This window comes from Neotamlana laminarinivorans (assembly GCF_020523925.1).
Taxonomy (GTDB): domain Bacteria; phylum Bacteroidota; class Bacteroidia; order Flavobacteriales; family Flavobacteriaceae; genus Neotamlana; species Neotamlana laminarinivorans.
Window position 1 is genome coordinate 1 of record NZ_JAJAPW010000004.1, and the last position, 57671, is coordinate 57671.

Annotated in this window: 60 protein-coding genes (1 of these 60 running past the window's edge); 41 read left to right on the forward strand and 19 right to left on the reverse strand. The window is 32.9% G+C overall.

Features of this window, described 5'->3' with window-relative positions:
* The 3 genes from LG649_RS09330 to LG649_RS09340 all read left to right on the forward strand — a co-directional run.
* Window positions 1-901: gliding motility-associated C-terminal domain-containing protein (locus tag LG649_RS09330; protein WP_226543565.1), on the forward strand; the 901-nt coding region annotated here is incomplete at its 5' end.
* A 5-nt stretch (window positions 902-906) separates the two neighbouring features.
* Window positions 907-1821 (forward strand): PorP/SprF family type IX secretion system membrane protein, encoded by a 915-nt coding sequence (locus tag LG649_RS09335; RefSeq protein ID WP_226543566.1) that lies wholly within the window; start codon window positions 907-909, stop codon window positions 1819-1821.
* A gap of 55 nt (window positions 1822-1876) precedes the next feature.
* Window positions 1877-2248: a hypothetical protein gene (locus tag LG649_RS09340; protein ID WP_226543567.1), complete on the forward strand. Its 372-nt coding sequence runs from the start codon at window positions 1877-1879 to the stop codon at window positions 2246-2248.
* Between the two features lie 4 nt (window positions 2249-2252).
* On the opposite strand, the gene LG649_RS09345 is transcribed toward LG649_RS09340, so the two are convergent.
* The 3 genes from LG649_RS09345 to LG649_RS09355 form a co-directional block, all read right to left on the reverse strand.
* Window positions 2253-3284, reverse strand: a complete 1032-nt coding sequence (locus LG649_RS09345; protein ID WP_226543568.1) for an aldo/keto reductase — start codon at window positions 3282-3284, stop codon at window positions 2253-2255.
* Window positions 3285-3518: 234 nt separating this feature from the next.
* Window positions 3519-4475 carry an OmpA family protein gene (locus tag LG649_RS09350; RefSeq protein WP_226543569.1) on the reverse strand — a complete coding sequence of 319 codons (957 nt, stop codon included), beginning with the start codon at window positions 4473-4475 and terminating at the stop codon, window positions 3519-3521.
* Between the two features lie 27 nt (window positions 4476-4502).
* The gene (locus LG649_RS09355) at window positions 4503-5264 is read right to left on the reverse strand and encodes an exodeoxyribonuclease III (RefSeq protein WP_226543570.1); all 762 of its coding nucleotides are present in this window, start codon (window positions 5262-5264) and stop codon (window positions 4503-4505) included.
* A gap of 263 nt (window positions 5265-5527) precedes the next feature.
* On the opposite strand from LG649_RS09355, the gene LG649_RS09360 reads away from it, so the two are divergent.
* Window positions 5528-8950: a hypothetical protein gene (locus tag LG649_RS09360; protein WP_226543571.1), complete on the forward strand. Its 3423-nt coding sequence runs from the start codon at window positions 5528-5530 to the stop codon at window positions 8948-8950.
* Here the strand turns inward: LG649_RS09360 and LG649_RS09365 are convergent.
* From LG649_RS09365 to LG649_RS09380, 4 genes are all read right to left on the reverse strand, one after another.
* Complete coding sequence (locus tag LG649_RS09365) at window positions 8947-9858, reverse strand: M28 family peptidase (protein ID WP_226543572.1); 912 nt, start codon at window positions 9856-9858, stop codon at window positions 8947-8949. The genes LG649_RS09360 and LG649_RS09365 overlap by 4 nt on opposite strands.
* Window positions 9859-9932: 74 nt before the next feature.
* Window positions 9933-10673, reverse strand: coding sequence for a succinate dehydrogenase/fumarate reductase iron-sulfur subunit (locus LG649_RS09370; RefSeq protein WP_044633151.1), 741 nt, complete (start codon window positions 10671-10673; stop codon window positions 9933-9935).
* Window positions 10674-10696: 23 nt separating this feature from the next.
* Entirely contained in the window at window positions 10697-12709 is a 2013-nt protein-coding gene (locus LG649_RS09375; RefSeq protein ID WP_226543573.1) for a fumarate reductase/succinate dehydrogenase flavoprotein subunit, read from the reverse strand.
* Window positions 12710-12719: 10 nt separating this feature from the next.
* Window positions 12720-13397 carry a succinate dehydrogenase cytochrome b subunit gene (locus LG649_RS09380; protein WP_226543574.1) on the reverse strand — a complete coding sequence of 226 codons (678 nt, stop codon included), beginning with the start codon at window positions 13395-13397 and terminating at the stop codon, window positions 12720-12722.
* A gap of 201 nt (window positions 13398-13598) precedes the next feature.
* On the opposite strand from LG649_RS09380, the gene LG649_RS09385 reads away from it, so the two are divergent.
* Window positions 13599-14891: an aminopeptidase P family protein gene (locus tag LG649_RS09385; RefSeq protein WP_226543575.1), complete on the forward strand. Its 1293-nt coding sequence runs from the start codon at window positions 13599-13601 to the stop codon at window positions 14889-14891.
* 55 nt (window positions 14892-14946) lie between these two features.
* Here the strand turns inward: LG649_RS09385 and LG649_RS09390 are convergent, their stop codons facing one another.
* A complete protein-coding gene (locus LG649_RS09390) occupies window positions 14947-16269 on the reverse strand; it encodes an aspartate kinase (protein ID WP_226543576.1) in 1323 nt (440 codons plus the stop codon).
* Between the two features lie 98 nt (window positions 16270-16367).
* Here LG649_RS09390 and LG649_RS09395 point away from each other — a divergent pair, with 98 nt between their 5' ends.
* From LG649_RS09395 to LG649_RS09410, 4 genes are all read left to right on the forward strand, one after another.
* Window positions 16368-17024: a hypothetical protein gene (locus LG649_RS09395; RefSeq protein WP_226543577.1), complete on the forward strand. Its 657-nt coding sequence runs from the start codon at window positions 16368-16370 to the stop codon at window positions 17022-17024.
* A gap of 6 nt (window positions 17025-17030) precedes the next feature.
* The gene (locus LG649_RS09400) at window positions 17031-17810 is read left to right on the forward strand and encodes an alpha/beta fold hydrolase (RefSeq protein WP_226543578.1); all 780 of its coding nucleotides are present in this window, start codon (window positions 17031-17033) and stop codon (window positions 17808-17810) included.
* An 89-nt stretch (window positions 17811-17899) separates the two neighbouring features.
* Window positions 17900-18148 carry a hypothetical protein gene (locus LG649_RS09405; RefSeq protein WP_226543579.1) on the forward strand — a complete coding sequence of 83 codons (249 nt, stop codon included), beginning with the start codon at window positions 17900-17902 and terminating at the stop codon, window positions 18146-18148.
* Between the two features lie 67 nt (window positions 18149-18215).
* Entirely contained in the window at window positions 18216-18488 is a 273-nt protein-coding gene (locus tag LG649_RS09410) for a hypothetical protein (protein ID WP_226543580.1), read from the forward strand.
* Here the strand turns inward: LG649_RS09410 and thiL are convergent.
* A complete protein-coding gene (gene thiL / locus LG649_RS09415) occupies window positions 18478-19521 on the reverse strand; it encodes a thiamine-phosphate kinase (RefSeq protein WP_226543581.1) in 1044 nt (347 codons plus the stop codon). The two genes, LG649_RS09410 and thiL, sit on opposite strands and share 11 nt — an antisense overlap.
* A gap of 86 nt (window positions 19522-19607) precedes the next feature.
* Between thiL and LG649_RS09420 the strand changes: the two genes are divergently transcribed.
* The 17 genes from LG649_RS09420 (at window position 19608) to LG649_RS09500 (ending at window position 35794) form a co-directional block, all read left to right on the forward strand.
* The gene (locus tag LG649_RS09420; RefSeq protein ID WP_226543582.1) at window positions 19608-20831 is read left to right on the forward strand and encodes a choice-of-anchor B family protein; all 1224 of its coding nucleotides are present in this window, start codon (window positions 19608-19610) and stop codon (window positions 20829-20831) included.
* 48 nt (window positions 20832-20879) lie between these two features.
* Window positions 20880-22172, forward strand: a complete 1293-nt coding sequence (locus tag LG649_RS09425; protein WP_226543583.1) for a hypothetical protein — start codon at window positions 20880-20882, stop codon at window positions 22170-22172.
* A complete protein-coding gene (locus LG649_RS09430; RefSeq protein ID WP_226543584.1) occupies window positions 22173-22934 on the forward strand; it encodes an MbnP family protein in 762 nt (253 codons plus the stop codon).
* A gap of 2 nt (window positions 22935-22936) precedes the next feature.
* Complete coding sequence (locus LG649_RS09435) at window positions 22937-24004, forward strand: cytochrome-c peroxidase (RefSeq protein WP_226543585.1); 1068 nt, start codon at window positions 22937-22939, stop codon at window positions 24002-24004.
* Window positions 24005-24095: 91 nt separating this feature from the next.
* A complete protein-coding gene (locus LG649_RS09440) occupies window positions 24096-24425 on the forward strand; it encodes a HesB/IscA family protein (RefSeq protein WP_044633079.1) in 330 nt (109 codons plus the stop codon).
* Between the two features lie 16 nt (window positions 24426-24441).
* Complete coding sequence (sufB, locus tag LG649_RS09445; RefSeq protein ID WP_226543586.1) at window positions 24442-25890, forward strand: Fe-S cluster assembly protein SufB; 1449 nt, start codon at window positions 24442-24444, stop codon at window positions 25888-25890.
* Window positions 25891-25944: 54 nt separating this feature from the next.
* Window positions 25945-26364 carry a hypothetical protein gene (locus LG649_RS09450; RefSeq protein WP_226543587.1) on the forward strand — a complete coding sequence of 140 codons (420 nt, stop codon included), beginning with the start codon at window positions 25945-25947 and terminating at the stop codon, window positions 26362-26364.
* 1 nt (window position 26365) lies between these two features.
* A complete protein-coding gene (gene sufC / locus LG649_RS09455) occupies window positions 26366-27118 on the forward strand; it encodes a Fe-S cluster assembly ATPase SufC (protein WP_226543588.1) in 753 nt (250 codons plus the stop codon).
* 68 nt (window positions 27119-27186) lie between these two features.
* A complete protein-coding gene (sufD, locus tag LG649_RS09460) occupies window positions 27187-28500 on the forward strand; it encodes a Fe-S cluster assembly protein SufD (protein ID WP_226543589.1) in 1314 nt (437 codons plus the stop codon).
* Window positions 28501-28614: 114 nt separating this feature from the next.
* The gene (locus tag LG649_RS09465; protein ID WP_226543590.1) at window positions 28615-29829 is read left to right on the forward strand and encodes an aminotransferase class V-fold PLP-dependent enzyme; all 1215 of its coding nucleotides are present in this window, start codon (window positions 28615-28617) and stop codon (window positions 29827-29829) included.
* 55 nt (window positions 29830-29884) lie between these two features.
* Window positions 29885-30658 carry an META domain-containing protein gene (locus tag LG649_RS09470; protein WP_226543591.1) on the forward strand — a complete coding sequence of 258 codons (774 nt, stop codon included), beginning with the start codon at window positions 29885-29887 and terminating at the stop codon, window positions 30656-30658.
* A gap of 116 nt (window positions 30659-30774) precedes the next feature.
* Complete coding sequence (locus LG649_RS09475) at window positions 30775-31197, forward strand: SufE family protein (protein WP_226543592.1); 423 nt, start codon at window positions 30775-30777, stop codon at window positions 31195-31197.
* 93 nt (window positions 31198-31290) lie between these two features.
* A complete protein-coding gene (locus LG649_RS09480) occupies window positions 31291-31617 on the forward strand; it encodes an SUF system Fe-S cluster assembly protein (RefSeq protein WP_226543593.1) in 327 nt (108 codons plus the stop codon).
* Window positions 31618-31627: 10 nt separating this feature from the next.
* On the forward strand, window positions 31628-33469 hold the full coding sequence (locus LG649_RS09485) for an ABC transporter ATP-binding protein (RefSeq protein WP_226543594.1): 1842 nt from the start codon (window positions 31628-31630) through the stop codon (window positions 33467-33469).
* 18 nt (window positions 33470-33487) lie between these two features.
* Entirely contained in the window at window positions 33488-33997 is a 510-nt protein-coding gene (locus LG649_RS09490; RefSeq protein WP_226543595.1) for a DUF2480 family protein, read from the forward strand.
* A 77-nt stretch (window positions 33998-34074) separates the two neighbouring features.
* Window positions 34075-35013, forward strand: coding sequence for a DUF3078 domain-containing protein (locus tag LG649_RS09495; protein WP_226543596.1), 939 nt, complete (start codon window positions 34075-34077; stop codon window positions 35011-35013).
* Between the two features lie 82 nt (window positions 35014-35095).
* On the forward strand, window positions 35096-35794 hold the full coding sequence (locus LG649_RS09500) for a hypothetical protein (RefSeq protein WP_226543597.1): 699 nt from the start codon (window positions 35096-35098) through the stop codon (window positions 35792-35794).
* Window positions 35795-35801: 7 nt separating this feature from the next.
* Here the strand turns inward: LG649_RS09500 and LG649_RS09505 are convergent, their stop codons facing one another.
* Window positions 35802-38102, reverse strand: coding sequence for a transglycosylase domain-containing protein (locus tag LG649_RS09505; RefSeq protein WP_226543598.1), 2301 nt, complete (start codon window positions 38100-38102; stop codon window positions 35802-35804).
* Window positions 38086-39309: a GTPase HflX gene (hflX, locus tag LG649_RS09510; protein WP_226543599.1), complete on the reverse strand. Its 1224-nt coding sequence runs from the start codon at window positions 39307-39309 to the stop codon at window positions 38086-38088. The genes LG649_RS09505 and hflX overlap by 17 nt, the downstream gene beginning before the upstream one ends.
* Before the next feature lie 73 nt (window positions 39310-39382).
* Here hflX and LG649_RS09515 point away from each other — a divergent pair, with 73 nt between their 5' ends.
* Window positions 39383-40351: an endonuclease/exonuclease/phosphatase family protein gene (locus tag LG649_RS09515; protein WP_226543600.1), complete on the forward strand. Its 969-nt coding sequence runs from the start codon at window positions 39383-39385 to the stop codon at window positions 40349-40351.
* Between the two features lie 2 nt (window positions 40352-40353).
* On the opposite strand, the gene LG649_RS09520 is transcribed toward LG649_RS09515, so the two are convergent.
* Entirely contained in the window at window positions 40354-41778 is a 1425-nt protein-coding gene (locus LG649_RS09520; RefSeq protein ID WP_226543601.1) for a DUF5689 domain-containing protein, read from the reverse strand.
* A gap of 110 nt (window positions 41779-41888) precedes the next feature.
* Window positions 41889-44702, reverse strand: coding sequence for a carboxypeptidase-like regulatory domain-containing protein (locus LG649_RS09525; protein ID WP_226543602.1), 2814 nt, complete (start codon window positions 44700-44702; stop codon window positions 41889-41891).
* 57 nt (window positions 44703-44759) lie between these two features.
* Here LG649_RS09525 and LG649_RS09530 point away from each other — a divergent pair, with 57 nt between their 5' ends.
* A complete protein-coding gene (locus LG649_RS09530) occupies window positions 44760-45815 on the forward strand; it encodes an endonuclease/exonuclease/phosphatase family protein (protein ID WP_226543603.1) in 1056 nt (351 codons plus the stop codon).
* A gap of 2 nt (window positions 45816-45817) precedes the next feature.
* On the opposite strand, the gene LG649_RS09535 is transcribed toward LG649_RS09530, so the two are convergent.
* Window positions 45818-46927 carry a glycosyltransferase gene (locus tag LG649_RS09535; protein ID WP_226543604.1) on the reverse strand — a complete coding sequence of 370 codons (1110 nt, stop codon included), beginning with the start codon at window positions 46925-46927 and terminating at the stop codon, window positions 45818-45820.
* A gap of 1 nt (window position 46928) precedes the next feature.
* Window positions 46929-47870 carry a hypothetical protein gene (locus LG649_RS09540; protein WP_226543605.1) on the reverse strand — a complete coding sequence of 314 codons (942 nt, stop codon included), beginning with the start codon at window positions 47868-47870 and terminating at the stop codon, window positions 46929-46931.
* Between the two features lie 75 nt (window positions 47871-47945).
* Between LG649_RS09540 and ruvC the strand changes: the two genes are divergently transcribed.
* Genes ruvC through LG649_RS09580 form a run of 8 tightly spaced genes read left to right on the forward strand, consistent with a single transcriptional unit; the run spans window position 47946 to window position 52717 of the window.
* Window positions 47946-48497, forward strand: coding sequence for a crossover junction endodeoxyribonuclease RuvC (gene ruvC / locus LG649_RS09545; protein WP_226543606.1), 552 nt, complete (start codon window positions 47946-47948; stop codon window positions 48495-48497).
* A complete protein-coding gene (gene hemW / locus LG649_RS09550) occupies window positions 48497-49639 on the forward strand; it encodes a radical SAM family heme chaperone HemW (RefSeq protein WP_226543607.1) in 1143 nt (380 codons plus the stop codon). Before ruvC ends, hemW begins: the two co-directional genes overlap by 1 nt.
* 11 nt (window positions 49640-49650) lie before the next feature.
* Window positions 49651-50400 carry a cyclase family protein gene (locus LG649_RS09555; RefSeq protein ID WP_226543608.1) on the forward strand — a complete coding sequence of 250 codons (750 nt, stop codon included), beginning with the start codon at window positions 49651-49653 and terminating at the stop codon, window positions 50398-50400.
* Window positions 50400-50744: a DUF4260 domain-containing protein gene (locus tag LG649_RS09560; protein ID WP_226543609.1), complete on the forward strand. Its 345-nt coding sequence runs from the start codon at window positions 50400-50402 to the stop codon at window positions 50742-50744. The genes LG649_RS09555 and LG649_RS09560 overlap by 1 nt, the downstream gene beginning before the upstream one ends.
* Window positions 50745-50750: 6 nt before the next feature.
* On the forward strand, window positions 50751-51359 hold the full coding sequence (locus LG649_RS09565; RefSeq protein WP_226543610.1) for a DUF4230 domain-containing protein: 609 nt from the start codon (window positions 50751-50753) through the stop codon (window positions 51357-51359).
* Window positions 51359-51757: a GNAT family N-acetyltransferase gene (locus LG649_RS09570; protein ID WP_226543611.1), complete on the forward strand. Its 399-nt coding sequence runs from the start codon at window positions 51359-51361 to the stop codon at window positions 51755-51757. The genes LG649_RS09565 and LG649_RS09570 overlap by 1 nt, the downstream gene beginning before the upstream one ends.
* A 3-nt stretch (window positions 51758-51760) precedes the next feature.
* Window positions 51761-52126 (forward strand): MmcQ/YjbR family DNA-binding protein, encoded by a 366-nt coding sequence (locus LG649_RS09575; RefSeq protein WP_226543612.1) that lies wholly within the window; start codon window positions 51761-51763, stop codon window positions 52124-52126.
* A gap of 12 nt (window positions 52127-52138) precedes the next feature.
* Window positions 52139-52717: a PhnA domain-containing protein gene (locus tag LG649_RS09580; protein ID WP_226543613.1), complete on the forward strand. Its 579-nt coding sequence runs from the start codon at window positions 52139-52141 to the stop codon at window positions 52715-52717.
* On the opposite strand, the gene LG649_RS09585 is transcribed toward LG649_RS09580, so the two are convergent.
* Window positions 52714-52854 carry a hypothetical protein gene (locus LG649_RS09585; protein WP_226543614.1) on the reverse strand — a complete coding sequence of 47 codons (141 nt, stop codon included), beginning with the start codon at window positions 52852-52854 and terminating at the stop codon, window positions 52714-52716. The two genes, LG649_RS09580 and LG649_RS09585, sit on opposite strands and share 4 nt — an antisense overlap.
* Before the next feature lie 88 nt (window positions 52855-52942).
* On the opposite strand from LG649_RS09585, the gene LG649_RS09590 reads away from it, so the two are divergent.
* From LG649_RS09590 to LG649_RS09605, 4 genes are all read left to right on the forward strand, one after another.
* Window positions 52943-53545 carry a TetR/AcrR family transcriptional regulator gene (locus tag LG649_RS09590; RefSeq protein WP_226543615.1) on the forward strand — a complete coding sequence of 201 codons (603 nt, stop codon included), beginning with the start codon at window positions 52943-52945 and terminating at the stop codon, window positions 53543-53545.
* Window positions 53546-53604: 59 nt separating this feature from the next.
* Window positions 53605-54408 carry a haloacid dehalogenase type II gene (locus LG649_RS09595; protein WP_226543616.1) on the forward strand — a complete coding sequence of 268 codons (804 nt, stop codon included), beginning with the start codon at window positions 53605-53607 and terminating at the stop codon, window positions 54406-54408.
* Between the two features lie 4 nt (window positions 54409-54412).
* Window positions 54413-55147 (forward strand): glucose 1-dehydrogenase, encoded by a 735-nt coding sequence (locus LG649_RS09600; RefSeq protein ID WP_226543617.1) that lies wholly within the window; start codon window positions 54413-54415, stop codon window positions 55145-55147.
* A 93-nt stretch (window positions 55148-55240) separates the two neighbouring features.
* The gene (locus tag LG649_RS09605; RefSeq protein WP_226543618.1) at window positions 55241-55531 is read left to right on the forward strand and encodes a DUF1272 domain-containing protein; all 291 of its coding nucleotides are present in this window, start codon (window positions 55241-55243) and stop codon (window positions 55529-55531) included.
* Here LG649_RS09605 and LG649_RS09610 read toward each other — a convergent pair.
* Window positions 55509-55937, reverse strand: a complete 429-nt coding sequence (locus LG649_RS09610) for a YybH family protein (protein ID WP_226543619.1) — start codon at window positions 55935-55937, stop codon at window positions 55509-55511. The genes LG649_RS09605 and LG649_RS09610 overlap by 23 nt on opposite strands.
* 207 nt (window positions 55938-56144) lie before the next feature.
* On the opposite strand from LG649_RS09610, the gene LG649_RS09615 reads away from it, so the two are divergent.
* Window positions 56145-56423: an STAS domain-containing protein gene (locus LG649_RS09615; RefSeq protein WP_226543620.1), complete on the forward strand. Its 279-nt coding sequence runs from the start codon at window positions 56145-56147 to the stop codon at window positions 56421-56423.
* Here the strand turns inward: LG649_RS09615 and LG649_RS09620 are convergent, their stop codons facing one another.
* Together LG649_RS09620 and LG649_RS09625 are read right to left on the reverse strand one after the other, a co-directional pair.
* Window positions 56424-57524, reverse strand: coding sequence for a DUF4407 domain-containing protein (locus LG649_RS09620; protein ID WP_226543621.1), 1101 nt, complete (start codon window positions 57522-57524; stop codon window positions 56424-56426).
* 74 nt (window positions 57525-57598) lie between these two features.
* A protein-coding gene (locus LG649_RS09625; RefSeq protein WP_226543622.1) for a DMT family transporter crosses the window boundary here: on the reverse strand, window positions 57599-57671 show its 3' portion. The gene runs 788 nt beyond the window's last position; the window shows 73 of its 861 coding nt (coding positions 789-861); its start codon lies off the right edge, out of view — the gene reads right to left on this strand; its stop codon occupies window positions 57599-57601.

Consider the following 57671-nt stretch of genomic DNA (forward strand, 5'->3'; position numbering starts at 1 on the left):
AGAAACACTTCCAACAGTTCCAATGTGTACAACATTAACAAGTCCGTTAAACGGTTCAACAGATGTTTCAATAACTACCAATTTATCATGGACAGCTATTTCAGATGCTACAGGTTATAAGCTAACATTAGGTACAACATCAGGAGGGACAGATATTTTAAATGCAGAAGATGTTGGTAATGTATTAACCTACGATTTCGTATCAGATTTACCAGAAACGTCTGAGATTTATGTTACCATAACGCCTTACAATGCTGTAGGCGATGCAGTAAGTTGTACAGAAGAAAGTTTTACAACAGAAACACTTCCAACAGTTCCAATGTGTACTGCATTAGATTATCCATATAATAATGAAACAGAAGTAAGCATAGAAACAGATTTAAGTTGGGAAGATGTAATTGACGCTACTGGCTACAGGTTGTTTGTTGGAACAGCATCGGGGAGTTATGATATTGTTAATAACGAAGATGTTGGTAATGTAACATCTTATAGTTTAAACACAAATTTACCAGAAAATACTCAGATATATGTAACCGTTGTTGCTTATAATGATATTGGTGATGCTACAGGTTGTATAGAATCTTTGTTCAAAACTGATATAACATTAGCAGAATCTAAATATGGGTTTTCACCAAATGGAGACGGTATAAATGATTTCTGGGTAATAAATGGAATTGAAAATAGTCCAAATAATGTAGTTAATATATATAACCGTTGGGGAGATTTAGTATTTACTATAGCAAATTATAATAATTCAAGTAATGTTTTTCGAGGAGAGGCTAACAGGCTTAAACAGATGGGAGCAAGTAAACTTCCAAATGGAACATACTTTTTTGAAATCAAGGTTTCAGGAACGCATAATTTGAAAAAATTAAAAGGATTTGTAGTTATTAAACGCTAAAAAAGATGAAAATATATACTAAAAAAGTATTATTAATATTAATTTTTGTTGTTGCTACTGTAAGTGCACAGCAAAGTCCGTTATTTTCTGAGTATAATCACAATCCGTTTATCATTAATAGTGCATATGCAGGGTTAAGTGGAGATACCGAAGTAACACTAAGCAACAATGGGTATTTTGGAAATTTCGATGGAGCTCCTAGAACACTTTCTTTTAGCGGACACGGAAGTTTAAATAATGAAAAATTAGCTTTAGGAGCCGGAATTGTAAGAGATGAACTAGGTGTAACAAAGTCTACAAATGTTTTTGCTGCATTTTCGTATAAAATATTTTTCGACTTTAAAAGTAGCCGTCCATATTGGCAACATTATTCTCGAAATGTTTTGTCTTTTGGTTTAACTGCTGGTTTACAGCAGTTTCAAGATAATTTAACAGAATTAAACATAATTAACGATCCTGAATTTGCTAACGATGTTAACACCAGTATACCAACTATGGGTTTAAGTTTGTTATATAATAACGCTTTATTTTATGCAGGTTTTTCTGTTCCTAATGTAATTGGCGATGAGTTGGCAAGTGAACAAGTAGTTCGATTATCTTCTCCTGTTTACGGTTATGTTGGCTATCGATTTTTTAGTAATAAATTTGATAATATCATGTTAAAACCTAACATCCTTATAAAGCATGAAAACGGGGCTCCTTTACAAGCAGATTTTAATTTGTCGGTAAGTGTAAGAAATAAGTTTGAATTTGGAGGTGGTTATAGAACTTCTTCTAGTTTTAACCTGTTGGCAGGTGTTTATTTAATTAAAAATATTAGATTTATATATTTTTATAATATAGCTACAAACAATTCGCCTTTAGGAAATTCTTATGGTATAAGTTTAAGTATTAAATTTAATGAAGGTTACCAGCTTTAAGGGGAATTGTTGAGTATATTTGAATTATAAACATTTATATTCGAATAATAAATAAATGATTACTTCAAAGTTTAACGAAGAAATTAATATTTTAGAAACCGAATTTACTGGAGAGGTAGATTCGGTTTCTATATTATTGTATTTAAATGAGTTTAAAACTAATACTACACTTCCAAGAACACTTAAAACTTTAGTAAAAGCCGAAAAGGTTAAATTTAAGTTTTCTGTTAAAGATCTAAAAGATTTTAACGCTGTTAAAAACCAGTCTTTAAAACAATATAATAACGTTGCTTCGGCGGTGGTAATTAGTAATCCAATAGGAGCTGCTTTATGTACTATGTATGGTGCACTAGCAAATAACGAAAGCTATAAGTATAAAGTTTTTTCTACCCAAGAAGCAGCATTACTATGGTTAAATAGTATGTAGTTTTTTAAACAGCAGGGTTTGGTATATTGTCATGTACGGCATTTATTTGTTTTAAAATATCATCATTTAAACTAACCTCAATACTTGCTATATTTTCTTTTAATTGATTCATTGTAGTTGCGCCAATAATTGTGCTAGTAACAAAAGGTTGTTGGGTAACAAATGCTAAACTTAATTGTGCTAAAGTTAATCCGTGCTCTTCTGCTATTTTTAAGTATTGTTTAGCTGCTTTTGTAGCGTTTACGCTACTGTAGCGTGAAAATCTTGGAAATAATTTTAAACGTGCATTGTCTTCGGCTGTACCTTTTATGTATTTGCCTGATAGTACACCAAAAGCCATTGGTGAGTAAGCCAATAGGCCTACATGTTCTCTTAAAGATACTTCTGCTAAATCTGTTTCAAAGCTTCTGGTTAATAACGAGTAAGCGTTTTGTATGGTTTTTATTCGTGGTAAATTATTTGTTTTAGATTCTTGTAAATAACGCATGGTCCCCCAAGAATTTTCATTTGAAATACCGATATGTTTTATTTTACCTTGTTTAACTAGCATATCAAGACTATTTAATATGTCGTTAAAATTGTCTTCCCATTGAGTGTCTAGTGTATAAGTTCTAACTCCAAAACGATTAGTATCGCGCTCTGGCCAGTGTAATTGGTATAAATCTATATAATCGGTTTGTAAACGTTTTAATTCTAAATCTATAGCTTCGTTTATGGCTGCTTTACTAAAACCGTTAGTTCGAATATGTGCAGTATAATCGCCTGTTCCAGCAATTTTTGAGGCTAAAACTACTTGATCTCTTTTTCCTGATTTTTTTAACCAGGTTCCTACAATTTCGCTTGTACGACCGCTAGTTTCTGCAGTGGCTGGAACTGGGTATAATTCGGCTGTATCTATGAAATTAATACCGCTTTCAATGGCGTAATCTAGTTGTTGGTGGCCTTCAGCTTCGGTGTTTTGATTTCCAAATGTCATGGTGCCTAAACATAGTTTGCTAACTTTTATATTGGTGTTTGGTATGGTTGTATATTTCATTTTCTTTTTTTTATGCTAAATTTGCTTTAGCATTTTTAAATTATAGTTTTTTTGAAGCTTTAAAGATAAAAAAACCTTTCAGTTGTTTAAAAACTGAAAGGTTTAAAACTGTGTTAATAAGGTTTGCGTTAGGGATTGAAGCATTGTTGGAGCTCCTCGTAGAGAGCCCTTCGACTACGCTAAGGATAAACTTCACTTAAAGCCCAACCCTTTGGGGATAACGCCCTAATTATTTTATTCGTTTAATAGTTTTGAAAGTTCGTCTAACTTTGGTGTTAAAATAACTTCGATTCTACGGTTTTTTGCTCTGCCTTCTGGTGTTGTATTGGTTGCTACAGGAGCGAATTCGCCACGACCGGCAGCGGTTAAATTTTCTGGTGTAATTTGCGGATTTTCGCGTAAAATATTAACTATGGCAGTGGCGCGTTTAGTTGATAAATCCCAGTTGGTTGTAAGTGGTCCATTGCCAGAATAGGGTACGTTATCGGTGTGTCCTTCTATTAAAACGGCAATGTCTGGGTTGTTACCTAATACGCTTCCTAGTTGTTGTACGGCTCTACGACCTTCTGAACCTACTGCCCAACTTCCTGAGCTAAATAATAATTTGTTTTCCATAGATACGTAAACTTTACCGTCGCGTTGTTCTACGGTTAATCCTTTGCCTTCAAAATCGGTTAAGGCATGAGAAATGGCCTCTTTAAGTGCGCTCATTGCGGCGTCTTTATCTGAGATTACTTTTTCTAGTTCTGCAACACGGTTAGAGCGTTCTGCTAAGGCATTTTTTAAATTTTCTAAACGAGCACTTTCTGCGGCTAAGGCATCTTCTTTTGCTTCAAGTTGTGCTAAAAGTTCTCTGTTTTTTTCTGAATTTTTAGCAATAGCTGCCGAACTGTTTTTTTCTAAAGCTTCGTATGATGCTTTTAGGGCATCTAAATTGGCTTTAGTTGCAGCATAATCGGCTCTTAATTTATCGCGTTCGATTATAGCTTCATTGTAGGCTGTTTTTAGTTGCTTTAGCTCGTTTTCGGCAATAGTTCTAGCGCTTTGCAACATTTCGTTATTAGTTGCAAGATCACGGTTTTCCTCTTTTAACGTATTGTATTTATCTTCTAGTTCTTTATAAACTTTTGGAGATACACATGATGTAATTATTACCGCGAATAGTAACAAAAATGATGTTTTTTTAAACATGGAGATTAAAATTAAGTTGTTTGATGTTTATTGATTTATTTCTACTAAAATTGGACAGTGGTCGCTATGCACTGCATCTGTGAGTATAACGGCTCTTTTTATGTTTTCTTGTAAGGGTTGAGAAACCATGGCATAATCTAATCGCCAACCTTTATTATTAGCTCTAGAATTGGCGCGATAACTCCACCAACTAAATTCTTGTTTTTCGGGATTTAAATAGCGATACGAATCTATAAAACCGCTATCAATGAAATTACCCAGCCATTCGCGTTCTTCTGGTAAAAAACCTGAAACACCTTTCATTTTTGGGTTATGAATATCAATTTCTTCATGACAAATATTATAATCGCCACAAATAACTAAGTTAGGAATACTTTGTTTTAAATTATTAATGTATTCTTGAAACATGTCCATATATTCAAACTTGTGGTTTAACCTAGCACTATTAGTTCCAGAGGGTAAATATAAACTCATTACCGAACAGTCATCAAAATCTGCGCGTAGGTTTCTGCCTTCAAAATCCATAGACTCAATTCCTGTGCCATACTCTACATGATTAGGTTTTATTTTGCTTAAAATAGCAACGCCGCTGTAGCCTTTTTTTTGTGCACTAAACCAATATTGGTATTTGTAACCAGCGTTTGTAAACACATCTAAGTCTAATTGTTCTTTTAATGCTTTTATTTCTTGAATGCAAATAACATCTGGGTTTGCAGCTTCGAGCCAATTTATAAAGCCTTTATTTAATGCTGCGCGTATGCCATTTACGTTATAAGATATAATTTTCATGTTCTGTTTTTTGTTCTAGTATTTCCGAGAAATTATAGAATTTAACGTTGTTTTTTAATTTACACAAAACTACATAATAAAATAGTTTTGGTTTGTTTTAGCTAAAATAAATAATGCGCTATTTTTACACCATCAATTTAATAATATTTTACGCTTAACACGTTTTAAATGTATGTTTTATGCTACTACAGCGTTGTAGTTGAAACGTTTTATCGAAAAAAATAAATTAAAATATTTTAGTTTATTTTTAGTTAATGTAATTAATGAAAATAATAGTAGCTAGTTTAGTGTTTGTATTAGGGTTTTGTGGTTTTTCGCAGGGTGGCTTTTCTAATTACAAAACTAAAAAAGTCGCTGTTAAAGATAGTATTCGTGTAGATAGTGTTAGTATTAATCCAAATTACTTTTTTGTTAGAACTAACAACCATGCTTTAGTTGATAGTTCTGACTATATTGTCAATTATCCCAAAGCATTATTAGTTTTTAAAAAACCGATTGAATCAGATTCCATAACTATTGAATATTTAAAGTTTCCAGATTTTTTAACTAAAACTTATAAACAGTTAGATGAAAGTATAATAACACCAAATAACGCATCTGCCCAACAACTTTATAAATTTACCCAAAGTAATAAACAAACCAACGCTTCTTTATTTAATGGTTTAAATACTTCGGGTAGTATTGCTCGTGGTGTTACAGTTGGTAATAACCAAAATTCTGTTTTAAATAGTGAGCTAGATTTGCAGATTACGGGTAAACTAAACGATAAAGTATCATTAAGAGCTTCAATACAAGATGCCAATGTGCCTTTGCAAGAAAGCGGTTATAGCCAACGTTTAGATGAGTTTGATCAAGTATTTATAGAATTGTTTAGCGAGCGTTGGCGTGTTAGAGCAGGAGATATTGATCTAATTAACGACGGGTCCTATTTTGCTAGCTTTTCTAAACGTGTTCAAGGGTTAAACTTTAATGTTAATTTAGGTGATAGTTCTAATAGTACTGATCTTTTTGCGGCTGGAGCTATTGTACGTGGGCAATTTGCAACAAGTCAGTTTACGGCTCAAGAAGGTAACCAAGGGCCATATAAACTTGAAGGGCAAAATGGCGAATTGTATGTTTTGGTTGTTTCTGGTAGCGAAACAGTTTACGTAAATGGTGTTGCGTTAAAACGTGGTGAAAGTGAAGATTATATTATAGATTATAATGCGGGCGAAATAATATTTAATGCTACATTTCCTATAACTTCAGAAATGCGAATTACTGTAGACTATCAGTTTAGTGATAGAAATTATTCGCGTTTTATAGCTTATGGTGGTGGTGAATATAAAAGTGATAAATTTGAAATAGGAGTTACGGTATATTCTGAAAATGATTCAAAAAATCAACCACTACAACAAAACTTATCGGAAGAACAAGTACAGATTCTTGCCAATGCAGGTGATAATGAAGATTTAATGGTTTCACCATCTGAAACAGAACAGGAATACGATGAAAATCGTATTCTGTACAGAAAAGAGATTGATAATGGTAATGAAGTTTTTGTGTTTTCTACCAATCCAGACGATGTACTTTATTTAGTGACTTTTAGTTATGTTGGCGAAAACCAAGGCGATTATTATTTAAGCGATATCAGTGCCATAAATAATATTTACGAGTATGCTGGAGAGAATTTAGGCGACTATGCACCAATTACCCAACTTATTGCACCTGTAAGTCTCCAAGTTGCCGTGTTAAGTGGTGCATATAATCCTTCAGAAAAAACAGCTATTAAATTTGAAGCTGCAGTAAGCACCAGCGATTTAAACTTATATTCTAATTTAAATGATAATGACAACAATGGCTATGCAGGAAAGCTTGTTTTTAATCAGGCTTTAGTAAAAAAAGACAGTTTATGGAATTTAAACGCTTATTTAGATGCCGATTATATTAGTAGTAATTTTAGAAATGTTGAAGGTTTATACTCTGCCGAATTTAGTAGAGATTGGAATTTAGATTTAGATAACGTAAATGGTATAGGTTTAGGCTTAGGTAATCAGGCATTAGTTACTTCAGGTTTAAAATTTTATAAAACAAAAAACGGATTTGCAAATTACCAATTCGAGCATTTAAATTATTCTTCGGGTTTTAATGGAAATAGGCATGTTATAAACACGCAGTTAAAGTTTAATAAGTTAAAGTTTTTATCATCTTCAAGTTATTTAAAGGCTAACTCTACGGTAAATCAATCTACTTTTTTAAGATCATATAATCAATTAACTTATAGTTTAAATAAGGCATGGTTAGGAGGTAAATTTGCTATAGAAGATAACCAACAAACCGAAAAAGAAACGCAAACATTAACCGATTTGAGCCAGAGATATAAGTCGTACGAAGCATTTTTTGGAGTAGGCGATAGCACAAAAGTTTTTGCAAAAGTTGGTTATATAAACAGAGCTAACGATAGTATTCGTAACAACCAGTTGCAAAAAGTAAATACATCGAACACGTATTATGTAGATTCAAAACTTATTCAAAACAAAAACACCAATTTACAGTTTTTCGCAAATTACAGAACTTTAAATTTTACAGATGAAACCGAAGAAGATGAAAAATCGGTAAATTCTAGATTAATTTATAGTCAAAAGCTCTTTAATCAAATAGTTCATTTAAATGTTAATTACGAAACCAATTCAGGAACATTAGCCGAACAGGATTTTACGTATGTTGAGGTTGAAGCAGGTCAAGGTAGTTACACCTGGATAGATTACAATAACAATAGCATACAAGAGCTAGAAGAATTTGAAATTGCACAATTTTCAGATCAAGGTACTTATATTCGAGTGCTTTTACCTAACCAAGTTTACATTAATACTCACCAAAATAAATTAAGTAAAACACTTACTTTAAACCCTGCGGTTTGGTCTAGTAGTAAAAAGTATTTTAATAAATTGTTATCACATTTTTATTATCAAATCAGTTATTTAATTGATAGAAACAATAGGCGTGAAGGCGATGTTTTTAATTTAAACCCTTTTAAAGAGGATGAAGATAATCAGTTAGGTTTACAGCTTAATTTTAGAAATGTGTTGTATTTTAACAGAGGAAAACAACACTTTACAACATCGTACACAGTTTTAGATAATACAACCCAAAGTTATTTTTCTATTGGCTCATTAAATAGCCGATTAAAAAGTCATCAACTAAATTTTAATCATAAAATTGCAGAAAATTGGTTAATTAATTTATTGGGAGTTTTTGATGAAAATGAAAGTGAAAGCGAAAATTATTCCAGTAAAAATTACAATATTAATCAGTATCGATTTAATCCAAAATTATCATATTTATTTGGTAATAATTCTAGTTTCGATGTGTTTTATCAAATTACAAATAAAGAAAACACAATTAATGATTTAGAGCTGTTGAAACAACAAAAATATGGTGCTTCGTTTAGTTTTGCGAGTAGCCAAAAAAGCGCCATAAATGGTGAATTTAATTATTTTTCAAATAATTTTGAAGGCGATTCTAGCACACCTGTAGCTTACCAAATGTTAGAAGGCTTGCAACCCGGAACCAATTTTACTTGGAGTTTATTAGCGCAAAAAAAGCTAACAAAATATTTAGATTTGAATTTGAGCTATTTTGGCAGAAAAACCGAAACCAGCAATGTTATTCATACAGGTACTATACAACTAAAGGCCTATTTTTAAAAGTTTGAATCATCAATATCTTCAAAAACATTTATAATAGCTTTAATGGCTGAAATATAAAATGAAGGATGAATGTTCTCGTAATCGTCTGTTGGTTCATGGTAATCTTCATGATCTTCAACTCCAAAATATATAAAAGGAATATTTTTTCTATGAAAATTAGCATGATCTGATGCATAAGTCCAGTTTTCAAGTTTATCGTATCCATCATGTCCTATAACAAGTTTAAAATCATCTGTGTTTTTAAATTGTCTTACAATTTGTTTAAGGCGAGTATTAGTTTGTGTACCAACGGCAAATAATTCTTTTTTATCGCTTCGGCTTATCATGTCTAAATTTAAATTAACCATGATATTTTCTTTAGGTATGTTAGTATTATTTACAAAATATTTTGAGCCTTGTAAGCTTAGTTCCTCTGCATCAAAAGCAGCAAGAATAACAGAATGTTTTGGCCGATTGTTTTTAAAGTATTCTGCTAAACTAAAAAGTGCAGCAACACCAGATGCATTATCATCTGCGCCATTATAAATTTTACCACGTTTAATGCCTTCATGGTCGTAATGTGCGCTTATAATTACATATTTTTTTTTGTAGCTAGTTCCTTCAATAAAACCAATAATATTTTTAGCGTTGTAATAAATATTACCTTTATTAAAAGAAAATGGTTGTGTGTATTTTTTAGTTAATGGTTTTACGCCATGAGTGTAAAATTGATTTATTATGTATTTCTCAGCTTTAAGGGCGCCTTTAGTTCCTGTTCTTCGTCCTTCAAAAGCATCTGATGATAGTGTTTGTAAATGTTTTAAAGTTTCAGTTTCATTAAATAAATTGGAGCTAGTTGTATTTTGTGAGATACTAATTTTTCCTATTAAAAGGAATATATAGAAGGCAAGATATTTTTTTATCATAAGCTAAATTTAAATAAAAAAAGCCTAAGTAAGTTTACTTAGGCTTTTTAATTTATGTTTTTATGTGAGTTAACTTATATATTAGCTTTCATTAATTCACGGTTCATTCTTGCGATGTTTTCTAACGAAATTCCTTTAGGGCATTCAATTTCGCAAGCTCCTGTGTTTGTACAGTTACCAAAACCTTCTAAATCCATTTGGGCTACCATATTTTTAACACGATCTGCAGCTTCAACTTGTCCTTGTGGTAAAAGCGCATATTGCGATACTTTAGCACCAACAAACAACATAGCAGATGAGTTTTTACATGTAGCAACACAAGCACCACAACCAATACATGTTGCAGCATCCATAGCTTCATCTGCAGCATGTTTAGAAATTGGTAATGCGTTTGCATCTTGTGTGTTTCCAGAAGTGTTTACAGAAATGTAACCACCAGCATGTTGTATTCTATCAAACGAGGTTCTGTCTACAACTAAATCTTTAATTACTGGGAAAGCAGCTGCTCTAAATGGTTCGATAGTAATAGTGTCACCATCTTTAAACATACGCATGTGTAATTGACATGTTGTAACGCCACGATCTGGACCGTGAGCTTCACCGTTTATATACATAGAACACATACCACAAATACCTTCACGACAGTCATGATCGAAAGCAACAGGTTCTTCACCTTTAGCTACTAATTGTTCGTTAAGAACATCCATCATTTCTAAGAAAGACATGTGTTCTGAAATTTCGGTAACTTTATAATCTACCATTTGACCCTTAGCGTTTGAGTCTTTCTGTCTCCAGATTCTTAATGTTAAATTCATTCCTTTTTCTGACATAACCTTTCTTATTTGTATGAACGTTGTTTCAGTTCTATATCGTTAAATTCTAATTCCTCTTTATGCAATACAGCATCGGCAGGTTCGCCTTTGTATTCCCAAGCAGCTACATAAGCGTATTCTTTATCGTTACGTTTAGCCTCACCTTTTTGTTCACCATCAAGTTCTACAGATTCTTCTCTAAAGTGTCCGCCACAAGATTCGTTTCTGTTTAGGGCATCTTTAGCAAAAAGTTCACCAAGTTCTAAGAAATCTGCCACTCTTCCAGCTTTTTCAAGTTCTGGGTTCATTTCGTTTGCAGTTCCTGGTACCTTTACGTTTTTCCAGAAGTCTTCACGAAGGGCTTTAATTTCGGCCATGGCTTCTTTTAATCCTTGCTCGTTTCTAGACATACCGCATTTATCCCACATTATTTTTCCTAATTTTTTGTGGTAATAATCTACAGAATTAGTTCCTTGGTTGTTAACAAAGAAATCGATTCTATCTTTTACTTCTTTTTCAGCTTCATCAAACTCAGGTGTATTGGTTGGAATTTTTCCGGTACGAATTTCATCAGCTAAATAATCACCAATTGTATAAGGTAAAACAAAGTATCCATCGGCTAAACCTTGCATTAATGCAGAGGCACCTAAGCGGTTAGCACCATGATCGGAGAAGTTAGCTTCACCAATACAGTATAAACCATCAACTGTGGTCATTAAGTTATAATCAACCCAAACACCACCCATAGTATAGTGTGTTGCAGGATAAATCATCATAGGGGTTTCGTACGGATTCTCATCTACGATTTTCTCGTACATTTGGAATAAGTTTCCGTATTTAGCTTCAACAATAGCTTTACCTAAATCGTATATTTTTTGTTTTGAAGGGTTTTCAATATTATGAATTTTAGCTTGCTCTTTACCATATCTTTCAATAGCCGAAGCAAAATCTAAATATACAGCTTCACCAGTAGCGTTAACACCATAACCAGCATCACAACGCTCTTTAGCGGCACGCGATGCAACATCACGAGGTACTAAGTTACCAAATGCAGGGTAACGACGCTCTAAGTAGTAATCTCTTTCATCTTCCGATAAATCGGTTGGTTTTTTCTTGCCTTCACGAATAGCAATAACGTCTTCCATGTTTTTTGGCACCCAAATACGCCCGTCGTTACGTAACGATTCCGACATTAACGTTAATTTAGATTGGTAATCACCAGAACGAGGAATACAAGTTGGGTGAATTTGTGTATAGCAAGGGTTTGCAAAATAAGCTCCTTTTTTATGAATTTTCCATGCTGCAGTAGCATTAGAACCCATAGCATTAGTAGATAAGAAATAAACATTTCCGTAACCACCAGAAGCAATAACTACAGCATGAGCAGAATGACGCTCAATTTCTCCTGTAATTAAGTTACGCGCAATAATACCACGAGCTTTTCCGTCTACTTTTACAACATCTAGCATTTCGTGACGGTTAAACATTTCAATTTTACCACGAGCAATCTGTCTATTCATAGCAGAATAAGCGCCTAATAATAATTGCTGACCAGTTTGTCCTTTAGCGTAAAATGTTCTAGAAACCAATACACCACCAAAAGAACGGTTATCTAAAAGGCCACCATAATCACGAGCAAAAGGAACGCCTTGAGCCACACATTGGTCAATTATATTTGCCGATACTTCAGCTAAACGGTATACGTTAGCTTCACGCGAACGGTAATCGCCACCTTTTACGGTGTCGTAAAATAATCTGTATGTTGAATCGCCATCACCTTGATAGTTTTTGGCAGCATTTATACCACCTTGCGCTGCAATTGAGTGTGCACGACGAGGTGAATCTTGATAACAAAATGCTTTTACGTTATATCCTAATTCGGCAAGAGTTGCAGCTGCAGAACCCCCAGCTAAACCAGTACCTACAACAATAACATCGATAAGACGTTTGTTTGCAGGGTTTACCAAATCAATTTTGTCTTTATAAGTTGTCCATTTATCTTTAATTGGACCTTGAGGTACTTTTGAATTTAAAGCCATATTTTTAAGATTAATGGTTAAAATGATGGTAAAGTGCTATAAAAATAAATCCTAAAGGAATTATTATAGAATAAGCTTTACCAATGTTTTGTAAAGTTTGTTTTCTTCCAGCCGTTGCTCCTACAGATTGGAATGCCGAAGTAAACCCGTGTAGTAAGTGTAAAGCTAAAAACACAAAAGCCAATACATAAGCACCAACACGAATAGGGCTTACAAATTTATGAGTAAGCTCTTCGTAGTAACGAAACCCATCAACGCCTTCTAGCGTTCCAGACCAATCGCCTTGAATGTATTTTGTGTTAATTTCAGGAATCCAGAAATCGATAAAGTGAAGCACGATAAAAGCTAAAATAGCTGCGCCACTCCAAATCATATTTCTACTCATCCAAGATGAATTTGCGGCACCATTATTTTTCACATAAGCAACACCTTGTGCTTTTTTGTTTTTTATTTCAAGAACAAATCCCATGATGAAATGAAACACTACACCAAAAATTAAAACTGGTTGTAATGCAAATTGAACAAGAGGGTTAGTTCCCATAAAATGTGAAACTTCGTTAAAAAGATCGGGATTAAAAACCGAAAGTAAATTAATTGCGAAGTGTTGTAGTAAGAATACCATAAGGAAGAATGCCGAAAGTGCCATGGCAACCTTTCTTCCTATCGAAGATTTAAAAAATCCGCCCATTATTTTGTTAGTTTATTTATATATAACAAATGTAAGGCTCAAAGCTATTTTTAACAAGCATTAAATGGCATTTTACTGTGTATTTAGAATCATTTTAAAGAAGATTATACCCTTAAAAATTTACATTATGTTAAAAGCTTAGTAAGGCAAATAGCTTTTTGTAGCTTTGTGTAATTACAAAATTTAATTTCTATTTTTATTATGAAATATTTACCTATTGATAATGAGTTGTTTGTAAAAAACAGAAAAAAGTTTGCGGCTAATATGAAGCCTAATAGTTTGGCTGTTTTTAACTCGAACGATATATACCCAATTAGTGCAGATAGTACCTTGCCATTTCAGCAACATCGCGATATTTTTTACTTAAGTGGCGTAGATCAAGAAGAGAGTATTTTAGTAATATTTCCAGATTGCCCAAAAGAAAAACATCGTGAAATTTTATTTCTGCGAGAAACTAACGAGCATATTGCCGTGTGGGAGGGGGCAAAACTAGACAAAGAAGCGGCCTACAAAACCAGTGGTGTAAAAACGGTATATTGGTTACAGGATATGGAAAAGGTAATGTTTGAATTAATGACTCAATGTGATACCGTATACATAAATACTAACGAACATTATCGTGCTAGTGTAGAAACTGAAACCCGTGAAGATCGATTTTCTAAATGGTTAAAGCAAAAATACCCAGCTCATAGCGTTGCCAAAAGCGCACCTATTTTACAACGATTACGCTCGGTAAAAGAGCCACAAGAAATTGCTTTAATGCAGCAAGCTTGTGATATTACTGAAAAAGGATTTAGACGGTTGTTAAATTTTGTAAAACCCGGAGTTTGGGAATATGAAATTGAGGCAGAGTTATTGCATGAATTTATTAAAAACCGATCTAAAGGTTTTGCATACTCGCCAATAATTGGCTCTGGAAATAACGCTAATGTGTTGCATTATTTAGAAAATAATAAACAATGTAAAGCCGGTGAATTAATTTTGCTTGATACAGCTGCAGAGTATGCAAATTATTCTAGCGATTTAACTAGAACTATTCCTGTTTCTGGTACGTTTACTAAACGACAAAAAGATGTTTATAACGCGGTAAACAATGTTAAAAAAGAAGCAACAAAAATGTTAATTCCTGGAACTATTTGGGAAGATTATCATGTTGAGGTTGGTAAAATAATGACTTCTGAACTTTTAGGTTTAGGCTTGTTAGATAAAGCTGATGTGCAAAATGAAGATCCTGATTGGCCTGCTTACAAAAAGTATTTTATGCACGGAACGTCTCATCATATAGGTTTAGATACGCATGATTACGGAATTTTAACCGATCCAATGGTGCCAAATATGGTATTTACGGTAGAGCCTGGAATTTATATTCCTGATGAAGGTTTTGGTATTCGATTAGAGGATGATGTAGTAATTCAAGAAGAAGGAGAACCTTTTAATTTAATGAAAAATATTCCTATAGAAGCTGATGAAATTGAAGCTATCATGAATTCATAGAAAAACAAAAGGGATTGCAAAAGCAATCCCTTTTTTTCCACGCTAACATAGCGATTTACAGAGTGACTAATTCAAATAAATAATTATTTAGCTTTTGTAGTGTGGTAATTTTGTTGCTGGTATCAATTAATAAAGAAATGTTGTTGTTGCTTCCTCCATAAGAAATCATTCTTATTTTAACATCTTGTAGTATTTGAAACAATTTAAAAGTTTCTTGGTGGTTTACTACAGCATGTCCAACTAAGCAAACAATACTTTGGTTATTATCAACTTCTACAGTTGAGAATTTTTCTAATTCGTTTAGTATTTTTTCTAAATTTTTATCATCGTCTATAGTTAATGAAACAGCAACTTCCGATGTGGTAATCATGTCGATAGAGGTTTCATAAACTTCAAAAATTTCAAAAACACGTTTCAAAAAACCATGAGCTTGTAACATTCTGCCCGATTTAATTTTTATAGCAGTAATGTTATCTTTCGCAGCTATAGCTTTAACACCGTTTTCTGAGGTTTCTTCAGATATTAATGTGCCATAAGCTTCAGGATCCATAGTGTTTTTTAAGCGTACAGGAATTTGATCTTTTCTAACCGGCGAAATAGTTTGTGGGTGTAATATTTTAGCTCCAAAATAAGCTAACTCTGCAGCTTCATCAAACGACAGGTTAGAAATTGGTTTGGTGTTTTCAACATGACGTGGGTCGTTGTTATGCATCCCATCAATGTCGGTCCAAATTTGTACTTCTTCCGCTTTTATAGTTGCTCCAATTATTGTAGCTGTATAATCGCTTCCGCCACGTTGAAGGTTAGAAATTTCATCTTCAGTATCTAAACAAATAAAGCCTTGAGTTATGTAAATTTCTGCATCACCTGCATTTTTAATTACTTGATTAAAGTTTTCTTTAATGTAAGCAAAGTCAGGTTCTTTGTGTTCATCAATACGCATAAAATCTAGAGCAGGAAGTAAAGCGGCGCTAATACCTTCTTGCGCTAAATAGCTGTTAAACATATATGTAGATAATAGCTCGCCTTGAGCCAAAATTTTATTTTCTAAAGCTAATGTATGTGTTTTGTACGTGCATTCTATTAAAAAATCGAACACATCATTTACATAGCTTTTTACATTGTAGTTTAAAGTTTTTTCTTGTAACAACTCGTTAATAGTAGCTGTATATTTTTCATGAAGCGCATTAATGTGTTCTAAAGCTTCATTAGAATTTTTTTCCGAAATAAATTGAGCAATTGCAACTAAAGCGTTGGTAGTTCCTGACATAGCCGAAAGCACAACTACCTTTTTTTTGCCATCGTTAATTATACTTTTAACGTTGCTCATGTTTTTTACCGAACCTACAGAGGTTCCTCCAAATTTCAATACCTTCATTTTCAATTAATTTGTTGGCTAAATTAAAACTCCTTTTATTATTTTCTATGTTTTTAATAAAAAAAAATTATTTTTACACAAATTGTTAAATAATTAACATGAAAACAGTATCTAATTGTGTAGAAGATATTTTAATATCGCAACCTTATCTTGAAGAAGCGCTTTCAAGAAACATTATTAATTTTAGTGCTTTGGCTATTGAGTTAACAGAGCCAATAAGCAAAATGCTAAAAAAAGATGTAAAACCTGGAGCTATTATGATGGCTTTAAGGCGCTATAACCCGCCAGTAGCTTTGTCTAACTCTGTTAAAATGAAGCGTGTAATACAAAATTTAGGCGATATTACCGTGCGCTCTAACCTTACCGATTTTACTGTAAAAAATTCTGATACTATAATTGATAATCATGCTAAAATTCTGGAACGAATCAATCAAGAATCTAAATTATTTTACACCTTTACACGTGGTATTCATGAAAGCAATATTATAATATCCAGTAGTTTAAATGATTTTATAAAAAGTCAGTTGCAAGGTGAAACGTTTTTAGCAGTTCAAGATGGATTAACGGCCATAAGTATAAATTTGCCCAAGGACAATTCTAAAATAGCGGGCCTATATTATCATTTTTTTAAGCGCTTAGCTTGGGAAGGAGTGGTGCTTTACGAGGTTATTTCTACAACTAACGAGTTTACTATTTTAGTTGAAGATGAATTTGTAGACAAGGCATTTACTGCCATTAAGAAAGTAAAAGCATAAATTTAAATGACTTTTATTTACAAAGAAGCTTCAGTTTTTTACACAGATTCTGGTGAGGGTGAAACATTGGTGCTATTGCATGGGTTTCTAGAGTATAGCGGTATGTGGGAAGCTTTTATTCCAGAACTTAGTAAAACAAATCGGGTAATTTGTGTTGATTTATTAGGGCATGGTAAAACCGATTGTTTGGGTTATGTACATAGCATGGAGCTCATGTCAGAAACTGTTTGTGCGGTTTTAAGGCATTTAAATATTGCTAAAGTTAATTTGGTTGGTCATTCCATGGGCGGTTATGTAGCTTTGGCTTTCGCCGATAATTGGCCAGAAATGGTTTCGGGTTTGTGTTTATTAAATTCTACAGCTGAAGCAGATTCAATAGAAAGGAAGCAAAATCGCACACGTGCTATTGAGGCTGTAAAAAACAATCATAAATTATTTATAAGAATGGCTATAGCCAACTTATTTTGGCCAGAAAACCGAAATCGGTTTGCCAACCAGATTAAGGAAACAATAAAAGAAGCCACTAAAACTCCTTTACAAGGTATAATTGCAGCCTTAGAAGGCATGAAAATAAGGCAAGATAGACAGCATGTTTTAAAAAATGCGTCTTTTAAAACCTTAATTATAGCAGGAGAAAAAGACCCTGTGCTATTTTATAAATCTATTGTTCGTCAAGCTGAAGCCAATAACACTCCAGTTGTTTCATTTCCAGATGGTCATATGAGTCATATCGAAAATTCAACTGAATTTTTAAATGAAATAGCGCATTTCATCGAAAAAAAATAGCTTTTTGTCGTATTTTGAATTTTTTTTCATATGTTTAGAATCCAAATCTAATAACCATGAGAAATTATTCACCTATAAAAGCAGCTCTCATGCCTCGAATTTACTGTAATGTTTTCGGGCATGATTACCATGTGACTAAAAAAGTTACTCGCCACGTTAAAGAATACACCTGTACACGCTGTAGCAAAGAGTTAACAACAAATAGTAATGGAGATTTAACGGCCTTAACTCCTAAGTATAAGGAGATAAACGAGGTTTTAGAGAAAATTCATGCAGCTAGAAGTAGGCGTTTACGGGGCAAATCTAGCATTTCATCGATTAGCTCGCAAGTAGTTTAATATTCTCAAGCTTTTTACCTAAGTTTAAATATCTCTAATTAACTAATTTAAAAGATTTTGATAGCGAATGAAAAACCTTTATTGTAAAGTCTTTGGGCACCATTACCAAGTGTCTCGAGAAGTTACTTTACATGTAAAAGAATACACCTGCAAATATTGCAAAAAAGAACTGACCACAAATAGCAACGGCTATCTTGTTGAGCTAACACCAAAATACAGAGAAATTAATGATGTGTTAGCATCGATGTTTGTTAAACGTCACGGCATACTTCCAACTACAACTGAAACAAATATATCACCAATAATTACTGTAGGTAGCTTAATAAAGTTTAGTCATTAAAATTTTTCCAGCCCTGTGCTTTTATAGGAATTTTAGTGTCTGCTCGTGTTATTAAATGCATGCCTTCTTTTTCTTCTTTAATAAAACCAATAACGCTTAAATTAGGGTTGGCTTTTATTTTAGGGTAATCGTCTTGCGATATGGTGAACAGTAATTCATAATCTTCACCTCCATTTAAAGCAACGGTTGTACTGTCTATGTTAAATTCTTCGCAAGTTGAAATTACTTGAGGGTCTAAAGGTAGTTTGTTTTCGTATAAATCGCACCCAACTTTGCTTTGTGTGCATAAATGCATGATTTCAGAAGATAAACCATCACTAATGTCAATCATAGAAGTAGGTTTAACATCCAAATCACTTAAAAGTTTTACAATATCTTTTCTGGCTTCTGGTTTTAATTGGCGCTCAATAATGTAAGTATACGGTTCTAAATCTGGTTGATTATTAGGGTTTACTTTATAAACTTCCTTTTCCCGTTCTAAAACTTGCAAGCCCATATAAGCCGCACCAATATCGCCGCTTACCACTAATAAATCGTTAGGTTTAGCTCCGTTTCTGTAAACTACTCCGTTTTCATCTACTTCCCCAATGGCTGTAACCGAAATTAATAATCCTTTATTGGAAGATGTTGTATCTCCGCCAATAACATCAATATTATAAATTTTAGCAGCTGTTTCAATACCTGCATAAATGGCTTCTATGGCTTCTAGAGGAAAACGATTAGAAACAGCAATAGAAATTGTAACTTGTGTTGCAGTAGCATTCATAGCATAAACATCAGATAGGTTTACAATTACAGATTTGTAACCTAAGTGTTTTAAAGGCATGTAGCTTAAATCAAAATGCACGCCTTCAACTAATAAATCTGTGGTAACAACAACTTGCTTTTTAAAATTTAATACAGCAGCATCATCACCAATACCTTTAATTGTAGAACTGTGGTTTATCTTAAAGTTTTTGGTTAAATGGTCAATTAAACCAAATTCACCTAAATCGCTTAACTGTGTTCTTTGCTGGTTTTTATCTTCTATCATAATGCAAAAATAAGAAGCTATTTTCGTTTTTACTATATTTATACCAAAACTAAATTTATTTAGTTATAATAATAAACCGCATCAAAATGAATTTAAAAGCTAACTATTTACTTTTAATAATTTGCTTCTCTTTTTTATTAATTCAATCATGTAAAACAGAACCTATTGAAACAATTGAAGGTGTTCTGGCGTCATGCGAAAATGGATTTGCCGATGTTTACCCGTGTAATGGCTACGATTTAGTTGCTCGTATACCTTTAAGCGTGTTTGAAGCTGCAGCTGGAAATGACTGTTGGGGTTGGACGGATATTGCTACAAACAAAGAATATGCTTTAATGTGCTTAAATAATGGGGTTGGTTTTGTAGATATTACAGATGCTCTAAATCCTGTTTATTTAGGCAAGTTGCCTACAGCTACTTCCTCAAGTTCATGGAGGGATGTAAAAGTTTATAATGATTATGCGTTTATTGTAGCCGATAATGCTGGTGCACATGGTATGCAAGTTTTTGATTTAACTCGCCTAAGAACGGTTACTAATGCACCAGAGACTTTTAATCCTGATGCGCATTTAACCGATTTCGAAAGTTCACATAATATCGTAATAAACGAAGCTTCAGGTTATGCATATATTGTTGGGGCTAGCAGAATATCTACTTACGCAGGTGGGCCTATTTTTGTAAATATTCAAAACCCTTTAGCGCCTTTTGTTGAAGGTGGTTTGCTTGATGGCGGTTACAGTCACGATGCACAAGTAGTTACTTACAATGGTCCAGATACAGATTATTCTGGTATGGAAATTTTAATTGGTAGTAACGAAAACGAAGTTGTAATAGCTAATGTTACAGATAAAAGTAACCCGGTAGTTATTTCTACAATAAGTTACGCAAACGTTGGTTATGCACATCAGGGTTGGTTTACGGAAGATTTCAACTATTTTATTTTAGGCGATGAGTTAGACGAAATAAACACGGGAACAAACACAAGAACTTTAATTTTTAATTTTTCAGATTTAGATAATCCAACATTTCACATGGGGTATTTGTCAGATTTTTTGGCTATCGATCATAACGGATATGTTTTAGGCAATACATTTTATCAGGCAAGTTACAGAGCAGGAATGAGGGTTATAGATATATCAGAACTAGCCAACTCAACAATGAGTGAGATTGGTTATTTCGATACATATCCAAACGATAATAACGCTAATTTTAATGGTGCTTGGAATGTGTATCCGTTTTTTTCTAGTGGAAATATTATCATCAGTGATATTGAAGGCGGTTTATTCGTGGTAAGAAAAAGCGAAAGTTAATTGTTTTTCAATATGAAAAGTCAAAGTGTTTTTTTCGTACTTCTTTTATTGAAATTACTTGTAAGTTGTTCTTCGGAAAATGAATCTTCAAAAACTTCAGCACCAGAAATCAATTTTATCAAAACACTAGGCGGAAGCAATAATGATAGTGCAGAATCGGTTGTTTCTACTGCTGATGGTGGTTACGCTATTTTGGGTTATACACAAAGTTTTGATGGCGATGTAACAGAAAAAAGTAATGATGCATTCAACTTTTGGCTTTTAAAATTTGACGCTTCACATGTTTTGCAATGGCAAAAAAACTACGGCGGAAGTAATGATGATAGAGGTAGTAGTATAATTGAAACTCAAGATGGTGGCTTTGCCATTTTAGGTTACAGCCAAAGTACAGATTTAGATGTAAACGAAAACGCAGGAGCTAAAGATTATTGGGTACTTAAATTAAACGCCTTAGGCGAACAGCAATGGCAAAACAACTTTGGTTTTATTGGTGATGATAGCGGTATTTCAATTATACAAACTAACGATTCAGGGTATTTATTAACAGGGGTTTTAGATGTTTCAGCATCCGAAGGACAAGGAAATAGTAAAGTTTCAGATATTAAACATGCGGGTGGCGATTATTGGGCTATTAAACTTGGTAATTCAGGGAATTTAGAGTGGAGCCAATATTTTGGAGGTACTTTTACCGATACGCCTTATGCAGTAGTGCAAACCAACGATAATGGTTTTATTTTAGTAGGATCTTCAGATAGTAATGATGTAGATATTTCATCAAACAAAGGGTCGTACGATTTTTGGGTTGTTAAACTGTCTGAAACAGGAGTATTAGTTTGGGAGAAATCTTTTGGAGGAACAGAAATAGATGAAGCTAGAGCTATTACAAAAACTAGCGATAATAATTATGTAATTGTTGGCGATACTAGAAGTAACGATACCGACGTTTCATTAAATAACGGTGCTGCCGATTTGTGGGTTATAAAAATTAACGATTCTGGAGATTTAATCTGGGAAAAAACTTTTGGAGGTACAAGTTTTGATGCTGGTCGTTCAGTATTTTTAACCAACGACGATGGGTTTTTAATTTCAGGAAGCTCAAGAAGTGTAGATGGTAATGTAAATAAAAACGAAGGTCAAAACGATGCTTGGGTTTTAAAACTCGATGAAAATGGTAATCTGCAATGGCAACAAACTATAGGAGGTAGCGAAATAGATTATTTTTATGATGCTGCCCAACTCAGCGATGGTAGTTTTATTGCAGTAGGCGAGTCAAGCAGTGCAAATGCAGATATTCTGGAAAACAAAGGGTTTTCAGATCTGTTAATTTTAAATTTAAAATAAATGAAAAAAATAGCCTCAATATTATGTTTATGTTTAATTGTTTTTTCTTGCCATGAAGATAAAGACGACAATATTACAAACACTAGCATAGTTTTTAATTTTTCGCATAATTGGGATGGAGAAGAAGTGTCTAGTAGTAATTTTAATACTATTCAATATACAAATGCTAACGGCGAGCAATTAAGTATAGAAAAACTAAGATATCTTATTTCAAGAATAACATTTACTAACCTAAATGGAGAAGCTTATGTTTTAGAAGGTTATAATCTTGTTGATGTTACAAATAATTCGGGTTTAACGTTTTCATCTTCAACCGAAATCCCGTTTGATACTTATACGGTTTCATTCGTTTTTGGTTTTAATAACGATGATAACTATCAAAATTATACCGATTTAAATTCAGAATCTTGGAATGTGCCAGAAGCACTTGGTGGTGGTTACCACTATATGCAGTTAGAAGGTAAGTTTATCGATAACGCTTCCGCGGAAGTGGGCTACGCATATCATGCTATTCGAGCTGTTGATGCAACCGAAGACGAGTTAGAATTTACAGATACTTTTATTGAAGTAGATTTAGGTGAATTTGAACTTGTAAACAATGTTGTTTTTAATGTTGAAATGAATATTGCTGAGTGGTTTAAAAGCCCAAACACTTGGGATTTAAATGAGCTTAATAATGCGCTTATGCCAAATCATGATGCACAAGTTATGATGTTTCAAAATGGGCAAAATGTGTTTAGTTTAAATTCCATTGAACAGTAGTTGTGAAAAATTGGTTTTTGCATATAAGTGTTTTAATAAGTTTGTTGTCTTGTGATAATGAATCGGTTGAAAATTATAGCAACTCACCAACTTTAAGCCCGCTACAGATTCCAGAATTATTTCAGGAAAATATAATAAACCCAGTTATACCAAACGATAATCCGCAAACAGTTGAAGGTGTAGCTTTAGGTAAAAAATTGTTTTTCGATTCTGTGTTGTCTGGAAACAATACTCAAGCTTGCGCTACTTGCCATATGCCCGAAAATGCTTTTTCGGATAATTTAGCTTTTAGTTTGGGGGCAGAGGGTGTTTCAGGAATTCGAAATGCAATGCCACTGTTTAATTTAGCTTGGAACTATAACGAAAATTTCTTTTGGGATGGTAGTGTTTTTAGTTTGGAACATCAAGCATTTGTGCCAGTTACAGATTCGCTTGAAATGAAAAATTCATGGGAAAACGTTGTTGCAAAACTGCAAAATGATTCAGAATATCCAGAGTTGTTTCAGCAAGCCTTTCAAACTTCAATAATCGACTCTGCTTTAGTGGTTCAAGCTATCGCTCAGTTCGAACGTACGTTAATATCTTCAAATTCAAAATTCGATAAATATCTTTTGGGAGAAACAGAGTTAACTTCAGAAGAACTTGAGGGGTTTAATGTGTTTATGGATGAGGAAAGAGGCGATTGTTTTCATTGTCATGGTAGCGATAAAAATCCGCTCTGGACAGATAACGATTTTCATAATAATGGTCTAGACGAAACATTTATAGATTTGGGTTTGGGGGCTGTGTCTGGTGATCCTGCCGATAACGGAAAATTTAAAACGCCATCTTTACGCAATTTGGCTTTTACAGCGCCATATATGCATGATGGTCGTTTTGCTACAATCGATGAGGTTATTAATCATTACAGCGAGGGTCTTAAAAATTCTTCAACAATCGATCCTTTAATGAAAAAAGTTGCCCAAGGCGGTGTAGGTTTGTCTGAAACAGATAAAACTAATCTTAAGGCGTTTTTGTTAGCTTTAACTGATTATGAGTTTGTTACAAATGCAGACTTTCTCGATCTATAAAAAAAAGCTATAAAACTATATAGTAATATAATGTTAGGTTATGTTGAAATACACGTCTTAAATTGTATATTTGCACTCAATAAAAAACAATATGATAAAAGTTTCTGAAACAGCAAAAAAGAAAGTTATTGAGCTTATGAACGATGACGGCTTTAACCCCAGTACAGACTATGTGCGTGTGGGTGTAAAAAGCGGTGGTTGTTCTGGGTTGTCTTACGATTTAAAGTTCGACAAAGAAAGCAATGACGATGATAAAGTTTTTGAAGATAATGGTGTGAAAATTATTGTCGATAAAAAAAGCTTTTTGTATCTTATAGGTACAACTTTAGAATATTCAGGAGGTTTAAACGGAACTGGATTTGTGTTTAATAATCCAAACGCCAACCGCACATGTGGTTGCGGGGAGTCGTTTTCATTATAATAATTAAGAAAGCATTATGTCGAAATATACCGAGGATGATTTAAGAGAAGAATTAAAAACCAAAGAATACGAATATGGTTTTTATACAGATATAGAATCTGAAACATTTCCTGTTGGGTTAAACGAAGATATTGTTCGTGCTATTTCAAAAAAGAAAGAAGAGCCAGAATGGATGACCGAATGGCGCTTAGAGGCTTTTAGGGTTTGGCAAAATATGGAAGAGCCAGAGTGGGCGAACGTTAATTATGAGAAGCCAGATTTTCAGGCTATTTCTTATTATTCTGCACCAAATAGTAAGCCAAAGTACGACAGTTTAGATGAGGTAGATCCAGAGTTGTTAGCAACTTTCGAGAAGTTAGGAATTTCTCTAGACGAGCAGAAAAAATTAGCAGGAGTCGCTATGGATGTAGTGGTAGATTCTGTTTCTGTTGCTACAACTTTTAAAAAGACTTTAGGTGAAAAAGGAATTATTTTTATGAGTATTTCTGAGGCTATAAAAGAGCATCCAGAACTTGTGAAAAAATATATTGGTACAGTTGTGCCTCAAAAAGATAATTTTTACGCAGCTTTAAACTCTGCTGTTTTTAGTGATGGTAGTTTTTGTTACATACCAAAAGGTGTAAAATGCCCAATGGAGCTGTCTACATATTTCCGTATAAATCAAGCCGGAACTGGTCAGTTTGAAAGAACGTTAGTAATTGCAGACGAAGGTAGTTACGTAAGTTACCTAGAAGGTTGTACAGCCCCAAGTCGCGACGAAAACCAGTTGCACGCAGCGGTTGTAGAGTTAATTGCTTTAGATGATGCAGAGATAAAATACTCAACTGTACAAAACTGGTTTCCAGGAAATGCCGAAGGTAAAGGTGGTGTTTTCAATTTTGTAACCAAACGTGGTTTATGCGAGAAAAACGCAAAAATTTCATGGACGCAAGTAGAAACTGGTTCTGCTGTAACCTGGAAATACCCAAGTTGTGTGTTAAAAGGCGATAATTCGGTAGGTGAGTTTTACTCAATAGCAGTTACAAATAACTACCAGCAAGCCGATACCGGTACAAAAATGATTCATTTAGGTAAAAACACTAAATCAACCATTATATCAAAAGGTATTTCGGCAGGAAAATCGCAAAATAGTTACCGTGGTTTAGTTCAAGTAAATTCTAGAGCAGAAAACGCACGCAACTTTTCACAATGTGATAGTTTATTAATGGGTAACGAATGTGGTGCACATACATTCCCTTACATCGAGGCAAAAAATAAAACAGCTAAAATAGAACACGAAGCAACAACAAGTAAAATTGGTGAAGATCAAATTTTTTACTGTAACCAACGTGGTATAGATACCGAAAAAGCGATCGCATTAATTGTAAACGGGTTTAGTAAAGAGGTGTTAAATAAATTACCAATGGAGTTTGCTGTTGAGGCTCAAAAACTATTAGAAATAAGTTTAGAAGGTAGCGTAGGATAAATTTTAAATACACACTTTGTAACGTTAAAGTGTTTGTGGAATTAAGTTTTCAAAATGAAAAAAATCATTTATTTATTATTTGTGCTTATCGCTTTTACAAATTGTAAAAACGATACAAAAACTAAACCAGAAGATGTGCCAGTAGCTACCGATAAAAGTAGTGAGCGTACAGAAAAGCAAAGCGATGGTTTAACCTTGTTAAAAGGGGAATTTGTTTATTTTGGAGATGCCGCAGTATTGCAAACACATAACGAAATTTATGGAGTTTATGTTACCGATAAAATGCTAGAGCTCGATGCAAAGGCAAAACAATATAAAAGGCAGCCAACCGATATGGTTGATGTTATAATTAGAGGAAAAATTACAAATAAAAAAGACGATAAAATTCTTTGGGAAAATAAAGTTGAAATTGTTGAGATAATTAATGTTTCTAAACCAAAGGAAAGTAGCAACGTTGTAAAATTAGAACAATAGGATGTTAAAAATTAACGATTTACACGCAAGTGTTGAGGACAAGGATATTTTAAAAGGCATAAACCTTGAAGTAAAACCAGGAGAAGTTCACGCTATTATGGGGCCAAACGGTTCTGGTAAAAGTACGTTAGCTTCAGTAATTGCTGGAAAAGAAGATTATGAAGTACAGAAAGGATCAATTTCTTTTAATGGAGAAGCTATTGAAGAGTTAGATGCTGAAGAGCGTGCTCACAAAGGTATCTTTTTATCGTTTCAATATCCAGTAGAAATTCCTGGAGTTTCAGTAACTAACTTTATAAAAACAGCTATAAACGAATCGCGTAAAGCACAAGGTTTAGAAGAAATGCCTGCTAAAGACATGCTAAAACTTATTCGCGAAAAAGCCGATTTATTAGAGATAGATCGTAATTTCTTATCACGTTCTTTAAACGAAGGTTTTTCGGGAGGTGAGAAAAAACGTAACGAAATTTTCCAAATGGCTATGTTAGATCCAAAATTGGCAATTCTTGATGAAACCGATTCTGGTCTAGATATCGATGCACTTCGTATTGTAGCAAATGGTGTAAACAAACTTAAAAGTAAAGACAATTCTGTAATTGTAATTACGCACTACCAACGTTTGTTAGATTATATTGTTCCAGATTACGTACACGTACTTTACAAAGGTAAAATTGTAAAATCAGGTACTAAAGAGTTAGCTCACGAACTTGAAGCTAAAGGTTACGATTGGATTAAAGAAGAAGTTAACGCGTAATTATTAGTAAACCAGTGTTTAGTTTCAGTAAACTTAAAAACTGAATCGATCACTGTAAACTGAAAAAAATGGATTTAAAAGACAAATTACTATCATCGCATTTAGTATTCGAAGACCGTTCAGATATGGGATCATATGTGAATAATTTACGAAACGATGCTATAAAAGTATTTCAAGAAAAAGGCTTTCCTAGTAAAAAAGATGAAGCCTGGAAATACACCTCTTTAAACAAAGTTTTAAGCGAAGACTATTGCGTTTTTCCGAAACAAGAAACCGCTTTAGAATATAACGATGTAAAAAAATATTTTATTCACGATATAGATACTTATAAAATTGTATTTATAGATGGTAAATATTCATCGCACCTATCACAAACCACACACGAAGGTATCGATGTTTGCCTAATGTCGTCAGCGTTATGTAAACCAAAATATCGTTTAGTTATAGAAAATTATTTTAATAAAGCCGCAGAAAGCGATAGCTTATCAGCTTTAAACACGGCATTTTCAAGCGAAGGCGCATACATCCATATTCCAAAAAATAAATTGGTAGAAAAACCAATTCAAATAATACACTTCTCAACAGGTAACGAAGCAGCAATTATGTTGCAACCTCGTAATTTAATTGTTGTAGACGAGAATTCGCATGTTCAAATTATAGAACGTCACCAAAGTTTAACCAATAATCCGGTATTAACTAATAGCGTAACAGAAATTTTTGCAGCAAAACGTGCTATTGTAGATTATTACAAAATACAAAACGATAACGCCAATGCATCGTTAATAGACAATACGTTTATTAAGCAAAAGCAAAGTAGTTTAGCATCTGTACACACATTCTCTTTTGGAGGTAAGTTAACACGTAACAACCTTAATTTTTATCAAAATGGAGAGCGTATCGATTCTACACTAAAAGGTGTAACTATTATTGGAAACAAACAACATGTAGACCATAATACGCTAGTGCATCATATCGAGCCAAATTGCGAAAGTCATCAAGATTATAAAGGTATTTTCGACGAAAATTCAACAGGTGTTTTTAACGGTAAAGTTGTTGTAGAAAAAGAAGCGCAAAAAACAAATGCATTTCAAGCCAACAATAACATTTTAGTAAGCGATAAAGCTACTATTAATACCAAACCACAACTTGAAATTTTTGCAGACGATGTAAAATGTTCACACGGTTGTACCATTGGTCAGTTAGACGAAAGTGCTATGTTTTATATGCAATCACGTGGTATTCCAAAAAAAGAAGCTAAAGCATTATTAATGTTTGCATTCAGTAACGATGTATTAAGCTCGGTAAAAATACCAGAGTTAAAACAACGCATTACAAAAATTATAGCCAATAAATTAGGAGTAAGTTTAGGTTTCGATTTATAGTCCTAAAAGCATTTTTAGAATTTAATTTTTTTTGAAGCTAATCCCGCTTTCGGCAGTCGCTTCCCTATCGGGCGAGCTCCAACAAATGCCTCAATCGGGGCTAAACACAACATCATGTTTAAAGTAGAAAATATACGAAAAGATTTCCCAATACTGTCCAGACAAGTAAACGGTAAACCTTTGGTGTATTTCGATAATGCAGCAACATCGCAAACACCACAACAAGTTATAGATGTAATTGTAGATTATTACTCAAACTACAACGCTAATATACATCGTGGTGTGCATGCTTTAAGCCAAGAAGCAACCGATTTATACGAGCAAGCACGATATAAAATACAAGCACATTTTAACGCTAAACATGCTCACGAAATAATTTATACTTCAGGAACTACACATGGTATAAATTTAGTAGCCAACGGGTTTTCTACAATCTTAAAAAAGGGCGACGAAATTATAGTATCAGCTTTAGAGCATCATAGTAATATAGTACCTTGGCAAATGCTTTGCGAGCGTACAGGAGCCAGTTTAAAAGTAATACCAATGAACCAAAATGGAGAGTTGGAAATTAAGGCATTCGAAACGTTAATAAACCAGAATACAAAGCTTGTTTTTGTAAATCATATTTCAAATGCTTTAGGAACAATAAATCCTATAGAGCATATTATAAAAAAAGCACACGAAGTTGGGGCAGCTGTTTTGGTTGATGGCGCACAATCTAGCCCGCATATTAAACCAGATGTTCAAGCGTTAGATGTCGATTTTTATGTAGTTTCAGCCCACAAAATGTGTGGTCCAACAGGTGTTGGCGTATTGTATGGTAAAGAAGATTGGCTTAACAAATTACCACCATACCAAGGTGGAGGAGAAATGATTGCCGAAGTAACTTTCGAAAAAACTACCTATGCGGCTTTACCACATAAATTTGAAGCAGGAACACCAAATATTTGTGGTGGCATAGCCTTTGGTGCAGCCATCGATTATATGAATGCCGTAGGTTTCGATGCCATTGCAGCATACGAGCATGAACTTTTAAAATATGCTACAAATAAACTTTTAGAAATAGAAGGTTTAAAAATATACGGTACTTCAAAACATAAAACATCGGTAATTTCATTTAATTTAGAAGGTATTCATCCATACGACGTTGGTACTATTCTCGATAAATTAGGGGTTGCAGTTCGTACAGGTCACCACTGCGCTCAACCCATAATGGATTATTTTAAAATTCCAGGTACCGTGCGAGCTTCATTTGCATTTTATAACACAAAATCTGAAATAGATATTTTAGTTGAAGGCGTTAAAAAAGCAAAAATGATGTTGTCTTAAAAATAACTTTGGCTTCCTTTTTGTATTATTAATTCAGAATAAAAATCTTTTTAAAATGAAAAGTTTAATAATGCTTGTTTGCGCTATTTTAATAAAATGCGGTAGCACAAAAACTGAATATCAATTAATGCAAAACAATCCAGAAATACACACTAATCTTAGTGGAGATTACACCATTACAATGCTTAGCGGTAACGATGTAACACCTTATAAACTAAATATAAATTTTGATAAGGAAACTAATAAAGTAGCTGGTTTTTCGGGCTGTAATAGGTTTTTTGGTAGTTATATTTTAAACGATTTAGCTTTAAAATTTAACAATTTAGCTTCTACTAGAAAAATGTGTGCTCCAGAGCAGAATGCTATTGAAAGTAAACTTCTTAATATATTAAATAAAGCCACTTCGGTTAAGTATAATGCAAATGGCTTTTCACTATATAATAACAACCAAGTTGTTTTAAAAGCAGAACAAGAAGCATTAAAAATTGAATATATAGCAACATCAAGAGGTATTTATAAAGAAATAAGTGTTAACCGAAACAAAATAGAAACTTACGCTAAAAGTGGAGGAACGCCAATTATAAAGCCATGTGAAACTTCAAATTGGAATACAATTTTAAAGCATATAAAAAACCTTGATGTTTCAACAATTTCAGAATTGAAAGCGCCAAGTCATAAATATGCGTTCGATGGTGCGGCACTAGCTCATTTAAAAATAACGAAAAACGGAAAGACTTATAAGTCGGCGCCTTTCGATCATGGAAATCCACCAGCAGAAATATCTAATCTCGTTAAAGAAATCTTATCTCTTTCAGAAAACATTGAATAGCATTAATTCTTGTTGTATTTTTGTATTTAAATTGATGTTGTAAAGCAAGGTTTTGGCGAAACCTTTTCATTTTTTAAAAATAAAATTGAAATCTTTCAACTAAAAAAATTGTACACGTGACTATAGAAGAAATACAAAATGAAATTATAGACGAATTCTCAATGTTTGAAGATTGGGAAGAACGTTACCAGTACATGATAGATCTTGGTAAAGATTTACCTTTAATTGACGACCAATATAAAACCGATAATAATATTATAAAAGGTTGCCAAAGTAAAGTTTGGGTACATGCAGAAATGAATGATGATAAAGTTGATTTTACTGCCGATAGCGACGCTATTATTACAAAAGGTATTATTGCCATATTAATTCGTGTATTTTCTAATCAACACCCAAAAGATATTATTGAAGCTAACACCGATTTTATTGATAAAATTGGGTTAAAAGAGCATTTATCGCCAACGCGTGCTAATGGTTTGGTTAGTATGGTAAAACAACTTAAAATGTATGCTATTGCTTACCAAACACAGTTAAAGTAACACAGCTTTATCTTGAATTTAAAAAGCAAAGCTTTTTAGTAACAGTTTCGTATTTGTTTTAAAAAATTACGAAACAGAATAAATAATTAAAAAATGAGTGAAACAAATATAGATACAGCCGAATTAGGAGAAAAAATAGTTGTTGTACTTAAAACTATTTACGATCCTGAAATACCAGTAGATATTTACGAGTTAGGTTTAATTTACGATGTATTTGTAAATGAAGATAACGACGTTAAAATTTTAATGACTCTTACAACACCTAATTGCCCAGTGGCAGAAACTTTACCTCAGGAGGTTGAAGAGAAAGTAAAATCGCTTGATCAGGTAAACAATGCAGAGGTTGAAATTACTTTCGACCCGCCATGGACACAAGAGCTTATGAGCGAAGAAGCCAAGTTGGAATTGGGTATGCTATAAAACTTAAAGCATGGTTAATCGTGGGCCAAGGTCGTTTAAAGATAGTAAAAGAAAAAAAGTTGATTTAAAAACATCTTTTAATGCTTTAGTTTACATTCCGCGTTTCTTTAAAGAAATTTGGAATGTAAATAAAAAGCTATTTTTACTTACAGCATTTTGCAGACTAATAGCCGCATTATTGCCTGTTATTATTTTATGGGTAGGTAAATTAATTATAGATGAAATTATTTACCAAATTTCTTTAGAGGTTACAGACTATTCACAACTTTGGGGTTACGTTGGTTTAGAGTTTGGTTTAGTTATTCTTTCCGATTTAATAAGTAGAGCCGTTTCACTTACCGATGGTTTGTTGGGCGACCAATACAACATTGCCACTTCGGTAACTATTATTCGAAAAACCAATCAAATAAATATAAGTTTATTAGAAGATGCCGAGTTTTACGATAAACTAGAACGCGCCAGAACACAAACAACAGGCCGTGTAGGTTTAATGTCTAATGTTTTAGGGCAGTTGCAAAGTGCTATTTCTATAACTACTTTAGTTGCTGGTTTAGTAATTTTCGATCCTTATTTAATTATTTTACTGGTTTTAAGTATAATTTCTTCGTTTATAAACGAAATCCGTTTTAGCCAACAGCAATACTCTTTGGCTAGAAGTTGGACATCAGAACGAAGAGAACTAGATTACCTACGTTTTATTGGAGCTAACGATAAAACAGCTAAAGAAATTAAGCTTTTTAATTTAACCGACTTTGTTGTAAATCGTTTTAAAAATCTATCAGAAGAATATTTCGAACTCAATAAAAAACTAGCTGTAAAGCGGTCGGCATTAGGTTTTCTGTTTAACGTTTTAGGTTCGTTAAGTTATTATGGCGCTTATGTTTTTATTATTTATCGTGTACTTTCCGGAGCCATAACTTTAGGAGAATTAACGTTTTTATCAGGATCTTTTAATCGTTTAATGAAGAATTTACAAGAGTTCTTCTCCAAATTTACACGCATAGCAGAAAGCGCACTTTACTTAAAAGATTATTTCGATTTTGTAGATATTTCGGTAAAACCAGAAGTTAACGAAGATTTACCTTTACCTAAAGAAATTAAACAAGGTTTCGAGTTTAAAGATGTGTATTTTCATTATCCAGAATCTGAAAAAGATATTATAAAGGGTATTAATTTTACCCTTAAATCAGGCGAAAAAATGGCTTTTGTTGGCCAAAACGGAGCAGGAAAAACAACTTTAACCAAATTGTTATTACGTTTTTACGAGCCAACTTCAGGAGAAATTTTATTAGATGGTATCAATATAAACCGTTACAAAAAATCGGAATATCAAGCTTTTTTTGGAGTGATTTTTCAAGACTTTTTTAAATATGAATTTACTGTAAAAGAAAATATAGCCATTGGAAGTATTACAGAATTAGAAAATCAATTAAAAATTGAAAATGCGGCCGAATTAAGTTTGGCGAGTGGTGTGGTTAGCGAATTAAAATATGGCTACAACCAACGTTTAGGTAAACGTTTTTCTAATGGGCAAGAGCTCTCTGGCGGGCAATGGCAAAAGGTAGCTTTGGCGCGAGCTTACATGAAAGATGCCGAAGTTATTATTTTAGACGAGCCAACATCGGCTCTAGATGCTAAAGCCGAAAGTGAAGTTTTTGGCCGATTTATTGGGCTAACAGAAAGTAAAACAAGTATTATTATTTCACATAGGTTTAGTACTGTTAGGCAAGCCGATAGAATTTTGGTTTTACAAGATGGTAAAGTTTTAGAAATAGGAACTCACGAAGAGTTAATGCAAAACAAAACGTTATATTCTGAACTCTTTTCCCTTCAAGCAGAAGGTTATCAATAACAAAAAATATGGCATATTATGGCAGATGAAATTATAAATCGCGTGGCGAATAGTAAACTAGTTACCTTAGATTTAGAAGATTTTTATCCTGAAGGAAAACGTGTTCTTTTCGATATAAAAGATTGGCTTTTTGAAGGTTTTGTACTTCGAGAAAATGACTTTAGGGCGCAAGTAAATGAACACCATTGGTCGCAATACCAAGATAATTATGTGGCGCTTACTTGTAGTAGCGATGCTATAATTCCTGGTTGGGCATATATGTTGTTAAGTTTGCATTTAGAGCCCTTCGCAAAAAAAACAATTGTAGGCAATTTAGAAGCTCTAGAAACTTCAATTTACCAAGACATTATAAACGATTTGGAGGTATCTGAATATACTGATAAACCTGTAATTATTAAAGGTTGTTCTAAAAAACCTGTGCCTCAAAATGCTTACATAATGCTTGCCAATAAGGTTAAAAAAGTAGCGAAATCAATAATGTATGGCGAAGCTTGTTCTTCGGTGCCGCTTTTCAAAAAAAAATCCTAAAATTTAGTGACTCTAAACTAAATCGAGGGTCATAACCGTATATTTGTATAAACTTTCAAAATAAAATTTAAACTTAAATGAAAAAAGTACTAGTATTAGGATTGTTGTTTTTAGGAGTTATTTCTACAAACGCACAAACTAAAGAAGAATTACAAGCACAAAAAGCAGAAAAGCAAGCAATTGCTGATAAAGCTCAAGGCGAAGCTAATGCTATTCAAGCGCAAATTGATGCCTTACCAGGATGGAGAATTGGTGCTTTTGGTACAATTGGAGGTAGTATATCTGGTTTTAATAACTGGTATTCGCAATCTGCTCCAAATTTAAATTCAGGAAATATTGGTTTTACCTTTAATGCGTTTGCAAACCAAATTCAAGACAAATATTTCTGGAGAAACTCATTAACTTCTAACTTAAGTTGGATTAAGTATGATGACAGAGATGATGATACTGACAATGATAGCTTTGAGCCAGCAACAGATATCTTCAACATATCATCTTTATATGGTTATAAATTATCTGAAAAATTAGCAGTTTCAGCTTTAGCTGAATACAGAACGACGCTATTAGAAAACTTTAACGATCCTGGTTATTTAGATGTTGGTGTTGGTATTACATGGACGCCAATAACAAACCTTTTAGTTGTTGTACACCCATTAAACTACAACTTTGTTTTTGCTGATAACGATGCTGTTTTCGAATCGTCTTTAGGTGCAAAAATAGTTGCTGATTATACAAGAAAAATTGGTGCAATAAACTTTAAAACAAACTTATCTGCTTTCCAAAGCTACAAGTCTAGTGACTTATCTAACTGGACTTGGACAAACTCTTTCAGCTACACGTTATGGAAGAAAATTGGTGTTGGATTCGATTTTGGTTTAAGAGACAACAAACAAGAAGCTTTAAATTATATTCAAACACTTGATGTAGCTGATGGTGGTGATGAAGATGCTACTTTTGATAGTATTGACAATAAATTACAAACTTATTACACAGTTGGTTTAAGCTATAGCTTCTAATTGAAAAAGAAATAAAAAAACAGGAAAAAGCCGCTTATATTGTAAGCGGCTTTTTTTTATTTTTAGGGTAAATAAAACCGTTATGAAAGCTAAGCATAATAAAGATTTACAACATTCCGATTATAGAATACGAAAGCTTATAGGTGTTCTAGGTCTTTTTTTGCCAATTTTAGTTTATTTTTCTGGTGAAGAATTATTGGCATCTATAAGTCATTATTATTATAAGCCACTGCCGTCATTATTTTTCATAATTATTTTATCGGTTTTTGGATTGTTTTTGCTGTCGTATAAAGGCTATAAATTCGATTCTAAAACAGAAACTATAAGCGACGATATTTTAACCAATATTGGTGGTATTGCGGCATTAGTTGTTGTTTTTGTGCCAACGTGTTGCAAAGAAAGTTTAAGTGCGAGTATCGATATTGTTTGTAGAGATGGTAACTACCCGTTGTTAGGTCACGGCAACACATTTAAAAATACAATACATTTAGTAGCTGCAGGAGTTTTTATGTTTACCATGGGTTGGATGTCTAAATTTAAATTTACAAGAAGCTCTAACGATGTTAATAATACTATTTATAAAATTTGCGGAAACTTAGTCTGGGCATCAATAGCATTAATTGTTGTTTTTATTATTTTAGAAGATTACGACATTGTGTTAACCAAATATTATGTGTTTATTTTTGAAACTACAGCAATAATTCCCTTTGGAATATCTTGGCTTGTTAAAGGTGAAGTTTTAGATAATGTAAGTGATATATTTGCTAAAAAAGAGAAGTAATTAATATTTACTTCTCATCTTCTGAGTTGAAATTTTTCGCTTTTTTCTTCTTACCAAATATGCGTTTTAAAAAGCCATCTCGTTTTTCTGGTTCGCAGTTTAAATCTTCTATAACTTTAGAATCTGGTTTATCAAATCTACTTTTAGTAATAGAATTAAATTCGGTATTCGCATTTAATTTTTGATAAAATTTTGCGAAAATTGGTAAGGCGGAATTAGCGCCTTGGCCTAAGCCTGTACTTTTAAACCCAATGCTATGGTTGTCGTTTCCAACCCAAGTTACGGTAACCAAATTAGGTGTTAAGCCAACAAACCAACCATCTTTATTGTTTTGGGTGGTTCCTGTTTTACCAGCAATATCGTTTGTTAAACCATAAGTGTTTCGTAATCGAGAAGCCGTTCCAGAGTTTACTGTAGCTTTCATTATTTCTAACATGACTTCTTTTGTGTAATCGCTAAAAGCTTCAGTTTTATTTATTTCTGGTTTAAATTCAGCAATTAAATTACCATGCTTATCTTCAATTCTGGTTATGGCATACGGTTTAATACTATGTCCGTTGTTTAAAAAACTAGCATAAGCTCCGGTTAATTCTTTTAAATTAATTTCGGCAACGCCAAGCGCTAACGAAGGTTCTTCCGGAAGCGTTTTAGTAATACCTAGTTTTTTAACTTGGTTAATAACCTTAGGAATACCAACTTCGTTAAACACCTTAACGGCAATTGTGTTTATTGAATTGCTTAAGGCTTTTTCTAGGGTGTAGTTTATGTACGGATCTTCTTCTTTGCTACCAGAATTACTAGGCGTCCAATTATCGTAATTTTTATAAGTAACCTCAGAAAGTGAAAAATAAGTGCAAGGTTTCATGCCATTTTCAATAGCCGCGGTATAAACAAAAGGTTTAAATGTAGAGCCAACTTGCCTTTCGCTTTGCGATACATGGTCGTATTTAAAATACCGGTAATCAATACCTCCAATATAGGTTTTAATGGCACCAGTTTTTGGTTCAATAGATAGCATGCCAGTATTTAAAAGCTTCAAATAATGCTGTAAACTATCAATAGTCGATATGTTTTGAATGGTGTCTCCTTCCCAATTAAAAACTTCCATATCGCGTTTAACCGATAAAGAATCAATTATTTGCTGATGGGATAAACCTTTTTCTTTTAAAATTTTATAGGTTTTATGCTTTTTTATTGTGGCTTCAAGTAAAGCTGAATTTTTTTTCCAAGGCGAATTTTTTCCATAGGAAGCTTCAAAAGCAGTTTGTAATTTGGTTAAATGCGATGCCATAGCTTCTTCAGCTAAACGCTGCATATCAGAATTTAAAGTGGTGTAAACTTTTAATCCATCTTTATATAAGTTGTATTCGGTATCATCAGCTTTATTAATAGAGTCTAAAATTTGAGTAAGCTCTTGCTTAACTTGTTCCCTAAAATATGGTGCAATACCAACGTCGTGGTTAAAAGAATGGTAGCTTAAATTTACATCGTGTTTACTTAAAACGTTTAGAGAATCTTGCGGTAAATAATTGTATTTCACCATTTGGTTAAGCACAACATTTCGGCGCTCTTTACAGCGCTCTTGATGCAATCTTGGGTTGTAATAATTATTGGCTTTTAGTGTGCCAACAAGCAATGCAGCTTCGTTTTTTGTTAGTTTTTTAGCCGATTTGTTGAAAAACTTTTGTGCTGCACTTTCGATGCCGTAAGTGTTATCGGGAAACGGAACGGTATTAAAATACAGTGTTAAAATATCGTTTTTAGAGTAAATTTCTTCAATACGTTTGGCAATTATAGCTTCTTTAAATTTATTGACTATTATGCCCACAATTGGGTAATGTTTGCGTCCAAACAGGTTTTTTGCTAATTGTAATGTTATGGTACTACCACCCCCAGCCGATTTATCGCGAAGCAGAATACTTTTTATAAACACGCGCCCTAAACTTACATTATCTACACCGTCGTGTTCGTAAAACCTGGCATCTTCGGTGGCAACTAAAGCTTGGATTAAATGTTCTGGAAAATCTTCAAATTGTAGAGGTTGCCTATCGTAAATATAATATTTGCCTATAAGTTTTTTATTAGAATCTAGAATTTGTGTAGCTTCTTCTTGTTTAATAGAACTTAGGTCTTCTTTGGTGGGTAGTTTGCCAAAAAGCCCTAAATAAATACTTACGTAAAGCCCAATAAAAAATAAAATAATTACTCCAATACCTATAAAACTAAACTTTACCCACTTCTTTTTTAAAAAAGCAGTTAGTTTAGTTTTAAAGCGGTTTGTTTTTTTGTTTTTAGGCGTTGTCTGCATCTAATTCGTCGTAGTCTGGATATAAAAAGTGATTGTACGGAAAACGTGTTACGTGAATTTCTCTAACTTCATCGTAAACTCGTTTTTTAAAATCGTCAAGATTCTTTTTATTTAACGCAGAAATAAACAAAGCATTGTTTCCAATTTTGTTCATCCATGTGCTTTTCCATTCTTCTAGACTGTAATGCTTTTCGGTGCGTTCGGTTTCTAAATCGTCCTCATCAAGCGGTTCGGCTTGGTAAGCATCAATTTTATTAAAAACCATAATGGTTGGTTTGTCGCTACTATCAATTTCTCCTAAAATTTTGTTTACAGATTCAATATGTTCTTCAAAATTAGGATGCGAAATGTCAACAACATGTAATAGTAAATCGGCTTCTCGAACTTCATCTAAAGTACTTTTAAAACTATCTACAAGTTGGGTTGGCAGTTTACGAATAAACCCTACTGTGTCGCTTAATAAAAAAGGTAAATTTTGTATTACAACTTTACGAACTGTAGTGTCTAGCGTAGCAAAAAGTTTGTTTTCGGCAAATACTTCACTTTTACTAATAACATTCATGAGTGTAGATTTACCAACGTTGGTGTAACCAACAAGTGCTACGCGAACCATTTTGCCACGGTTACTTCGTTGCACAGCCATTTGTTTGTCAATGGTTTTAACTTTTTCTTTTAGCAATGCAATCTTATCGCGAACAATACGTCTATCAGTTTCAATTTCGGTTTCACCCGGACCACGCATACCAATACCACCTCGTTGGCGTTCAAGGTGCGTCCACATACCTCGTAAACGTGGTAATAAATACTCGCATTGCGCAAGTTCTACTTGGGTTCTTGCGTAACTTGTTTTAGCACGTTGTGCAAAAATATCTAGAATTAAATTGGTTCTGTCTAGTACTTTTATGTTAAGTATTTTACTTATGTTTCGCTCTTGAGTTGCAGAGAGTTCGTCATCAAAAATAGCAGTTCCTACATTATGTTCTTCAACATATTGGCGTACTTCTTCCATTTTACCAGTACCAATAAAGGTTTTAGGGTTAGGAAACTCCATTTTTTGGGTAAAACGCTTTACAGCATAACCACCAGCGGTAAAGGTTAAAAACTCTAATTCATCCAGATATTCTTTAAGTTTTGTTTCGTCTTGGTCTTTAGTAATAATTCCAACTAAAACTGTTTTTTCAAAATCTAATTCTTTTTTCTCTATCATATTTTAAAATATAAACAAATTTAATTAATTGTTGGGCTTATATTTTCATATTTTTGATGTTAAATTTTTATTAATGACTGATATTTTTGATGACATTCCGGTAAGAGATGATTTACAAACTATTGCCTTTTATAACCTTGAAAATTTATTTGATATACACAAAGATAGAAATACTCATGATAGCGATTTTTTGCCAACATCTGTAAAACGATGGACACCAAAGCGCTACGATAATAAACTTAGGAAATTAAGTTATGCCATTTCTAATATAGGCAAGCGCGAAACCGGTAAAAATCCTGCTATTGTTGGTTTAGCTGAAGTTGAAAATGCTACAGTTATTCAAGATTTACTGAATTATAAACATTTAGAAAATTATAATTACGGATTTGTGCATTACGATTCTCCAGATGAACGCGGTATAGATGTTGCCTTAATTTACGATAAAGCTAATTTTGAAGTTTTACATTCTGAAACGTATAGCGTTTTACTTAGAGATGACGATGGTTCGCCAGATTATACCAGAGATATACTTTTAGTTTCTGGGAAATTAGATGAAGAAAATGTACATGTTATTGTAACGCATTGGTCGTCTAGACGCGAAGGGCAGAAGGAAACCGAGTTCAAACGTATGGTATCATCAAATAAGGTGGTGGAAATTATAGCGAAGTTAAAACAAGAGAATGAAGATGCTAAAATTATAGTTATGGGCGATTTTAACGATGAACCCGATAATAAAAGCATTAAAAATTTAGTTGATAATTGCGGACTTTATAACCCTATGGAAACTTTACGTTCTTTTAGTCGCGGTACAACATATCATCATAGAAAATGGAATTTGTTCGATCAAATTATGTTTACAACCAATTACTTTAAAAACTCGAATAATGAATTTGAATTTTTTAAAGCAAATATTTTTGATGAAGATTTTTTAAAAACCTTTAGTGGTCGTTACAAAGGTTCGCCTTTTAGAACTTATGTTGGTAAAAAATATAATGGAGGTTATAGCGATCATTTTCCTGTTTATACGGTTTTTAAGAAGTAGTTTTACTCTACATAATCAACACTAATTTCATCTAACTCATAAATACCATCAAAAGAATCAATACCGCCTCCAGTAAATTTAAAGGCAATGTATAGTGTTCCGGTTTGGCATGATAAATCTATGGTTCCGGAATTAAACCAAGTCGCAAAAGAATCGGTGTCTTGTACAATGTATGCATCAGCAAACACACCCCAATTTGCTGAGGTAATTGTAGCTTCGTTGCCATCCCAATCTTGTGAATATAAAACTTCCATAAAACTACTATCGGCTAAACTATTTGAAGTTTTAAAGCGAAGTGTTTCGCCATCGTGTTCATCTAAATTTATAGCTGGTGTAATTAACCAGCCTATGTTGCTAACATCACCAGAGCTGGCACATTGAAATCTGCAAGAACGCCCCAAAGAGGCGTTTGATGAGGTTGATGAGTAACCTTCCCAAGCTTCAGTTCCGGTTTCAATGTAATTCGTCCAACCTTCAATTTCAACAAAGCGGTTGTTACTTTGGTCTTCAAAATCTTGGTATAATAAATTGTTAGCGCCTAAAGTTTCAGCTAATCCGCATTCCCATTCTGCAGGATCACATCTATTAGTGTTTTCAAAATTAACGTCTTCAGAAGAATTTACAATAAGCACATTAAAATCATCACCAAAATCTCTAGAAAAAACCCCTGTGATATGTCCTTGACCTTGCGGAACGACTAAAGCATTAAAATCGGCAAATGTGCTGGTTTGTAAAAAGGTAGATACACCAGTTTCACAGCTTTCTAGTAGCCTAAAACCATCAAACTCATCGAAGGATTCAGCAGAAAAAGTTCTTCCCATTTCATACCGATTAAGTTGCATGTTTTCTAATTGAATAAGCGTATTTAAATCGGCACTAGTTAAGGTTTCAAAACCTGCTATTTTTGGTGAAATATCTGCGATTTCGTTAGTTCTTAAAATGATATCTTGATATTCTGATGCTTGAATTTGTTCTACTTCAGCAGCATTACCTTTGCCAATTGTTATAACACCATTAGATTCTCCAATGGTTAAATCGTTCATTTTTACATAAATTTTTTGTCCTATTTGGTAGGTGTCACTTAAGCTGCCGGCGTTTATGCTAATTGAAAACCCTAGCCTTGGGTCGTTATCTGGGTTGCTATCGTCTGTTTTATTTTGAATGATGAGTTCTTCGAAAAAATTACCATATTTATCGGTTGAAATTACATAGCCTTGAATATATAAATCGGTATCGCTATAAATTTTTGCGGTTGAATTTCCGTTATTTACCGCTTGTTCGTAAAGCGATTTTATAGCCGAAAATGTGGTGATGTTACTTTCGGGAATTATAGGGTCTTCTGTAGAAATGTCTGGAATACTTAAATCTTCATTATTCACACAGGAAAATAGAAAAGCGAATAGTATTACGGGGATTATTTTTTTCATCTGTTTTAATATGTTTTGATGTCATGCTGAACTCGTTTCAGCATCTCATTTCATCTGAAACAAATTCAGGTTGACATTGAATTTATCATTTATCTATTACCAATTATTGACTAAAAGCTAACATTTAAGTTTAAAAAGTAGGTGGTGCCACGACCGTACCAATATTTCGATCCAAAAACAGGAGTTTCAAGTGCTTTATCGTCTCTAAGCTCTCTGTAATTGGCATTTCTACCTTGTTCAAAACCACCTGTTTTATAAATTTCGTTTAAAACATTGTTAATGCTAGCAAATAAGCCAATGTAATATTTGTTGATTTTCCATGATTTTCCGCCAACTAAATTCACCACCATATAGTCATCAAATTGTTCTTGTTTTAAAAGTTCTCTCGCTATGGTTTCATTGTAATCGTTAAAAACAATGCCATCAAAATCTGTGTTAAAATTTGAGGTTCTTGTTAACGGACTTACATCAATAAATGTGTTATTGAAAAAGTTTGCAGATGCGCCAAACCACCAATAATTGGGGTCGCGATACTCAAAACCAGCAGAGAAAGCTTGTTGTGGGCCAGAAGCTAAACGGTAATTTTTTAAATAGGCCTTTCCAAAGTCTTTAAATCCGTTAATAAAACCGGCATTTTCGGCATCTTCATCTGGTTCTGAAGAAAGATATAAATTAGGGTTGTTGTTATAGGTGAATTGACCAACCGATGCGACACCTTTTAACTTGATGGTTGGCGTAACTTGGGCTTCAACACCAAACTCTAAACCTAAATGTTTTTTATTAATGCCTTGAAGAATTTCTTGAACAAAAACCGCATTATCACCACCAATACCATCGGCAAAATAGAACGAAATTTCGTTGGCATTATTAATATTTGTATAGTAACCAGTAAGTTTAGCTTTAGCAATGGGCGACCTGAAAATGTAACTTACATCGACAGAGGAAATCTGTTCTTCTGAAATATTAGGCACTGTATTATGGTTTTCTCGAGAGTTTGTGTAAGTGTTTTGTATGGTTGGTGCTTTGGTTACATAACCAGCATTGATATCGAAAACATGTTTACCAGAAAGTTTATAGGTTAAACCGGCTTTTAATCCAAAGCCAAAAAAGTTAAGCCTATCGCCTTTGCCTAAAGAATTATCAGGAAATCCGCCATTTTGGTATAATCCTTCTCTTTGGTAGCTGGTGCTTTTGGTATGTAAAGCAGTATAAAAATCTACTTTGTTATAACTGAATTGTGCTTGTACAAAACCACCTATTTCTTTTGATACAATATTGTAATGGTATTTAAACTTGTCGCCTTCGTTTACTAGTTTATTTGGGTTTTGTAAATCGTTTTGAGCTTCATTAATTGTAGTCGCGTAGGCATCAACATCTAAATACGTTTTTGCGCCTAATAAATCTAGAACGCTAGCAAAGTTTTCAGATTTTAACGATTTAAAATTTAAACCTGCGTTTAAAGTAATATGTTCGTTTAATGCTTTATTTAAAATTGAATTTATACTGATTTGTGTGTCATCAACTCGGTCTTCATATAAGGCGTATATAGCATTACCACCATTTGCGGTGTTTGTAATATTAGCATTATAAAGGGCGTTCCAATCTATTTGTCCGTTATCTTGAAATTCGTTTAAAGCTAAATAAGCATACTCTAAATTATCGGGAAAATTACGTTCAAAATAACTTGGTAGCTTTTGGTAATACGTTGGGCTTGGGTTACTGCCGCCACCTTGCGGAAAGTTGTTAACTAAATCGGTTCCGTTATAGTCTAAACGGCTATTACTTAATTTACCAAATTGGTAACCAATATTGGTGTTTAGGGTGGTTTTGTTATTTATTTTCCAATAATGACTTAAAATAAAAATGGGTTCGTTCACCTCTTTAATTCTTGAATTTCGCTTTTCGCCATTTTGCCAGCCCCAATATTCGTTGTATTTAATGCCTTTTAAATCGTAAACTTCTTGTGTGTTGGGTGACGATTTTCCTCTTCGGTTAGGCGTGTAAATAGCTGCTAAATTTAAACTGTGTTTGGTGTTGAATTGCTTTTCTAAAGATGCAAAAAATGAATTGGCGCTATAATTTGTAGCATCTTGATAGCCTTCGTTTCCCCAGCGCCTACCAACGGAAACAGTATAAGCCCAGTTGTTTTTTAGTAAACCAGAAGCATGAGTAGCCATAAACCTGTTGGTGTAACTTCGGTTTGATGACGAATACGTTAAACGACTACCTGGTCGAGCTTCAGAAGGGCGAATATTAATATTTGTGCTTCCTAAAACACCGCCAAAAGTATAATTTGAAGGTGTTAAGCCAGCACTTAATTCTTGGTTTCTTAATACATCATTAATACCGCCCCAATTACTCCACTGTGGCCTACCGTTAAAGGTTTTATTCATTTCAATGGCGTTAATTAAAACAGAACTGTTTTTAGAATCTAATCCGCGAATGCGAAAAAAGGAAGCGCTAAACTCGAAAGCCGCTGTGCGTTGAAATATATCGAGAGATGATGCTAGTAAGCCAGAAATGTTGTCGGCTCCAGAAAAATCATCATTTAATTCATCATCGGTAAGTGAAATGGTGAATAAATCGGTTGTTTGCGAAGTGTCTTTTTCTAAGGTTATGCCAGAGATATCTAATGTTTTGCCTTCATCAATGATAATCGGTATTTGTTTACTTATATATCCTGATTTAGACAACATAAGTGTTTGTTCGCCAAAAGGTAATGTTGTGTTTTCATTAAAAGAAAATATTCCTTCAGAATTGGTTAAAACATATAAGTTCGTGTCTTTAATTGAAATGGTTACATCAATAATAGGAGTGTAAGTGTAATTTTCCAGCACAGACCCTTTTAATGTAGTTTTTTGTGAAAATGCTGAAAATGAAATAAATACAATTAAAAACCTTAAGTACTGAGTGTTTTTTAACATAATTACATCAATAAATGTAAGAAAATTTTATTTTTATTGATGTTTTTACTTTATAAAATGAAAGAAAATAAATCTGCAAAATTCGTTTTTTTGTTGCTAATGCTTTGTTGCTTTACAGGAACTGCTCAAAAAAAGAATTATAAAATTCATACTGTGGCCTTTTATAATTTGGAGAATTTATTTGACACTATTAACGATCCTAATAAATTGGACGAGTACAGCCCTATGATGGAATTAAAAGCCAACAAGTCTTTTGTTTACCAACAAAAAGTTAAAAATATGGCAAGGGTTTTAGCCGATATTGGTAAGGATGAAACTAATAATTCACCGGTAATTATTGGTGTTTCTGAGGTTGAAAACAAAACTGTTTTAGAGGATTTGATAAACGATTCCTTAATTGTTAAACATAATTACGGTGTTGTGCATTACAATTCGCCTGATGCTCGTGGTATTGACGTGGCGCTTTTATACCAAAAAGCATTTTTTACGCCTATTTCAACAAGTTCACATGAACTTAAAATATATGATAACAAAACACAAAAACGTGTATTTACAAGAAATCAGTTACTAGTTTCTGGAAAGTTAGAAGAAAGTGATATACATATTATTGTAAATCATTGGCCTTCTCGCAGAGGAGGTGAAGCTAAAAGCAGAGCCAAAAGAGTAGCCGCTGCAAAATTAACCAAGCGATTAGCCGATTCCTTGCAAGTTAAAGACCCATATGCGAATATTTTAATAATGGGTGATTTTAATGATAACCCAAATAATGCTAGTTTTAAAAATGCTTTAAAAGCAAAAAGAGATAAAAACAAGGTAGCTTTTAAAGGTATTTACAATCCATTTGAAAATTATTTTAAAAAAGGAATAGGAACCACAGCTTACCGCGATTCATGGAGTTTATTCGACCAAATTTTGTTAACAAAACCATTTCTTGAAAAAGATTATAGCTCATTTAAATTTTACAAAGCAGGTATTTACAATAAGCAATATATTATTCAGAATTCAGGTAAATATAAAGGCTACCCATTTAAAAGCTGGAGTAACGGTTTTACAAACGGGTTTAGCGATCATTTTCCGGTGTACGTATTTTTAATAAGAGAACTTAAAAAATAATTTTATTTTTTAAACTCGCGTTTTTTCCATGTATAACCACCAAAAATAGCTTTTATAGCCACAAAAACACTAAAAAAAGAGTATGGTAAAAAGCTTAATGTATATTGTTTTAAGATATTTTTTTTATTAAAAAATGAAGCTGTTTTATTCAATAAAATAAAATCAACAATAGCTTTAATAGTAACAGCACTAACCAAAACAAAAGGATTTAAAAGTTTTAAAATAGTTAGTAAAATGCCAATAATAATTAAGGCATTCATTAGTAAAACTATAAGTCCTGTAATTTTACCAAATTTATTATTGTAGGCACTGGTTTTAGCCGCCCAACGTACATGTTGAGAAATTAAACTTGTCCATGAAGTTTGAGCTTTTGTTTTAACAATAGCGTGCTTACTTTTTAAATATCCAATGGTTTTATTGACTTTTAAAAGCTTATCGAGCATAAATATGTCATCGCCACTAGCAATATTTTCGTTGCCTTTAAAGCCATCAATTTGGTTAAAAACAGACTTTTTATATGCAAAATTGGCACCGTTACACAAAAATGGTTTGTTTAACCCAAAACCACCTATGGTAGCGCCTTGCAAACTTAAGGCATCTAGGTTTTGAAATTGGTTTAAAAAAGTGTTTTTACTTTTATACATTACTGGTGCAACAACGGCATCTATGTTATTGTTTTGTATGTAATTGTCAAAATTTTCAAGCCAAAATTTAGGTAAAATACAGTCGGCGTCGGTGGTTATAACCCATTCATTTTTTGCAAAGCCAATAGCTGTGTTTATAGCATCTTTTTTAGGTGAATTTGTTTCACGTTTATTAGGTATGGTAATTACATCAATACCACTTTTAACAATAACTTCTAGCGAATTGTCTTCCGATTCATCATCAACCAAAAAGACTTCAAAAAGTAGTTTGTGATAATTTAAATGTTCTATAGATTTTAAAAGTTGGGGTAAATTTTCAGCTTCATTTCTAAAAGGTATAATTACTGAAAACCTAGTTTTTGGAGGTAAGTTTTTAAATTTAAAAGTTTCAACTTTATTAAAACCGTAAATAAAACGACCTATTAAAATTAGGTAAGATAATGTAATTAAAATACTAATTATAATCATGCTATGTTTCGTGTTCTGGAAGCTTAAACTTTATCACATAAAAGCTTCCTAAAATACTAGGAATAACAAAGTTAAAAATCCACATTAAAGAAACAACTGTAAGTACAGTTAACTCGCTTATTTCGGCGAAAGAAAATAGATAAACTGCAATGCTGCCTTTAATAACCACATCAAAAATAAATATAGAAGGAATAACAGAACTCAATAAATATATTGAAGAAATAATAGTCAATGCATTCCAATAATTAATATTAATTGAAAAAATTTTAAGTAAAACATAAAACTGAAACGAAAAGATGGTATAGCGTATAAATGCATAAAAACATCCTAAAATTAGTTTATTTTTAGAAATGTTTTTTGGTTTATAAAAGCTAAAACCTTTAATTTTTTTTAAAGCAAAAATTATAATAATAAACAAAATAGTGGCAAAAACTAAGGTTATAAAAAGCTTGTTATAATTTAACTCAGGTTTATAGGTTTTTATAAATATCAAAAGTCCAATAACACCAAATAATGTAGTTACTAGCATTTGTAAACCATTATGCCAGAAATTAACTAGTAAAATTTTTTTTCGATTTTCTCGTGAAAAATACATTGCCTTTGCACCATACTCACCAACACGATTAGGAGTAAATAATGAGGCTGTTAAGCTCCCTAAACTTTGCTCTATAGCATTTTTAAAACTTATTTTTTTTACGAGACTAACAAGAGTTTGCCACTTTAAAATTTCGAAAAACCAATTTAAACAACTTAAAAAGAGCAAAAAAGCGAGGTTTTTTATAGTAAAAACTTCTTTTTTTAGTAAAAAACTAATAAACGATCCAAAACTTAAAGAAGTGTTGCTAGTAAGTTTGTAATATATAAAGTAGAAAGCACCAACAACAATGCTTAATTTAATAAGCACAAAAAAGAATTGCTTAGTTTTGTAAGGGAGTTGGCGCATATTTTTTGCAAATTACGCAATTAAATGGCGTTTAAAAACTTGCTGCTTTTTAAGTGGTTGATTTTAAAAATATAAATGAAAGAAAGAATAATTTTAGGTATAGATCCAGGAACAACCATTATGGGTTTCGGTCTTATAAAAGTGGTGGGTAAAAAAATGCTTTTTTTACAACTTAACGAGCTCGATTTAAAAAAATACAGCGACCACTACCTAAAGTTGAAACTTATTTTTGAGCGTACTATTGAATTAATTGATACGCATAACCCAGACGAAATTGCTATTGAAGCGCCTTTTTTTGGGAAAAACGTGCAGAGTATGTTAAAACTTGGTCGCGCACAAGGCGTTGCTATGGCTGCAGGATTAAGTCGTGAAATACCAATTACCGAATATTTACCAAAAAAAATAAAAATGGCTATTACTGGTAACGGTAATGCTAGTAAGGAGCAGGTTGCAAAAATGTTGCAAAGTATGCTAGGACTAAAAACCTTACCCAAAAACCTCGATTCAACCGATGGTTTAGCAGCGGCAGTGTGTCATTTTTATAACTCCGGACGTGTAGATGTTGGTAAAAGTTACTCGGGTTGGGATGCTTTTGTGAAGCAAAATTCCGATAGAGTTAAAAAATAATGGCCGGAATTTACATTCACATACCGTTTTGTAAACAAGCCTGTTTTTACTGCGATTTTCATTTTTCTACATCACTTAAAAAGAAAGATGAACTTATTGATGCTTTAATATCCGAAATGGAATTACGTTACCCAATTTTAAAAAGTGAAGTAGTTGAAACCATTTATTTTGGGGGCGGTACACCATCGATGTTAAGTAATATAGAATTACAAAAAATTATCGATGCGGTTTATACAAGGTTTCAAGTTTACGAAAACCCAGAAATAACTTTAGAAGCGAATCCAGACGATTTATCGTTGGAGCGTATAAAAACCTTAGCGGAAGAAACTAAAATTAACCGATTAAGCATTGGCATTCAGTCGTTTTTTAACGACGATTTAAAAAGCATGAATAGGGCACATAACGCTACTGAAGCCGAAAAATGTTTAAAAGAAGCGATAAAATATTTCGATAATATAACAATCGATTTAATTTACGGTATTCCTAATATGAGTCTGGAAAAATGGAATGATAACCTAGAGAAAGCATTTAGTTTTGGGGTAAATCATATTTCTAGTTATGCTTTAACTGTTGAGCCAAAAACAGCTTTAGATACTTTTATTGAAAAAGGAAAATACCCACCAATCGATGAAGATTTAGCGCTTAAACATTTTAATCATTTAGTTGAAAAAACAACCGAAAAAGGTTTTGTGCATTACGAAATTTCTAATTTTGGTAAACCTAATTTTTTCTCGAAACACAACACCAGTTATTGGTTGGGTAAGTCTTATTTGGGTATTGGCCCTTCGGCGCATTCGTTTTATAATAATCAGCGAAGTTGGAATGTTTCAAACAATGCTAAATACATAAAAAGTATTCAAAATAAAGAGCTGCCTTTATCAACAGAAAATTTAACTAAACAAGATGCTTTTAACGAGTATGTTATGACAGGTTTACGAACCATTTGGGGTGTTTCGTTTAATAAAATTAAAGCCGAATTTGGAGACGGCTTCCTTCAGCATTTAAAAAAGAACTCCAATAAATTTATAGTTGAAGATTTGTTAAGGATTTCAACCAATTCAAATAACGAATCTGTGCTAGTAACTACAAAAAAAGGAAAATTTTTGGTAGATGGAATAGCGGCAGAACTCTTCATGATTTAGTATCTTTGAGCATGATTGCAACAATTCAATATAATTCCAGAAAATTAAAAATAAATTTAAAACAACCCATCGATATTTCAATGCCGTTGCGTGCTTCTAAAAAAAACGTAAATGCTTGGTATGTGGGTGAACCCAAGATAGAACCTGCAAAAGAAGGCGATTTTATAATTAGTGTTGCAGAGGGTGCTAGTGTTAATTTTAATAATATTTCTTTTAATCCTCATGCGCATGGTACGCACACCGAAACGGTTGGGCATATTACAAAGGACGTTTACTCTATAAACCAGAATTTAAAGCAGTTTTTCTTTTTAGCTGAAGTTATTACCGTGGCTCCAGAAACGTTTAACGACGATAGTGTTATCTCGAAAAAGCAAATACAATTTGCTTTAGGTAATAAAAAGCGTGATGCTTTGGTAATTCGTACTATTCCTAATACTCGCGAAAAATTGTCACGTCAGTACTCCAATACCAATTGGCCGTATTTACAAGCCGATGCTGTAGAATTTCTAGTTAAAAAAGGCATTAAACATTTACTAATAGATTTACCAAGTATTGATAAAGAAAAAGATGGCGGCGAGCTTTTAGGGCATAATGCTTTTTGGAACACAAAAGGCAAATTACGTTTAGATGCTACAATAACCGAGTTTATTTATGTGTCTAATAAAATTGAAGACGGCGAGTATTTTTTAAACCTGCAAATCGCACCTTTTGAAAATGATGCTACGCCAAGTAAACCCATTCTGTATAAAACTTTAAGCTAATGAAAACCGTTTTAAAACTAGAAGAGTTACTCATGTTTGTTTTGGGTATGTATTTGTTTTCACAATTAAATTTAAGTTGGTGGTGGTTTGTTGGCTTGTTATTAACTCCAGATATTGGCATGTTAGGCTATCTTGTAAACCCTAAAATTGGTGCTTATGCTTACAATGTGTTTCATCATAAAGGCATTGCTATTTTATTCTATTTTTTAGGCGTTTATTTGCAAAACGATATAGTAAAATTAATTGGTGTTATACTTTTTTCGCATTCGTGTTTCGATAGAGTTTTTGGCTACGGATTAAAGTATATTACTGATTTTAAAAACACCCATTTGGGTAAACTTTAAAACTTTATGGAAGCGTTTTTAGGTATAATAATTGGCGTTTTGGTAACTACTGGTGTGGTTACTGTTGTAAAATCTTTTAAAAAGAAAAATTTAGTAAACTCGCAGTCTACCATTTTAATAGATAAGATTAAAAAGGTATGTAAGTTTATAACTGTTGAAGGTGATTTTGCCGAGATTTATCATTACGAAGATGTTAAAGAACGTTTTTTAAAACTAATAACAAGTAAGAAAAAAGCCTTAGTTGTAATAAACGCCAAGGCGCATGTAGGTTACGATTTAGCTAAAATTAAAATTGAAGCCGAAAATGATAAGAAAAGAATTATTTTGAAGCATTTTCCGCAACCCGAAGTACTTTCAATAGAAACGAATTTAAATTATTACGATAAAAAAGATGGCTATTTTAATAGGTTTGAAGCGACGGATTTAACCGGATTACACAACGAAGCTAAACTTCATATTCAAGAAAAAATACCAGAAAGTGGTTTAATTGAAATAGCACAAAAAGAAGCGCTTGAAACTATTTTACTTATTGAAACCATTGTTGAAACTATTGGGTGGAAACTAGATTATTCATCTTTAGAAATAGATAGCGTAGAACCTAAAAAGTTAAAATAATGTTCGAAATATCTACCGATAAAAATAAGTTAGATGTTTCTGTAATTCATCAATTTTTAAGTCAGACTTATTGGGCAAAAGGAAGAACCGTAGCGCAAGTACAAACAACAATAAATAGCTGTTTGTGTTTTGGTGTGTATTTAAATAATGAGCAAATTGGTTTTGCACGCGTTGCAACAGATTATGCGGTTTTCGCTTATATTATGGATGTGTTTATACTTCCGGAATATCGTGGTAAAGGCTATTCAAAAAAATTAATGGAAGCCGTTACAATGCATAAAGATTTGCAAGATTGTAAAGTTTGGATGTTAAAAACAAAAGATGCCCACGGTTTATACAAACAATTTGGTTTTACAGATTTAAGTCATCCAGAAAAGCTCATGGAAAAACTATTGTAGCTTATGAATATAGAACAATACAGAGCCTATTGCTTAAATAAAAAATCGGTTACCGAACATTTTCCTTTCGATGAAGATGTGTTGGTTTTTAAAGTTTTGGGTAAAATGTTCGCTTTATCCTCGTTAAAAAAATGGGAAGAAGGCTTGCAATCTGTAAACTTAAAATGCGATCCAGATTATGCTTTGGAGCTTCGCGCGGAATATGAAGCCGTAGAACCAGGTTACCACATGAGTAAAAAACATTGGAACACCATTCAATTACATAAAAACGAAGTGCCTCCGGCTTTAGTAAAAGAACTTATAGATCAATCTTATAATTTGGTTGTTAAAAGTTTACCTAAAAAGCTTCAGAAAGAATTAGAAAATTAAATTTTAAAAATAATGAGTGTATTACAAACACTAAAAGAACGTAGTGGCGATTGCTGCGAGTTGTGTAAATCTACAACCGAATTAAGTCAGTATACTATTCCACCATCGTTAAACGAAAATGTAGATAACGATGTGTTAATCTGTAAAATCTGTTTAGATCAAATTGAAGAACGAACCGATATGGATGCTAACCACTGGCGCTGTTTAAACGATAGTATGTGGAGCGAACACGTGGCGGTACAAATAATGGCATGGCGTATGTTGCAAAGGTTACGTAATGAAGGTTGGCCAAAAGATTTACTGGACATGATGTATTTAAGCGATGAAGCTTTAGCATTAGCCAGAGCAACGGGCGAAGATAAAGACGAAAGCGAAAAAGTGATACATCGCGATAGTAACGGTGTTATTTTAGATAATGGCGATTCTGTTGTGTTAATAAAAGATTTAAAAGTAAAAGGAAGCAGCATGGTTGCCAAACAAGGTACTGCCGTTAGAAATATTCGATTAGATCGTGATAACGCGCAATATATTGAAGGTAAAGTCGATGGGCAACACATTGTAATTGTTACCGATTATGTAAAGAAAACCTAATTCTCGTCTTTCTTTTTAAAAAGGTTAAATCCAAACGGAAACATAAAAGCCAAAAACAAATAGCGGCCAGTAACCAAGCCATAAATGGTTATGGCTGCTAAAACTACCATTAAAATTACTTTATAACTGTATTTCATTTTCATAAACTAAAAAACAACGTAAACATACAAGTTAAATTTTTTATAATAAAAACATACTAGTTGGTATTTTTTATAACTTTACAGCATGCAGCAAGAATTAAAATCGCAATTAACCAAGCAACAAATTGTTCAAGAAGCTTTTACGTTATTTTACGAAAAGGGCTTTAAAACTACAAGTATAAACGATGTTGTAAAGGCAGCAAGACTTACTAAAGGCGCATTTTATCATCACTATAAAAATAAAGAACAATTAGGCTTAGAAGTTATAGAGCTTAAAGTGAGAAAGCGCGTTTATGATGGTATGATTTTACCATTAAGCGATGCAGGAAACCCAATGGAAATTCTTGAAAAAACCTTTTTAAACAGAATAAAATCTTTTCCGTTCTACGATAAGCAAAATGGTTGCCCCATGAATAATTTTATTAATGAAATTGGGAATTACGAAACCGCGTATCAGTCGGCACTTAAACATATTGTTGAAACTTGGAAAGCCGCTTTAATTACTTTAATTAATCGTGGTAAAAACGAAAAATGTATTAAGCAAAATATTTCTAGCGAAGCCGTAGCGGTGTATTTAATTAGTGCTTTTGAAGGCATTAGAGGTATTAGAAAATTATATAATGATGATGACATTTTAAATCAATACATATCTGGTTTAAAATTATATTTAAATCAATTAAAAGCATAAAATTTTTTTACACAAAAACATACTGCTAAGAATGTTTTTTAATAATAAAACCATAACCTATGAAAAACAACAGAAGAAACTTTATTAAAAACACTGCAATGCTTGGAGTTGCAGGAGTAACAATGCCAAATTTTACCAATGCTTTAAGTCAAGATAAAAGAAAAGAAGAGTCCAAATTATCAAGCCGTCCTAAAGTGTTGTTTTTTGATGTAAACGAAACGCTATTAGATTTAACAGCTATGAGAAAAAATGTAGGTGATAAACTTAACGGACGTAGCGATTTATTATCACTTTGGTTTACAACCATGTTACAATATTCGTTGGTAACAACAGTAGGTAGGCAATACAACGACTTCGGGATAATTGGTGCTGCGGCTTTACAAATGGTAGCAGCAAATCATGGTATTAAAATTGGAGAAAAAGAAGCTCAAGAAGCCATTTTAGGTCCGTTACGTTCTATACCACCACATCCAGAAGTAAAAGAAGCTTTAAAACAATTAAGAGATGCTGGTTACAAATTGGTGTCTTTTACAAACTCATCTAACATTGGTGTTAAAACTCAATTTGAAAATGCCGGTTTATTAGATTATTTTGATGAGCGATTAAGTATTGAAGATATGGGAAAATACAAACCTGATGCAGATGCTTACGATTGGGCAGCACGAAAAATGAAAATAAAATCATCAGAATGTTTATTGGTAGCAGCTCATGGTTGGGATATTGCAGGAGCACTTTGGGCAGGATGGCGAGGCGCTTTTATTAGCAGACCAGGAGCTCAATTATATCCTTTAGCACCAAATCCAGAGTTTAACGAATCAAATTTAAAACTAATTGCAGATAAATTAATTGCATTAAAATTATAAGCTTATGACATTACAAGATAAAGTTATTATAGTTACAGGTTCTTCGCGAGGAATAGGTAAAGAAGTGGCAATACAATTAGCAAAAAACGGTGCAAAAGTTGTTATTAATCATTCTAATAGTGAAGCTGAAGCCAATGAAACTTTAAATACAATAATCAATAAAGGTGGTGAATGTATTGTTGTAAAAGCAGATGTTAGCAATAAACAAGATGTAGAAGCTTTGTTTAATAAAACCATTGAAACTTTTGGTAAAGTAGATGTTTTAATAAATAATGCGGGCATTATGTATAATAAATTGTTGAAAGATAACACCCAAGACGATTTTACTAAATTATTCGATGTTAATGTGCGTGGAGTTTTTAATACCATGCAAGAGGCTGCAACAAAACTGTCAGATAATGGTATTATTGTTAATTTCTCATCGAGTACAGTAAAACTTATGTTCCCTAAATATGCGTTGTATTCTGCTACAAAAGCAGCTGTAGAGCAAATGACTCGCGTGTTTGCTAAAGAAGTTGGTCGAGGCATTTCGGTTAATGCCATAGCTCCCGGAGCTACTGCAACCGATTTGTTTTTAAACGGAAAATCGCAAGAAACTATCGATAAATTAAAAAGTATGATTGCTTTTAACCGATTGGCAGAACCAATAGATATTGCAAGAGTTGTTGTGTTTTTAGCTAGCGACGACTCTAAGTGGATATCCGGACAAGTTATTGGCGCAAACGGTGGTTTAATTTAAAATTATTGGAATAACTATTAAAATAAAAATAATTTAGAAAGTGAATTAAAAAGCTTAACTTGTTATTAGAGTTTTAATAGTTATTCCTTTTTTATGTTAGAAATACGCCCAACTTGCGAAAACTGTAATAAAAAATTACCATTTGATGCAAAAGATGCGATGATATGTACTTTCGAGTGCACATTTTGTATAGCCTGCGTAGAAACTGTTTTGCAGCATGTTTGCCCTAATTGTGGCGGTGATTTTGTAAAACGACCAATTAGACCAAAACAGTTACTTGAAAAATATCCAGTTTCAACAAAAATAGTTTTTAAGCCAGTCGATATAGAGGCGCATAATAAACTATTACAAAGCTTAAAAATTAACCAGAAGTATCAGCTATAATTTTCCATTCGCCATTTATTTTCTTAAAAACGACCATAAAAAAACCATCGGCATTTCCTACTTCTCGCTTTATATGGTACTCGCCTAAAACGTAGTACGAATTAGCTTCAATTTTGTTAATAGCATTAATTTTAAAACTTAAAATACCAGTGTGGTCTTCAGTTGGGTAAGCTCTTTGGTAGCGCTTTAAAGTTGCGACCCAGCCATTTACAACACCGTTAGCACCGTAAAAGGTTAGTGAGTCACTTTTCCAGTAACCTTCCATAAAACCTTCAATATCGTTTTTAGACCAAGCTAAACGTTGTTTTTTTAATACTTTTTGTATGGCTTTTTTATCGTTTTCTTCAGTTTGTGAAAAACCAATACAAACAGTAAATAAACACAATGTTAAAATGATTTTTTTCATTTAAAGTGATTTGTTTTAAGTTTTATAATAGTAAAAATAGCAAAATTTAAGATGCTATTCATCGATTTAATCAACATAAAACTTTTTTTCAGCTAGAGTAAAAATCAGTTTGTCGATAAAATAGTGAATAAAGTTTAAAATATAATTACCTTTAAAACAATCATCTACACTCCCTCAAATTTATTTTAATTTACTAAACTGTGTAATATGGATTTTAAAATTTCTGGCTATAATAATTTTTACAAAGTAAAAGGTCATTTAAACAAGAAAAACGCTTATTCTTTCAAGGCTGAGTTTAACAACATTTTTAAAGAAATTGATTCTATAACTATAAGTGTTGAAGGTGTTGAAAGTATAGATAAGTATGGTGTAGCTGCAATTTCACAACTACATTTTGAAGCGTTAAAACAAAATAAAAAATTATCTATTATTGGTTACGGTTGTAAAGATTTATACAACCATTTCAATTCTAATTCTGCAGCTTAGTTACAATATGTGTTTTTGTTTTTTATAAAAAGCATCGGCTTGTAGTCTCATAAGTTCTTGAGCCTTTTGTCGTTTGTATTTGTAGAGCTCGTCTTCGCTTTTAATATCGTTGTAAATACGGTTGTTTAATGCGGTTTCTGTTTCTATAATTAAATTTCGTTCATTTTTGTTTTTTAGCACATTTGTTTTTAATGCCATTTCTTGGTCTTCAAGTTTAAAATCGTAAGCGCCTCGCGGAGATAGTAACTTTGCAAAAATGGGTGAGGTTTCTATGGCTAGAAATAGTAGAAAAATAAAAAATGAGGGTAGCCAAGGTAATTTATTTAAAGCATTTACTCGTGCCATCAAGCCATCAAAATTATCAATAATAGGTTGTGAGGTGGTTACTTGGTTTGCATAATCGATTTCGGCTTGAGCTATTTGGGCTTCAATAGTTTCAATTTTTGCTTTGTTTTCTGTTTTTAGTTGTTGTAAATCTGCTAAAGCAGCATCGTGTTTATCGCGTTTTTCTTTATACACAGGGCCTTTGCCTAAGCGTTTTGTTCCTGCTGTTCCTTCAGCTTCATTTATATAAACGTTGTAAAGGGCATTTACGTCGGCTTCTTTGCGGTTTATTTGACTTTGTAATGAATCAATATTACGATTTAAAGCTTCAATTTTGGGAGTGAATTGTTGTGCAATTTGATTTTTGTTACTTAAAGTCAGGGCATTTTTCTCTTCTAATAACACTTGATTAATCTCTTTTTCAAAAATTTTAAGTTCTAAAGGTTTCGAGATGACTATGGCAATAATTAGTGCTAAAATTATTCTTGGTGCGGCTTGAATTAATTCATCTGTAAAATTGCCGTTTTTTTTAATGGTTGAAACGATATATCGATCTAAATTAAAAATGAGTAAACCCCAGATTAAGCCAAAAAGTATTGCAGAATATAAACTATCGAAAACAGTAAATAGAGCATAACTAGCTGCAATTGTAGCCATAACGGCTGTAAAGAAAACTGTAGCGCCTATACCCGCATATTTATTTTGTTCGCCTTTAGAGCATTGTTCTAAAATATCGGTATCTGCGCCAGAGCAAATGATGAAGAATTGCTTTAACATAATATATTCGTTTTTTGATTGATTGACTATTAGAACGTTAAAGCTGGTGTTTTGTTACAATATTCAGGAAAAAATCAGTTTGTTTTAGACCGAATGCTTTCTATAATCACCGTTCCAAGGATGAGTGTTCCGCCAGTATAGGTGTTG

Bases quoted from the DNA above. Each gene is read 5' to 3' on its own strand.
- LG649_RS09600 (WP_226543617.1), top strand. From the start codon at position 54,413: ATGACATTACAAGATAAAGTTATTATAGTTACAGGTTCTTCGCGAGGA.
- LG649_RS09570 (WP_226543611.1), top strand. From the start codon at position 51,359: ATGTTCGAAATATCTACCGATAAAAATAAGTTAGATGTTTCTGTAATT.
- LG649_RS09375 (WP_226543573.1), bottom strand. From the start codon at position 12,709: ATGGCTTTAAATTCAAAAGTACCTCAAGGTCCAATTAAAGATAAATGG.
- LG649_RS09370 (WP_044633151.1), bottom strand. From the start codon at position 10,673: ATGAATTTAACATTAAGAATCTGGAGACAGAAAGACTCAAACGCTAAG.
- LG649_RS09500 (WP_226543597.1), top strand. From the start codon at position 35,096: ATGAAAGCTAAGCATAATAAAGATTTACAACATTCCGATTATAGAATA.
- ruvC (WP_226543606.1), top strand. From the start codon at position 47,946: ATGAAAGAAAGAATAATTTTAGGTATAGATCCAGGAACAACCATTATG.
- LG649_RS09495 (WP_226543596.1), top strand. From the start codon at position 34,075: ATGAAAAAAGTACTAGTATTAGGATTGTTGTTTTTAGGAGTTATTTCT.
- LG649_RS09450 (WP_226543587.1), top strand. From the start codon at position 25,945: ATGAAAAAAATCATTTATTTATTATTTGTGCTTATCGCTTTTACAAAT.
- LG649_RS09440 (WP_044633079.1), top strand. From the start codon at position 24,096: ATGATAAAAGTTTCTGAAACAGCAAAAAAGAAAGTTATTGAGCTTATG.
- LG649_RS09400 (WP_226543578.1), top strand. From the start codon at position 17,031: ATGACTTTTATTTACAAAGAAGCTTCAGTTTTTTACACAGATTCTGGT.
- LG649_RS09420 (WP_226543582.1), top strand. From the start codon at position 19,608: ATGAATTTAAAAGCTAACTATTTACTTTTAATAATTTGCTTCTCTTTT.
- LG649_RS09520 (WP_226543601.1), bottom strand. From the start codon at position 41,778: ATGAAAAAAATAATCCCCGTAATACTATTCGCTTTTCTATTTTCCTGT.
- LG649_RS09575 (WP_226543612.1), top strand. From the start codon at position 51,761: ATGAATATAGAACAATACAGAGCCTATTGCTTAAATAAAAAATCGGTT.
- LG649_RS09580 (WP_226543613.1), top strand. From the start codon at position 52,139: ATGAGTGTATTACAAACACTAAAAGAACGTAGTGGCGATTGCTGCGAG.
- LG649_RS09340 (WP_226543567.1), top strand. From the start codon at position 1,877: ATGATTACTTCAAAGTTTAACGAAGAAATTAATATTTTAGAAACCGAA.
- LG649_RS09335 (WP_226543566.1), top strand. From the start codon at position 907: ATGAAAATATATACTAAAAAAGTATTATTAATATTAATTTTTGTTGTT.
- LG649_RS09615 (WP_226543620.1), top strand. From the start codon at position 56,145: ATGGATTTTAAAATTTCTGGCTATAATAATTTTTACAAAGTAAAAGGT.
- LG649_RS09360 (WP_226543571.1), top strand. From the start codon at position 5,528: ATGAAAATAATAGTAGCTAGTTTAGTGTTTGTATTAGGGTTTTGTGGT.
- LG649_RS09405 (WP_226543579.1), top strand. From the start codon at position 17,900: ATGCCTCGAATTTACTGTAATGTTTTCGGGCATGATTACCATGTGACT.
- LG649_RS09620 (WP_226543621.1), bottom strand. From the start codon at position 57,524: ATGTTAAAGCAATTCTTCATCATTTGCTCTGGCGCAGATACCGATATT.
- LG649_RS09610 (WP_226543619.1), bottom strand. From the start codon at position 55,937: ATGAAAAAAATCATTTTAACATTGTGTTTATTTACTGTTTGTATTGGT.
- LG649_RS09555 (WP_226543608.1), top strand. From the start codon at position 49,651: ATGATTGCAACAATTCAATATAATTCCAGAAAATTAAAAATAAATTTA.
- LG649_RS09365 (WP_226543572.1), bottom strand. From the start codon at position 9,858: ATGATAAAAAAATATCTTGCCTTCTATATATTCCTTTTAATAGGAAAA.
- LG649_RS09515 (WP_226543600.1), top strand. From the start codon at position 39,383: ATGACTGATATTTTTGATGACATTCCGGTAAGAGATGATTTACAAACT.
- hemW (WP_226543607.1), top strand. From the start codon at position 48,497: ATGGCCGGAATTTACATTCACATACCGTTTTGTAAACAAGCCTGTTTT.
- LG649_RS09355 (WP_226543570.1), bottom strand. From the start codon at position 5,264: ATGAAAATTATATCTTATAACGTAAATGGCATACGCGCAGCATTAAAT.
- LG649_RS09395 (WP_226543577.1), top strand. From the start codon at position 16,368: ATGAAAACAGTATCTAATTGTGTAGAAGATATTTTAATATCGCAACCT.
- LG649_RS09430 (WP_226543584.1), top strand. From the start codon at position 22,173: ATGAAAAAAATAGCCTCAATATTATGTTTATGTTTAATTGTTTTTTCT.
- LG649_RS09585 (WP_226543614.1), bottom strand. From the start codon at position 52,854: ATGAAATACAGTTATAAAGTAATTTTAATGGTAGTTTTAGCAGCCATA.
- LG649_RS09595 (WP_226543616.1), top strand. From the start codon at position 53,605: ATGAAAAACAACAGAAGAAACTTTATTAAAAACACTGCAATGCTTGGA.
- LG649_RS09605 (WP_226543618.1), top strand. From the start codon at position 55,241: ATGTTAGAAATACGCCCAACTTGCGAAAACTGTAATAAAAAATTACCA.
- LG649_RS09505 (WP_226543598.1), bottom strand. From the start codon at position 38,102: ATGCAGACAACGCCTAAAAACAAAAAAACAAACCGCTTTAAAACTAAA.
- LG649_RS09380 (WP_226543574.1), bottom strand. From the start codon at position 13,397: ATGGGCGGATTTTTTAAATCTTCGATAGGAAGAAAGGTTGCCATGGCA.
- hflX (WP_226543599.1), bottom strand. From the start codon at position 39,309: ATGATAGAGAAAAAAGAATTAGATTTTGAAAAAACAGTTTTAGTTGGA.
- LG649_RS09525 (WP_226543602.1), bottom strand. From the start codon at position 44,702: ATGTTAAAAAACACTCAGTACTTAAGGTTTTTAATTGTATTTATTTCA.
- LG649_RS09560 (WP_226543609.1), top strand. From the start codon at position 50,400: ATGAAAACCGTTTTAAAACTAGAAGAGTTACTCATGTTTGTTTTGGGT.
- LG649_RS09490 (WP_226543595.1), top strand. From the start codon at position 33,488: ATGGCAGATGAAATTATAAATCGCGTGGCGAATAGTAAACTAGTTACC.
- LG649_RS09480 (WP_226543593.1), top strand. From the start codon at position 31,291: ATGAGTGAAACAAATATAGATACAGCCGAATTAGGAGAAAAAATAGTT.
- LG649_RS09345 (WP_226543568.1), bottom strand. From the start codon at position 3,284: ATGAAATATACAACCATACCAAACACCAATATAAAAGTTAGCAAACTA.
- LG649_RS09410 (WP_226543580.1), top strand. From the start codon at position 18,216: ATGAAAAACCTTTATTGTAAAGTCTTTGGGCACCATTACCAAGTGTCT.
- LG649_RS09350 (WP_226543569.1), bottom strand. From the start codon at position 4,475: ATGTTTAAAAAAACATCATTTTTGTTACTATTCGCGGTAATAATTACA.
- thiL (WP_226543581.1), bottom strand. From the start codon at position 19,521: ATGATAGAAGATAAAAACCAGCAAAGAACACAGTTAAGCGATTTAGGT.
- LG649_RS09540 (WP_226543605.1), bottom strand. From the start codon at position 47,870: ATGCGCCAACTCCCTTACAAAACTAAGCAATTCTTTTTTGTGCTTATT.
- LG649_RS09485 (WP_226543594.1), top strand. From the start codon at position 31,628: ATGGTTAATCGTGGGCCAAGGTCGTTTAAAGATAGTAAAAGAAAAAAA.
- LG649_RS09385 (WP_226543575.1), top strand. From the start codon at position 13,599: ATGAAATATTTACCTATTGATAATGAGTTGTTTGTAAAAAACAGAAAA.
- sufD (WP_226543589.1), top strand. From the start codon at position 27,187: ATGGATTTAAAAGACAAATTACTATCATCGCATTTAGTATTCGAAGAC.
- LG649_RS09565 (WP_226543610.1), top strand. From the start codon at position 50,751: ATGGAAGCGTTTTTAGGTATAATAATTGGCGTTTTGGTAACTACTGGT.
- LG649_RS09535 (WP_226543604.1), bottom strand. From the start codon at position 46,927: ATGATTATAATTAGTATTTTAATTACATTATCTTACCTAATTTTAATA.
- sufC (WP_226543588.1), top strand. From the start codon at position 26,366: ATGTTAAAAATTAACGATTTACACGCAAGTGTTGAGGACAAGGATATT.
- LG649_RS09390 (WP_226543576.1), bottom strand. From the start codon at position 16,269: ATGAAGGTATTGAAATTTGGAGGAACCTCTGTAGGTTCGGTAAAAAAC.
- LG649_RS09530 (WP_226543603.1), top strand. From the start codon at position 44,760: ATGAAAGAAAATAAATCTGCAAAATTCGTTTTTTTGTTGCTAATGCTT.
- sufB (WP_226543586.1), top strand. From the start codon at position 24,442: ATGTCGAAATATACCGAGGATGATTTAAGAGAAGAATTAAAAACCAAA.
- LG649_RS09590 (WP_226543615.1), top strand. From the start codon at position 52,943: ATGCAGCAAGAATTAAAATCGCAATTAACCAAGCAACAAATTGTTCAA.
- LG649_RS09465 (WP_226543590.1), top strand. From the start codon at position 28,615: ATGTTTAAAGTAGAAAATATACGAAAAGATTTCCCAATACTGTCCAGA.
- LG649_RS09470 (WP_226543591.1), top strand. From the start codon at position 29,885: ATGAAAAGTTTAATAATGCTTGTTTGCGCTATTTTAATAAAATGCGGT.